59 protein-coding genes and 1 pseudogene (1 of these 60 cut by a window edge) are annotated in these 55,231 nt (G+C 49.0%); 25 read left to right on the forward strand and 35 right to left on the reverse strand.

Annotated elements, in window-relative coordinates:
- Positions 1-650 (forward strand): SPW repeat domain-containing protein (locus DXT99_RS27060; RefSeq protein WP_449577987.1); only part of this gene is annotated, 650 nt, incomplete at its 5' end.
- A gap of 383 nt (positions 651-1,033) precedes the next feature.
- Here DXT99_RS27060 and DXT99_RS14385 read toward each other — a convergent pair.
- The 4 genes and pseudogenes from DXT99_RS14385 to DXT99_RS14400 all read right to left on the reverse strand — a co-directional run bounded on the left by DXT99_RS14385 (position 1,034) and on the right by DXT99_RS14400 (position 3,696).
- Entirely contained in the window at positions 1,034-2,398 is a 1,365-nt protein-coding gene (locus tag DXT99_RS14385) for a hypothetical protein (RefSeq protein WP_115566274.1), read from the reverse strand.
- A gap of 8 nt (positions 2,399-2,406) precedes the next feature.
- The gene (locus DXT99_RS14390; protein WP_181885135.1) at positions 2,407-2,856 is read right to left on the reverse strand and encodes a hypothetical protein; all 450 of its coding nucleotides are present in this window, start codon (positions 2,854-2,856) and stop codon (positions 2,407-2,409) included.
- Positions 2,819-3,070: pseudogene (locus DXT99_RS14395) on the reverse strand (heavy metal translocating P-type ATPase); the annotation flags it as partial. The gene DXT99_RS14390 and the pseudogene DXT99_RS14395, both read right to left, overlap by 38 nt.
- 209 nt (positions 3,071-3,279) lie before the next feature.
- Complete coding sequence (locus DXT99_RS14400; protein WP_220273395.1) at positions 3,280-3,696, reverse strand: YybH family protein; 417 nt, start codon at positions 3,694-3,696, stop codon at positions 3,280-3,282.
- Between the two features lie 314 nt (positions 3,697-4,010).
- Here DXT99_RS14400 and DXT99_RS14405 point away from each other — a divergent pair, with 314 nt between their 5' ends.
- Positions 4,011-4,232: a hypothetical protein gene (locus DXT99_RS14405; protein ID WP_115566276.1), complete on the forward strand. Its 222-nt coding sequence runs from the start codon at positions 4,011-4,013 to the stop codon at positions 4,230-4,232.
- 11 nt (positions 4,233-4,243) lie between these two features.
- Here DXT99_RS14405 and DXT99_RS14410 read toward each other — a convergent pair whose 3' ends face one another.
- Positions 4,244-5,341, reverse strand: coding sequence for a J domain-containing protein (locus DXT99_RS14410; protein WP_115566277.1), 1,098 nt, complete (start codon positions 5,339-5,341; stop codon positions 4,244-4,246).
- A 180-nt stretch (positions 5,342-5,521) separates the two neighbouring features.
- Between DXT99_RS14410 and DXT99_RS14415 the strand changes: the two genes are divergently transcribed.
- The 3 genes from DXT99_RS14415 to DXT99_RS14425 are packed head-to-tail and all read left to right on the forward strand — an operon-like array spanning position 5,522 to position 7,348.
- Positions 5,522-5,902, forward strand: coding sequence for a phage holin family protein (locus DXT99_RS14415; RefSeq protein ID WP_115566278.1), 381 nt, complete (start codon positions 5,522-5,524; stop codon positions 5,900-5,902).
- A complete protein-coding gene (locus tag DXT99_RS14420) occupies positions 5,899-6,594 on the forward strand; it encodes a hypothetical protein (RefSeq protein ID WP_115566279.1) in 696 nt (231 codons plus the stop codon). The genes DXT99_RS14415 and DXT99_RS14420 overlap by 4 nt, the downstream gene beginning before the upstream one ends.
- Positions 6,584-7,348 carry a geranylgeranylglyceryl/heptaprenylglyceryl phosphate synthase gene (locus tag DXT99_RS14425; RefSeq protein WP_115566280.1) on the forward strand — a complete coding sequence of 255 codons (765 nt, stop codon included), beginning with the start codon at positions 6,584-6,586 and terminating at the stop codon, positions 7,346-7,348. The genes DXT99_RS14420 and DXT99_RS14425 overlap by 11 nt, the downstream gene beginning before the upstream one ends.
- Here the strand turns inward: DXT99_RS14425 and DXT99_RS14430 are convergent.
- The 7 genes from DXT99_RS14430 to panC all read right to left on the reverse strand — a co-directional run bounded on the left by DXT99_RS14430 (position 7,331) and on the right by panC (position 13,321).
- A complete protein-coding gene (locus DXT99_RS14430; RefSeq protein ID WP_115566281.1) occupies positions 7,331-8,257 on the reverse strand; it encodes an AraC family transcriptional regulator in 927 nt (308 codons plus the stop codon). The genes DXT99_RS14425 and DXT99_RS14430 overlap by 18 nt on opposite strands.
- A 156-nt stretch (positions 8,258-8,413) precedes the next feature.
- The gene (locus DXT99_RS14435; RefSeq protein ID WP_115566282.1) at positions 8,414-9,556 is read right to left on the reverse strand and encodes an acyl-CoA dehydrogenase; all 1,143 of its coding nucleotides are present in this window, start codon (positions 9,554-9,556) and stop codon (positions 8,414-8,416) included.
- Positions 9,557-9,774: 218 nt separating this feature from the next.
- Positions 9,775-10,455, reverse strand: coding sequence for a zinc metallopeptidase (locus DXT99_RS14440; RefSeq protein ID WP_115566283.1), 681 nt, complete (start codon positions 10,453-10,455; stop codon positions 9,775-9,777).
- A gap of 15 nt (positions 10,456-10,470) precedes the next feature.
- The gene (gene rfaE2 / locus DXT99_RS14445; RefSeq protein ID WP_115566284.1) at positions 10,471-10,962 is read right to left on the reverse strand and encodes a D-glycero-beta-D-manno-heptose 1-phosphate adenylyltransferase; all 492 of its coding nucleotides are present in this window, start codon (positions 10,960-10,962) and stop codon (positions 10,471-10,473) included.
- Entirely contained in the window at positions 10,946-11,992 is a 1,047-nt protein-coding gene (locus tag DXT99_RS14450) for a lysylphosphatidylglycerol synthase transmembrane domain-containing protein (protein ID WP_115566285.1), read from the reverse strand. The genes rfaE2 and DXT99_RS14450 overlap by 17 nt, the downstream gene beginning before the upstream one ends.
- Positions 11,993-12,005: 13 nt before the next feature.
- Positions 12,006-12,353 carry an aspartate 1-decarboxylase gene (gene panD / locus DXT99_RS14455; protein ID WP_115566286.1) on the reverse strand — a complete coding sequence of 116 codons (348 nt, stop codon included), beginning with the start codon at positions 12,351-12,353 and terminating at the stop codon, positions 12,006-12,008.
- Between the two features lie 86 nt (positions 12,354-12,439).
- A complete protein-coding gene (panC, locus tag DXT99_RS14460) occupies positions 12,440-13,321 on the reverse strand; it encodes a pantoate--beta-alanine ligase (RefSeq protein WP_246000738.1) in 882 nt (293 codons plus the stop codon).
- Between the two features lie 121 nt (positions 13,322-13,442).
- Between panC and DXT99_RS14465 the strand changes: the two genes are divergently transcribed.
- Entirely contained in the window at positions 13,443-14,255 is an 813-nt protein-coding gene (locus tag DXT99_RS14465; protein ID WP_115566287.1) for a glycogen/starch synthase, read from the forward strand.
- Positions 14,256-14,370: 115 nt separating this feature from the next.
- Positions 14,371-16,206, forward strand: coding sequence for a glutamine--fructose-6-phosphate transaminase (isomerizing) (gene glmS, locus DXT99_RS14470; protein WP_115566288.1), 1,836 nt, complete (start codon positions 14,371-14,373; stop codon positions 16,204-16,206).
- 65 nt (positions 16,207-16,271) lie between these two features.
- Here glmS and DXT99_RS14475 read toward each other — a convergent pair whose 3' ends face one another.
- Entirely contained in the window at positions 16,272-16,949 is a 678-nt protein-coding gene (locus DXT99_RS14475) for a 3-hydroxyacyl-CoA dehydrogenase family protein (protein ID WP_115566289.1), read from the reverse strand.
- 51 nt (positions 16,950-17,000) lie between these two features.
- Between DXT99_RS14475 and DXT99_RS14480 the strand changes: the two genes are divergently transcribed.
- Positions 17,001-17,381, forward strand: coding sequence for a RidA family protein (locus DXT99_RS14480; RefSeq protein WP_115566290.1), 381 nt, complete (start codon positions 17,001-17,003; stop codon positions 17,379-17,381).
- Between the two features lie 150 nt (positions 17,382-17,531).
- Here DXT99_RS14480 and DXT99_RS14485 read toward each other — a convergent pair whose 3' ends face one another.
- Complete coding sequence (locus DXT99_RS14485) at positions 17,532-18,554, reverse strand: YihY/virulence factor BrkB family protein (protein WP_115566291.1); 1,023 nt, start codon at positions 18,552-18,554, stop codon at positions 17,532-17,534.
- Between the two features lie 183 nt (positions 18,555-18,737).
- On the opposite strand from DXT99_RS14485, the gene gltX reads away from it, so the two are divergent.
- The 3 genes from gltX to DXT99_RS14500 all read left to right on the forward strand — a co-directional run bounded on the left by gltX (position 18,738) and on the right by DXT99_RS14500 (position 21,695).
- Positions 18,738-20,279, forward strand: a complete 1,542-nt coding sequence (gene gltX / locus DXT99_RS14490; RefSeq protein ID WP_115566292.1) for a glutamate--tRNA ligase — start codon at positions 18,738-18,740, stop codon at positions 20,277-20,279.
- 129 nt (positions 20,280-20,408) lie between these two features.
- Positions 20,409-20,774, forward strand: coding sequence for a hypothetical protein (locus DXT99_RS14495; protein ID WP_115566293.1), 366 nt, complete (start codon positions 20,409-20,411; stop codon positions 20,772-20,774).
- Positions 20,775-20,930: 156 nt separating this feature from the next.
- Positions 20,931-21,695: a TIGR00266 family protein gene (locus DXT99_RS14500; protein ID WP_181885143.1), complete on the forward strand. Its 765-nt coding sequence runs from the start codon at positions 20,931-20,933 to the stop codon at positions 21,693-21,695.
- A gap of 131 nt (positions 21,696-21,826) precedes the next feature.
- On the opposite strand, the gene DXT99_RS14505 is transcribed toward DXT99_RS14500, so the two are convergent.
- The 3 genes from DXT99_RS14505 to lptB form a co-directional block, all read right to left on the reverse strand.
- Complete coding sequence (locus DXT99_RS14505) at positions 21,827-22,054, reverse strand: hypothetical protein (protein ID WP_115566295.1); 228 nt, start codon at positions 22,052-22,054, stop codon at positions 21,827-21,829.
- Positions 22,055-22,139: 85 nt separating this feature from the next.
- Entirely contained in the window at positions 22,140-23,624 is a 1,485-nt protein-coding gene (locus DXT99_RS14510) for a GH3 auxin-responsive promoter family protein (protein ID WP_115566296.1), read from the reverse strand.
- A gap of 100 nt (positions 23,625-23,724) precedes the next feature.
- A complete protein-coding gene (gene lptB / locus DXT99_RS14515) occupies positions 23,725-24,456 on the reverse strand; it encodes an LPS export ABC transporter ATP-binding protein (protein ID WP_115566297.1) in 732 nt (243 codons plus the stop codon).
- Between the two features lie 191 nt (positions 24,457-24,647).
- On the opposite strand from lptB, the gene DXT99_RS14520 reads away from it, so the two are divergent.
- Positions 24,648-25,469, forward strand: coding sequence for a glycoside hydrolase family 25 protein (locus DXT99_RS14520; RefSeq protein ID WP_115566298.1), 822 nt, complete (start codon positions 24,648-24,650; stop codon positions 25,467-25,469).
- Between the two features lie 103 nt (positions 25,470-25,572).
- Entirely contained in the window at positions 25,573-26,142 is a 570-nt protein-coding gene (locus DXT99_RS14525; protein ID WP_147294231.1) for a hypothetical protein, read from the forward strand.
- 43 nt (positions 26,143-26,185) lie between these two features.
- Here the strand turns inward: DXT99_RS14525 and recJ are convergent, their stop codons facing one another.
- From recJ to DXT99_RS14575, 11 genes are all read right to left on the reverse strand, one after another.
- Positions 26,186-27,892 (reverse strand): single-stranded-DNA-specific exonuclease RecJ, encoded by a 1,707-nt coding sequence (recJ, locus tag DXT99_RS14530; RefSeq protein WP_115566300.1) that lies wholly within the window; start codon positions 27,890-27,892, stop codon positions 26,186-26,188.
- 360 nt (positions 27,893-28,252) lie between these two features.
- A complete protein-coding gene (locus tag DXT99_RS14535; RefSeq protein WP_115566301.1) occupies positions 28,253-30,070 on the reverse strand; it encodes a tetratricopeptide repeat protein in 1,818 nt (605 codons plus the stop codon).
- Positions 30,071-30,351: 281 nt separating this feature from the next.
- Positions 30,352-32,463, reverse strand: a complete 2,112-nt coding sequence (locus tag DXT99_RS14540; RefSeq protein WP_115566302.1) for a peptidylprolyl isomerase — start codon at positions 32,461-32,463, stop codon at positions 30,352-30,354.
- Positions 32,464-32,526: 63 nt separating this feature from the next.
- Positions 32,527-33,840, reverse strand: a complete 1,314-nt coding sequence (locus DXT99_RS14545; RefSeq protein ID WP_115566303.1) for a hemolysin family protein — start codon at positions 33,838-33,840, stop codon at positions 32,527-32,529.
- A gap of 23 nt (positions 33,841-33,863) precedes the next feature.
- A complete protein-coding gene (locus DXT99_RS27725; protein ID WP_262511364.1) occupies positions 33,864-33,986 on the reverse strand; it encodes a hypothetical protein in 123 nt (40 codons plus the stop codon).
- Between the two features lie 50 nt (positions 33,987-34,036).
- Positions 34,037-34,573: an LPS export ABC transporter periplasmic protein LptC gene (gene lptC / locus DXT99_RS14550; RefSeq protein WP_246000740.1), complete on the reverse strand. Its 537-nt coding sequence runs from the start codon at positions 34,571-34,573 to the stop codon at positions 34,037-34,039.
- Positions 34,574-34,711: 138 nt separating this feature from the next.
- Positions 34,712-35,989 carry a hypothetical protein gene (locus tag DXT99_RS14555; protein WP_115566304.1) on the reverse strand — a complete coding sequence of 426 codons (1,278 nt, stop codon included), beginning with the start codon at positions 35,987-35,989 and terminating at the stop codon, positions 34,712-34,714.
- Positions 35,982-36,701, reverse strand: a complete 720-nt coding sequence (locus DXT99_RS14560; protein WP_115566305.1) for a type III pantothenate kinase — start codon at positions 36,699-36,701, stop codon at positions 35,982-35,984. The genes DXT99_RS14555 and DXT99_RS14560 overlap by 8 nt, the downstream gene beginning before the upstream one ends.
- Before the next feature lie 4 nt (positions 36,702-36,705).
- Entirely contained in the window at positions 36,706-38,463 is a 1,758-nt protein-coding gene (locus DXT99_RS14565) for a pseudouridine synthase (protein WP_115566306.1), read from the reverse strand.
- Between the two features lie 99 nt (positions 38,464-38,562).
- A complete protein-coding gene (gene scpB / locus DXT99_RS14570; protein WP_115566307.1) occupies positions 38,563-39,126 on the reverse strand; it encodes an SMC-Scp complex subunit ScpB in 564 nt (187 codons plus the stop codon).
- Positions 39,127-39,150: 24 nt separating this feature from the next.
- Positions 39,151-39,540, reverse strand: a complete 390-nt coding sequence (locus DXT99_RS14575) for a TraR/DksA family transcriptional regulator (protein ID WP_115566308.1) — start codon at positions 39,538-39,540, stop codon at positions 39,151-39,153.
- 372 nt (positions 39,541-39,912) lie between these two features.
- On the opposite strand from DXT99_RS14575, the gene DXT99_RS14580 reads away from it, so the two are divergent.
- Positions 39,913-40,518 (forward strand): DUF3575 domain-containing protein, encoded by a 606-nt coding sequence (locus DXT99_RS14580; protein WP_115566412.1) that lies wholly within the window; start codon positions 39,913-39,915, stop codon positions 40,516-40,518.
- Positions 40,519-40,594: 76 nt separating this feature from the next.
- On the opposite strand, the gene ribH is transcribed toward DXT99_RS14580, so the two are convergent.
- From ribH to pdhA, 3 genes are all read right to left on the reverse strand, one after another.
- A complete protein-coding gene (ribH, locus tag DXT99_RS14585) occupies positions 40,595-41,071 on the reverse strand; it encodes a 6,7-dimethyl-8-ribityllumazine synthase (protein ID WP_115566309.1) in 477 nt (158 codons plus the stop codon).
- Positions 41,072-41,263: 192 nt separating this feature from the next.
- Complete coding sequence (locus tag DXT99_RS14590) at positions 41,264-41,989, reverse strand: tetratricopeptide repeat protein (RefSeq protein ID WP_115566310.1); 726 nt, start codon at positions 41,987-41,989, stop codon at positions 41,264-41,266.
- A gap of 118 nt (positions 41,990-42,107) precedes the next feature.
- Complete coding sequence (gene pdhA, locus DXT99_RS14595; RefSeq protein ID WP_115566311.1) at positions 42,108-43,154, reverse strand: pyruvate dehydrogenase (acetyl-transferring) E1 component subunit alpha; 1,047 nt, start codon at positions 43,152-43,154, stop codon at positions 42,108-42,110.
- A 138-nt stretch (positions 43,155-43,292) separates the two neighbouring features.
- On the opposite strand from pdhA, the gene recF reads away from it, so the two are divergent.
- The 7 genes from recF (at position 43,293) to bla (ending at position 48,472) form a co-directional block, all read left to right on the forward strand.
- Positions 43,293-44,399, forward strand: coding sequence for a DNA replication/repair protein RecF (gene recF / locus DXT99_RS14600; RefSeq protein ID WP_115566312.1), 1,107 nt, complete (start codon positions 43,293-43,295; stop codon positions 44,397-44,399).
- A 137-nt stretch (positions 44,400-44,536) separates the two neighbouring features.
- Positions 44,537-44,836 (forward strand): nucleotidyltransferase family protein, encoded by a 300-nt coding sequence (locus DXT99_RS14605; protein WP_115566313.1) that lies wholly within the window; start codon positions 44,537-44,539, stop codon positions 44,834-44,836.
- Positions 44,829-45,164 carry a HepT-like ribonuclease domain-containing protein gene (locus DXT99_RS14610; protein WP_115566314.1) on the forward strand — a complete coding sequence of 112 codons (336 nt, stop codon included), beginning with the start codon at positions 44,829-44,831 and terminating at the stop codon, positions 45,162-45,164. Before DXT99_RS14605 ends, DXT99_RS14610 begins: the two co-directional genes overlap by 8 nt.
- Before the next feature lie 62 nt (positions 45,165-45,226).
- The gene (locus tag DXT99_RS14615) at positions 45,227-45,550 is read left to right on the forward strand and encodes a DUF721 domain-containing protein (RefSeq protein WP_115566315.1); all 324 of its coding nucleotides are present in this window, start codon (positions 45,227-45,229) and stop codon (positions 45,548-45,550) included.
- Positions 45,551-45,623: 73 nt separating this feature from the next.
- Positions 45,624-46,178 (forward strand): acyl-CoA thioesterase, encoded by a 555-nt coding sequence (locus tag DXT99_RS14620; protein WP_115566316.1) that lies wholly within the window; start codon positions 45,624-45,626, stop codon positions 46,176-46,178.
- Positions 46,179-46,342: 164 nt separating this feature from the next.
- Positions 46,343-47,725 (forward strand): M28 family peptidase, encoded by a 1,383-nt coding sequence (locus DXT99_RS14625; protein WP_115566317.1) that lies wholly within the window; start codon positions 46,343-46,345, stop codon positions 47,723-47,725.
- Positions 47,726-47,746: 21 nt separating this feature from the next.
- Positions 47,747-48,472, forward strand: a complete 726-nt coding sequence (gene bla / locus DXT99_RS14630) for a subclass B1 metallo-beta-lactamase (protein ID WP_115566318.1) — start codon at positions 47,747-47,749, stop codon at positions 48,470-48,472.
- A 103-nt stretch (positions 48,473-48,575) separates the two neighbouring features.
- Here bla and DXT99_RS14635 read toward each other — a convergent pair whose 3' ends face one another.
- The 4 genes from DXT99_RS14635 to DXT99_RS14650 form a co-directional block, all read right to left on the reverse strand.
- Complete coding sequence (locus DXT99_RS14635) at positions 48,576-48,842, reverse strand: hypothetical protein (protein WP_115566319.1); 267 nt, start codon at positions 48,840-48,842, stop codon at positions 48,576-48,578.
- Between the two features lie 132 nt (positions 48,843-48,974).
- Positions 48,975-49,697, reverse strand: a complete 723-nt coding sequence (locus tag DXT99_RS14640) for a head GIN domain-containing protein (RefSeq protein WP_115566413.1) — start codon at positions 49,695-49,697, stop codon at positions 48,975-48,977.
- Positions 49,698-49,860: 163 nt separating this feature from the next.
- Complete coding sequence (locus DXT99_RS14645; RefSeq protein ID WP_115566320.1) at positions 49,861-50,232, reverse strand: hypothetical protein; 372 nt, start codon at positions 50,230-50,232, stop codon at positions 49,861-49,863.
- A gap of 5 nt (positions 50,233-50,237) precedes the next feature.
- Complete coding sequence (locus tag DXT99_RS14650) at positions 50,238-50,423, reverse strand: zinc-ribbon domain-containing protein (RefSeq protein ID WP_181885136.1); 186 nt, start codon at positions 50,421-50,423, stop codon at positions 50,238-50,240.
- A gap of 170 nt (positions 50,424-50,593) precedes the next feature.
- Between DXT99_RS14650 and DXT99_RS14655 the strand changes: the two genes are divergently transcribed.
- The 4 genes from DXT99_RS14655 to DXT99_RS27345 form a co-directional block, all read left to right on the forward strand.
- On the forward strand, positions 50,594-51,400 hold the full coding sequence (locus tag DXT99_RS14655) for an N-formylglutamate amidohydrolase (RefSeq protein WP_115566322.1): 807 nt from the start codon (positions 50,594-50,596) through the stop codon (positions 51,398-51,400).
- An 82-nt stretch (positions 51,401-51,482) separates the two neighbouring features.
- Complete coding sequence (locus tag DXT99_RS14660) at positions 51,483-53,330, forward strand: flavohemoglobin expression-modulating QEGLA motif protein (RefSeq protein ID WP_181885137.1); 1,848 nt, start codon at positions 51,483-51,485, stop codon at positions 53,328-53,330.
- A 49-nt stretch (positions 53,331-53,379) separates the two neighbouring features.
- On the forward strand, positions 53,380-54,429 hold the full coding sequence (locus DXT99_RS14665) for a glutathione synthetase (RefSeq protein WP_115566324.1): 1,050 nt from the start codon (positions 53,380-53,382) through the stop codon (positions 54,427-54,429).
- A gap of 710 nt (positions 54,430-55,139) precedes the next feature.
- On the forward strand, positions 55,140-55,231 hold the 5' portion of the coding sequence (locus DXT99_RS27345; RefSeq protein ID WP_220273396.1) for a DUF4249 domain-containing protein. Its footprint extends 43 nt past the window's final position; only the first 92 of its 135 coding nucleotides appear in the window; it begins with the start codon at positions 55,140-55,142; its stop codon lies off the right edge, out of view.

The raw sequence follows: 55,231 nt of genomic DNA on the forward strand, positions 1-55,231 counted from the left end.
TGGTTATCCCGCTGGGGCTGGTGCACATCTTCCTGGTCATCAGCCAGCCTGTCATAGTGGGCGCCTGGTGCACCCTCTGCATTTTGGCTGCGGCCATCATGATACCCATGATTCCGCTGGAGGTGGACGAGGTGATTGCCATGGGGCAGTTCATGAAAAGGAAGGTGAACCAGGGCAAGAGCTTCTGGAAGGTGTTCTGGAAAGGCGGCAATATCGAGAGCGATGCGAAAGACGAAGCCCCTGACATGATGGAATTTCCGCAGAAGCCGGGGCCGGTGTACAGCGCCTCTATCTGGGGAGTGAGCTTTCCGTGGACACTGAGTGTGGCGACGCTGTTGGGTGTGGCGCTGGTGTTTGCTCCAGGATTTTTTGGCGTGGGCATACAGGAAACGGTGGCCGATGTTTTCCACCTGAGCGGCTCGCTCATCGTGGTGGTGTCCGTTATCAGCATGGGAGAGCCGCTGCGCATCTGCCGTTATGGCAATATCTTACTTGGCCTGGCCGTGGCGGTGGCCCCTTGGTTTCTGGATAACAGCTCTACCGGCTTGGGTATAACCGGTGTGGCGCTTGGCCTGGCAGTGGCGGCGCTGGCTTTACCACTGGGTCCCAAGACACAGCGCTATGCTGGATGGGATGAGTACATCAAGTAAAGAGGCGCAGTCAGATGAGAAGAAAGTGCTCTCCGACGGGGAGATCAGGACCAGCTGTCTTCAACACCATTTATGCGCAGAACCTGGAGACAAAGGCAGAGCTGTGTTGCTTGGCAGGAGATGAGGACGAGAGGCATTTTCTGAAGCAGACAAAGAAGACAGGAGGGAGTATGGTTGCATTTTAGAACAGGAGTTGGTTATGCCTTTACTCCCTGATAGTTTCTGCAAGCCTCCTCGCACTCACAACAAATTTCGGCACATCGTCTTCTGCTCTTACTCCTCATGGCTTCCGCAGGTATCGGCGCACCGCCTGCTTACCACTGCACACAGCTCGGTCATGCATTTAGCGAAGGTTGAGCCAGAGGCAACAAAGAAATGGACCGCTACTGACGAGGCACCATGATGGTAGGAAACACACGCAGGTAGACCTGCGCACTTACAGGCAGCTCACCATAATAAGGATGTAGTTCACTGCTGCCCCTGAACACGCTTGCCTGCGCCCCCAGGTGCAGGTTTACTGTGCCCAGCTGCGCCAACTGCCTGTTTGCCCCAACCGTCAATGCCTGTATGCCAAAGAGGGCGTCGTGCCCGAACACACCTTCCTCAAACCCCAGCTCCGCTGCGGATTTCTGCAGCCACTCGTAACGCCCGTAAACGGCGAACCTGTCGTGCTGTAGGTTTGACTCCAGCAACACCGAATGCTCTTTATGGTGTGCATCAACATAATTGTAGCCCCAGTTCAGGGTTGTGGTCAGAAAGCGGTTGCTGCCCCCTAACTGCTTCCCATAAAGTACGGAGGCAGTAGAGCGATACACATCCTCTTCCGGCTCTGCCACCTCCGGGCTTTTCACATAGGCAGTTGACGCTTGCAGACTCCAGCTCGGGCCCGGGTTAAACGTCAAGCGTACTGCACGGGAATCAAAGCGGGGCTTATCAAAGTCATAGCGCTCCTCATCCGGCTCACGGCCTGTAAAGGAGGAGCCTTCTAATTTAAAATTGCGATAACGAACCCCCAATGTAGCCACTCCAAACGTGATGTGGGTGGCATCCTGCCAGTGGTGGCCCAGCGGTGAATCAGGATTGTTCAGCGCCGATGGGCGATGCATAAAGGCAACGTTACTTAAGGCTGGCTCACCAGGGTACCCCAGATAGACAAACACATCAGCCTCCTCTGAAATCATGTGTGTGTAGCCGACAGAGAGTTCACTAAAAAGGTCGTGTGGGTGCTGGCGGTCTATCAGCGGAGAGCCTTCGAAGGTTTCGCCGGTCTGAAAGAGCAGTGGATAACCGTTGCCGCCTACCGTTAGCGGGTCCAGGGAAATCATGCCGCTGATGCGGAAAAGCCCCCTGTCGCCAACAAACCGCTGCCCCATCAGCATGAGCCAATTGGGTGCATCGAACTGGCTGTCGCCCCGGTTGCCGACTTCAAACACATCCTGGTTGTTGTAGCGCAGAAACAGGTTGTAATGTAGCATAAACATCCAATCGCCGCGATGGTACATGTTGCCGTACATCGGCGACTCGTCCGGCAGCCAACCCGTGCCGGAGGCGTTGCGGTTCATGGGCAAATTACGGGAAAAGGCATGCGACATCGGCATCTGCATGTCTCCGTGCTGCATGCCGATCTGGTGCCCCATCTGATGAGTGGTATCCTGCGCCTGCTGCTGGTGCCCCTGGTGCTGCGCTGTAGCCGGAAGAGCCAAAGCGGCTGTAGCCAGGCAGCATAGTAGATTTTTTAGTGTTTTCATAGCTTAGGTTAATACGATGACCGCACGTCTTCGTCTGTGGAGTTCCCGAGAGTGGCAAAAAAAATTATCTCCTGTTCGTATTCAATCTCCTGTTTCGTATTCATATGTTGCATCATCTGCTGCATACATGCCTGGTCCACCATTCCGTTCTCCTGCATGTGCTGCGCCATATTTTGCATCATACTGCTGTGGCGCACCATCATCCGCGACATCAAGTTACAGGCAGCCGTGTCTGTTTCGCATCGGGCCATCATCTGCTGCATCACATCTTCCATTGCCTCCGGACTCTGGTTCATCATCACGCCGTCAGAGCCAATCATTCCATCCATATGCCCCCTGTTCCCCATCATGCCACCCGCAGGGGCATCACGCATCATGGCCATCATTTCTGTACGGTAAGCATCATTGTTCAGGATGGTGGAGTACAGCTTCCAGCTGGTAGAGCACCCCGGCAGCAAGTGGCAGGGCAATAATGTTATAGCCTGTGGCCCAGATAAGGTTCTGAATCATTTTACGGTAAATAGCCTTTCCGAAGAGAATGAGAGAAGCAATTTCCTGCGGATTGCTGTTCATCAGGATAATGTCAGCCGTTTCGGCAGCCACATCCGTGCCTGAGCCTACGGCTATCCCTACATCAGCTTGGGCCAGGGCAGCATCGTTCACTCCGTCTCCCTTATGAATCAGTGTCCGGCAACGGTAACACAGGTGCTGTTATTCTAACCTGGGGTAAGCTGAAGCTAACGCTCCCGGTGATCGGTTAAATTTATTTGTTCCAGAACTACGGGAAAAGCAGCCAGCCTGCGAATCAGCAGAGATTTTGCTGATTCGCAGGCTGGCTAAATTGTTTCAGGCAAAGGGTTCACAGCAATACCTTGCCATTGCTACCCCTGCGCCTGCAGATTGCTGTTAAAGATGTCACGGTGCAGTTTCCACTCTCCGTTTTCACGCTTCCAGATTACGATGTATTTTGACTGGTCAACTTCCTGATCACCCTCTATGTAGAGTGTAGCCCGGCTCATCTCAATAGCGGTGTCTCCATGCTGCTCCACCTCCCCTATCTGAAGCTTTACCGATTTAATTCCCATATTCATCACGGCCTGCCAGAAATCCTTTATCTGCTCCCGGCCCTCTACAGAATCGTGGTTGGGCGGCAACACCATTCCGTTTTCTGTATAGAGCGCTGCCAAACCCGCAGCATTCCCCTGGCGAAAGGCTTCCATAAACTTTTGATTTGCCCGCTCAATTTCGTTGCGGATTTCGGCTGCATTGGCTGTACCCATTGTTGTGTTAGCTTCCATGTTCTATAAAGTTAAATGTTAGAAGATTGGAGTGAAATTGCCGCAGCAGCTGTACTGCATCATGCCACGACCTGGAAATTGCAACGGATATGCAGGGTGTGTACTACCGCAAATGGAATTATACTGGCTTTTATATAACTGTAAAAGAGTAATACTTAATAATATACCTACGCTACTTCATTATAAAAGTATAAAATATACTCCAAATAATAATAATAATAATATAGAACTTAACTTTGCTTCTTCTACTTTCTGCTATAGATTGGATCTTCTAATTTAGATTCAATGCTAAACAAAAACCTAAGCTAGCTATCATGAATAAGCTCAGATGGAGCGCCATCTACGCTGCCATGGCTGCAGGTATCGGCACCGTACTTCTCCTCACCCTGCTTTATTTCTTCTTTTATAAAGATTCAGCTCTGACATTAACCAACTACAGCATGAACAGAAGAAGAAATATTTTAGATGGCCTACGTAACGAGGCTGTTTTTTTAAGAGCATTAGACTGGACAAGCCTCAAATTACAGGAAAAGTGACAGCTGTTGGCTTAGTCCTGGCAGTTGGCCTCCAACTCCAGCAGCGCCGCAGAGTAGCCTAACTGGTAAGCCTTGGATAAGTGCGCACAGGCCGAGTCCGGTTGCTGCTCCAGTTCCGTGCGCCCCAGTAGATAATAGATACGTCCGTTATCTTTGTCCATGGCCAGTGCCCTGCGGTAATCCTGCTCCGACAAATCATAATTTCCCAGCTTATAGTGTCCAAAGCCGCGGTAGGTCAGCGCTGACACAACATCCGAACTGTTGCTGGTATTCTCCAGGTAAACGGATAAGTCAGCAATGGCTGGCTCGTACTTTTTCAGGTAAAAGAGCCTTACCTCCCCCCGCACCAGATATACTCTCCAGAAAGTGCTATCCAACTCAAGCGCCAGTGTAAAATCATATTCTGCCTGCTCGTGCTGTTTCAGTTGCTGATAGCTACGCCCGCGCATATAGTATACCTGCGCGGAAGGCTGCTCCCGCAGTGCAATAACCCTGTTCAAGTCCCGCAATGCTGAGGAGTAATTGTCGAACACATTCAGTTCTATCCTGGCCCTTGCCTCGTAAGCCGCTGCGTTTTCAGGCATAAACTGAATGGCATCTGTCAGCAGGCGGTGCGCACTGCTGTACTTCCCGTCTTCTATATATGTCAGAGCTGTTTTGTACTTATCCTCGCCGGTAATATGGTCCATGGCCACTTTCAGCAGCAGGCTGAAAAACAGCAGGCCTGCCACAAAGGCAAAAGTTATGTACCAGTCTTTGCGTGAGAAGCGGTTATCGTCGCGCTTGATATTGCGGTAGTGGCGTTCAGACACTCCTGCCGGTGGCCGTGAATGGGCGTAGCGTGGGTCCTCATACCGCTGCTGGTACTGCACTACCGAGCGCTGCTGCTGGCGCTGAAACTGCAGGCGCATATCGTACCGGGCGCGTTTGCTGGGGTTAGACAGTGTCTGATAAGCACTGTTCACCAGCTTAAACAGTTCTTCGGCACGCGCGTTTCCTGGGTTCCTGTCCGGGTGGTACTTGAGCGCGAGCCGCTTATAAGCCCCTTTCACTTCTTGCAGAGAAGCTTCCGGTCTTATACCTAAAACGTTATATAGATTGTATTCCAAGCAGGTGTTGAGCTAAGAAAGTCGCTGTTAAATTTACTTAAATCCGGACAAGATATCGCAAAATCCGTACTACACTTTTAACTTCTTATATATTACGTATTTTAACTTAATTATACTTTACGTAAATTTTTGTTTATACCCTCGTATACAGGTAAAGCGTAAAAAAAGCTAAAAGAAACTATGGAAATACAAGACAATGGAACACGGGACCGAAATCCCAACCTCATGGAGAACCTGATGGGGTATATTGACACTCGGATTGACATCATAAAGCTAGAGATACAGGAAAAGTTAAAAGCAGTCTTTGTGAGCACACTGCATTTTGCTCTACTTGGGTTTGTCGCTTTTATGTGCTTTATCTTTGTGAATATTTTTCTGGGCTTATTACTTAACTCCCTGCTAAATAGCACCTTCTGGGGTTTTGGAATTGTAGCACTATTTTACATCATTATTCTGGTGATACTTATAATAGGTCTAGACAAGAAGGCTTTCCAGAGCGTAGCAGATAAATCCTTTGACAACACATTATATAAACCAGACAAAAGAGAACCACACGTATGAGCGAGTTATCCAATCCTTTATTTAACAATGAGCGGGAGTTTTTAGAGCGACAGAAAGAAGAGTATAAAAACGCCCTGATAGGTGACGTTGATCAGATAAAATCCCAGGGGCAGGAATATGGCAAGAAAGCAGCCATGGCTGGCGGGGTTTTACTGGCAGGCTACCTGCTGAAACGCATGATTGGTGGCGGCGCAAGTAAAGTAAAGTCAATGAAGGCGGAGCGAAAGAGGAAGAAGAAAGAGAAGAAGAATGCCATTAAGAGCATGGTTCCCTCGCAAAGTCATGTTGCTGACAGACCATCCTCTACGCCTATCATAGACGCTGATGTTATGCAAAGGCATGTCAAGCATGTACCATCCTCTACGCCTGTTATAGACTACGATTCTTTGATGCATGAGCAGGAGGATGAATACACTATCTCTTCAGAGCGCATGCCCCATGCCGACCACGGCCATACCCTTACTGAAGCAAAAAAAAAGGATAAAACAAAGGTAAAGGGCCAGAAGCGATCCAAGTTAGGCAAGGTGCTCACGCAACAGGCTGTGGCCTTTCTGCTCATATATGCGGGCAAAAAGCTGGAGGAATACATTCACAGTGTCTCTGAAAATAACGATATTGCAGCTAAGCCTGTAGTAGAGGTTACCGAAATAGAGACAACTGAGTATATCGTTCCAGAAGAGAATGCCATTTAACGACCTTCAACAAATACAACCTTCAAAAACAGGCAGGAAGCACTTTGCAGTTTTGCTCGACCCCGACAACCTGACAGAGGCTTCCTGCCTGAACCTTATTGACGTAAGTGCGTCTCACCCTATCGATTTCTTTTTTGTTGGCGGCAGCCTGATTACAACAGATAACCAGGCAGGCATTATCCGGCTCCTGAAAAAGAATACGGCTACGCCCGTTATTCTTTTCCCGAGCAACAGCCAGCATATAGACCAACAGGCAGACGGCATTTTGCTGCTCTCGCTTATCTCTGGCCGTAACCCTGACTTCCTTATAGGGCAGCATGTACTTGCCGCCCCTACTCTTAAGGCCAGCGGGCTGCAGGTTTACCCTACAGGTTATATATTAGTGGATTCCGGCCGCCAGACCACTGCCTCTTATATGAGCGGCACTACACCTATCCCTCATGATAAGCCCGCTATTGCCGCCTGCACTGCCATGGCCGGCGAACTGCTGGGCCTGCGTTACATTTATTTAGATGGCGGCAGCGGCGCCCTTACCCCTGTTGCCCCTGATATGATTATGGCCGTGCGTGAGGCGGTTGATATTCCTATTATTGTGGGTGGCGGCATCAACACGACAACCAGGGCAACAACTGCGCTGGAGGCAGGTGCCGATGTGATTGTGATAGGAAACCACATAGAAAAAAACCCCGGCTTTCTGGCCGAGGTTTCTAATCTTGTCTCTTCGTACAACGTTACCTTAGATGTTCACCGCTGATTCGCGGCGGCGCATCTTACCGGCAGGTATACCGAACATCATCTTAAAGCGACGGCAGAAGTAAGCGGTATCTTTGTAGCCCACTTCCTTACCAATCTCACGGATGCTTTTCTTGGTTGTGCGTAGTAAGAATACGGCACGCTCCATACGCTGGTACTCAATGTAATCTTGTGGGTTAATGCCCGTCAGCATCTTGAAATACTGGCCTACATAGTCCTCCGATACATTTGCTACGTTAGAAAGCACCTTGTTTGACAAGTCGCCACCAATGTTCTCCTTAATGTAGTTGAACAGGTCGATGAGGCGTGGATCTTTAAAGTAGGTGCTGTTTGTAGCCAGTTGCTCCACGAACATTCTGTTACGCAGGATGTGGCGCACAATCTCCACCACTATCTGCTCTGTATACAGATTGATCAGGCGCTCTTTACCCGGCAATTCCTGCATGCTCTCCTCCACCACTTTGATGACCAAGTTGGCCAGCTTGCTGTTGTTAGAGATTAGGAACGCTGGCAGATCCAGAGAAGCAAAGAAGTTAACAGAGTCGAATACTTTCGCTTCAAAACTCACATAACTGTGGCTCTCTTCTGCATCACCTATCAAATCAAGATCGTTGTTGCTTTTAAAGAACTTTTCCCTGTTTGTGATCAGGTCATCGTTTGTGATGGACTTTCCTTCACCCGATGGGCCATAAGTAACTTTTGTGCTTCGGCCGCCCGGAATAAATAGAAGTTCCCCTTCTTCTACTAACTGCTCCTCGTTGCCAAAAAAGATGCTGCCCTTATGGAGCAGAATCAAATTGTTACCTACATCATAGTAATTGCGCACCGTGAACGGCTGCTGCAACACCAGATTCTTAGCTTTAATGAATCGCACCCCAAGCGACTCAATAATCTTATTGTAATCTTCCATGTATGTTTACCAACTAGCTTTTATACTGTTATCCCTTTATTTTGGCCTAAAGCTAAGATTATTCTTTATAAAATTCAAAAAAAATTAAAAATTAAATTTTAATTAGAAAAACTATATCTAAAGCACAAACAGCAGATAAACAGCTATTTAAGACATTTATTGCTTCAGTAATTCTCTCGAAATTACTATTTTTTGTATCTCCGAGGTACCCTCGTAAATTTGTGTGATTTTAGCATCGCGCATTAAACGCTCCACATGGTACTCTTTTACGAAGCCGTAACCGCCATGCACCTGCACTGCCTCCACTGTAGTTTCCATGGCCACTTTTGAGGCAAACAGCTTCGCCATAGCACCGGATTTAGTATAATCCTGATGGGTGTCTTTGTCGTAAGCTGCCTGCAGGCATAGCAGACGGGCAGCTTCAATATTCGTCGCCATCTCCGCCAGCTTAAACTGAATTGCCTGGTGCTTTGCGATCTCCACTCCAAAGGCTTTGCGCTCCTGCGCATATTTAACAGCCAGTTCGTAGGCTCCTGACGCAATGCCCAGCGCCTGCGCGGCAATACCAATGCGGCCACCAGCCAATGTTGCCATTGCAAACTTAAACCCGAAGCCGTCTTCACCAATGCGGTTTTCCTTTGGCACCTTCACATCTGTAAACATTAACGAATGCGTATCAGAGCCTCGTATACCTAGCTTGTTTTCTTTCGGGCCAACCACAAAACCTTCCATGTCACGCTCCACTATCAAAGCGTTGATGCCACGGTGTTTCTTCTCTGGATTAGTCTGCGCCATCACAACATACACAGAAGCAGTGCTGCCGTTAGTGATCCAGTTTTTGGTGCCATTCAGCAGGTAATAATCTCCTTTGTCTTCGGCAGTGGTGCGCTGTGAAGTGGCATCGGAACCGGCTTCTGGCTCTGACAGGCAAAAAGCACCTATTACTTCACCAGTGGCGAGCTTTGTCAGGTACTTCTGCTTTTGTTCTTCAGTGCCATACGTTTCGAGGCCCCAGCAAACAAGCGAATTATTTACTGACATGACAACAGAGGCAGAAGCATCTATTTTCGAAATCTCCTCCATGGCCAGTATATAAGACACAGCATCCATACCGCCACCGCCGTATTTCGGGTCCACCATCATTCCCAAGAAACCAAGCTCACCCATTTTCTTAACCTGCTCAGTAGGAAACTTCTGATGCTCATCGCGCTCGATTACGCCAGGCAGAAGTTCCGTTTGGGCGAAATCCCGGGCGGCAGCCTGTACTGCCAATTGTTCTTCCGTAAATTGAAAATTCATTCTTGATTTATCTATAAAATTTTTCTATGAAACCTTATCTGGTACAAAACTAAGAATTCGGTGGCATTTATTAAACTCTAAATTCTACTTATTATTATGCAATACCCTGTGTCTGTTACTTATTTTAGCCATTCAGGTTCTGTTTTTTCCTAAAAACAAAGCGCCACCTATACATAAAGTACAAGTAGCGCTTCACAATCAGGCAGATTGAAAAATATTTAGTCGCGGCGGCCCATCAACAGCGACACGTAGTATAGCAAGGTAGCCAAAGAACCCAGCGCCGCTACCACGTAAGTAAGGGCAGCCCATTTCAGCGCATCTTTTGCCATGCCATGCTCCTGCGCAGTTACTACACCTCTCCTGTCAATCCAGGCAAGGGCGCGCTTACTGGCGTCAAATTCAACCGGCAGCGTTACAAAACTGAATATGGTTGTTAAACCGAACAGCGCTACACCAATGGCCAAAGGCACGGGCGTTGTCTGCAACATCAGGATACCGATCAGGATAATCCACTGCATATAGCGGGAAGCGATGCTAAGTGCCGGCACCATAGCCGAGCGGAACTTCAGGAAGGTATATGCCTTGGCATGCTGCACAGCGTGGCCGCACTCGTGCGCCGCTACCGCCGCTGCCGCTGCACTGCGTGCCTCAAACACATACTCGCTCAGGTTTACCGTCTTGTCCTGAGGGTTATAATGGTCCGTCAGGCGGCCCGCTACAGATATCACGCGTACATCCGTAATACCATTGTCCGCCAGCATCATTTCTGCTATCTCGCGGCCACTCAGGCCAGAGCTAAGAGGCGTCTGGGAATATTCCTTAAACTTGCTTTTTAATCTATAGCTCACCCCCATGCTCACGAGCATGAAAACGATACCAATAAAATATATACCTATCATGTTTTTATTTTAACCTTATGATTGATTTAACTGCTTCTCTATTTTCTTAACGATATTTGTGGTAGAGTAGCCTTTTACAAGTGGCACTGTTTTCACTTCGCCACCCCGGGCCAGCACTACCTCATGGCCTACAATATTTTCTATGGTATAGTCATCTCCTTTTACTAATATATCCGGCTGTACCGCCTCTATTAGCTCCTGAGGCGTGTTTTCATCGAACAGCACTACAGCATCTATAAACAAAAGGGATGCCATAATTCTGGCCCGTGACATTTCGTCCTGCAAGGGCCGGTTTGGACCTTTTATACGGCTGATAGAGGCATCGGTATTTAAGCCCAGCACCAGTTTGTCGCCAAGTTGGCTGGCTTTCTCGAGGTAGTCGACGTGGCCGAGGTGGAGCAGGTCAAAGCAGCCGTTCGTGAAAACAATTTTTTGGCCCTGCCTGCGCCAGGCATTTACCTGCTCCTGCAGTTGCGGAAGTGTGAAGATCTTATCTGTTGAGTTCATGGGGTTCTGCTTTTGTTCTGACAGGATGCATACGCGCGCTTCTTCGCTTACGTAACATGCTCCCCATAAAACTAAGCACTCCCATTAAAACAACCAAAAGTGTTTGCGATGTGTGCGCCAGCAAGGCATAGGCCATACCCGCTTCTTTAGGCACTCCGTACAGCAGCAGCGTAGCCTGCACCAGCAAATGATACACCCCTATGCCGCCCTGCACCGGCGCTGCCATACCCAGGCTACCTACCACCAGCACTGAAAGGCCAGCCCCCCATGATAACCCGGAGGTAGCAGGCAGAGCATAGAAGACTACTAAGCTCATACCATAATACAGCACCCACACAAAAACAGTATGCATCCAGAAGGCGGCTTGGTTTTCCAGCTTCGTTATACTGAAAACGCCCTTCAACATGCCTTTTACAAAGTCAACTGCCTTCCGGAAGTAGGTATTTTTACGCAGGCGGTTCAGGTAGCGCAGCCCGATAACCAGCAGCATCACCGCTAAGCCCAGCAGCACCCAGAACAGCCAGTACAGGGAGCTCATGCTTTGCTCCATGTTACTGTACTTATCCGAAACAAGACTCAGGAAAAAAGCCTGGATGCGGCCAAACTCTATCAGAAAGGTCAACCCTATGGCCATCAGCAGCATGACCATATCAATAATACGCTCCGCTATAACGGTACCGAAACCTGTGTTCACGGGCACTCCGTCTGTGCGCCTGAGCACGCTGCAGCGCACTACCTCCCCCATGCGGGGCAGCACGAGGTTCGCAATATAGCCAATCATCATGGCGCTGTAGGTATTGCGCACCGATGGGTGATAACCGGTAGGTTTAATTTGCATCTGCCAGCGGATGGCGCGGCTCAGATAGGCCAGCACGCCCATTACCAGCGACAGCAGCACCCAGCCATAGTCAGCGTTGAGGAACTCCTCCCACATTTTCTCAAAGTCCAGTTCTTTGAGCGCATACCACATTAAAAAGGCGGATACGCTCAGCAGTAACACTGGCTTCAGAACAGAGAGCAGTTTCTTCATAAAAGAATGTTTTTTATACCAGGCGGTTGTGCTGGTCCGGGAACACGAGGGTCGGGGTATGGCTTTTCGCGTCTTCAAACTTAATGCTGCAGTAAGAGATAATGATAACAATATCGCCTACCTGCACTTTACGCGCCGCAGGGCCATTCAGGCAAACGGTGCCGGTACTACGCTCTCCCTTTATCACGTAAGTTTCAAAACGCTCGCCGTTGTTAATGTTAACTATCTGCACTTTCTCATTCTCCACCACATTGGCCGCATCCATCAGGTCTTCATCAATGGTGATGCTTCCTACATAATGCAGCTCGGCCTGAGTTACCTTGCAACGGTGAATTTTAGATTTTAAAACCTCAATATACATGGTGTTTTTCTGTAATGAGCCGCAAAGTTAGATAATTGGCCTCAGATTAACTATCAAAGCCCTAAGTGCCCGTTGCGCCTCCATGGTTAAACAACCTGTACTTCGTTTAAATTCACCAGAATGTTATCTATAAGGCGCACAGGTCCTACAACAGCCGCAATACAGAGCGCCACTTCCTGCACATTAGTCACATCCTCCACAGGTTGCAGCGTGGAGGGATCAGCGATTTCGAAATATTCCAGCTCTACTCCCTCCACGCTTTCGAGGTACGCAGCCACCGTTGCTTTTATAACTGCCACGGGCTGCTTTCGAAGCTGCGCTTCGGCTAGTTTAAGGCCTTTATATAAGCTCGGAGCAATCTGCCGCTGCTCCTCGTTCAGGCGGGTGTTTCTGGATGACATGGCCAAACCGTCCTCTTCACGCACGGTGGGGTAGCAGACCAGTTCAAGGTCAAAACTAAGCGTGTGTACCAACTGCCGCACAATCGCCACCTGCTGCAGGTCTTTCTGCCCGAAGTAGGCGCGGTGCGGCTGCACCAGGTGAAACAGCTTGCTTACAATAGTGGCCACCCCATTGAAATGCCCCGGCCGGCGCTCTCCTTCCATCACATCCTCAAGCGCTCCGAAACTAAACTGCAGCAGCGGCTGTTGTTGTGGATATACCTCCTCCGGGCTCGGGGCGAAAAGAACATCGCAGCCAACTGTTTTCAGCAGTTCGGTGTCCTGGTCCAGGGTACGGGGGTATAGTTTATAATCGTCCGGGTTATTGAATTGTGTAGGATTAACAAAAATACTGCAGATCGTGACATCGTTTTCCTGAGCGGAGGCTTGAAGCAGCTGCAGGTGCCCCTCGTGCAGGGCACCCATGGTAGGTACAAAGCCAATGCTTTTGCCGCCACAGCGAAATGCCTGCACCCGCTGCCGGATGGTACTAACCTGCTTTATAACTTCCATGTCGGTCCTATTCATATTTGGGATTGGTAAAAGCCGGCAAAAGTAAGTTATAACGTTTAAAATTGAAAATTAGAATAAAATTTACTAATTTTGCACGTCCCATTACTGTTGCTTTTTAAATTTTAACCCCATATCCATGTCTAAATTGCGAATCTTATACGCCGCCACCGAAATGAATCCCTTCTTACAAACCACTAAAGTAGCTGAATTTCTTCAGACGCTACCACAGGGAATGCAGGAACGAGGAATGGAGATACGCATTTTTGTGCCACGGTTTGGCCTGATCAATGAGCGCAAGAATCGGTTACATGAAGTGGTACGTCTTTCCGGCATCAACATCGCTGTCGGCGATGATGAGAAACCGCTGGTTATTAAGGTAGCTTCTATCCCCAATGCAAAGCTACAGGTTTATTTTATCGACAACGAAGATTATTTCCACAGAAAGTCTGTGTTTGTTGACAAAAACAACAAATTCCACGCTGACAACGATGAGCGTGCTATCTTCTTCTGCAAAGGTGTATTAGAAACTGTAAAGAAACTGGGTTGGGCACCAGACATCGTACATTGCAACGACTGGATGACAGGTTTGATCCCGATGTACCTGAAAACGACTTACAAGAAGGATCCTATTTTCAAAGATGCCAAGTCGATGTTCACCGTGTATAACCATAACTATACACAGAAGTTTGACGAGGGCTTTCTGGATAAGGTGAAGATGATGGATATTGACGACAGTATGCTTACAGAACTACAATCAGCTGATTGTGATGGCTTTGTGAAGTGTGGCATGAAGTACGCTGATGCTGTTATTAAAACCAACGAAGACTTTGGTGACAGCATTAATGCCATATTTACTGAGTTCAAGAAAACAAAAAGTATCAGCACGGTTAAGCCCGATGACACACTCCTGGACTCATACTATGAACTTTACAACCAGCTAGGCCAGTAACTTTATAAATTAATGGTTCGTACTTTTTATTAAAGTTGACCTAAATACATATATAAAAATTCTAATAAATAGGTACCTTTGTGGTACCTATTATATTTTATACCAAACTTAAATTATGTGTGGAATTGTAGCATACGTTGGGCATAGAGAAGCTTGCCCGATTATTATAAAAGGGCTGAAGCGGCTGGAGTACAGGGGCTATGACAGCGCAGGTGTTGCGTTGATGAACGGCGCCCTGAATATATATAAGAAAAAAGGAAAGGTAGCTGACCTTGAGGCTGCTATCTCAGAAGAAGATACACACGGACACATTGGCATGGGCCATACCCGTTGGGCTACCCACGGAGAGCCAAACGATGAAAATGCCCACCCGCACTATTCCACATCCAAGGGCATTGCCATTATCCATAATGGTATTATAGAAAACTATGCTTCGCTGAAGCAACTCCTGATCCAGAAAGGCCATACGTTCCACTCTGAAACAGACTCAGAGGTATTCATTAACCTGATTGAGGATATCTTCCAGAACAACGATTGCTCTCTACCGGAAGCAGTCCGACTGGCCATGCACGAAGTAGTAGGCGCTTATGCCATTGTTGTGCTTTCCAAAGAAAGCCCTAACCAGCTGATTGCCGCCCGTAAGGGTAGCCCACTGGTTGTAGGTGTTGGCAAGGGAGAATATTTCCTTGCTTCTGATGCCACCCCTATCATTGAGTATACTAACGAGGTGGTATACCTGAACGACTACGAATTGGCTGTTATAAAAGACGGTGAGCTGGATATTCGGACAAAAGAGGACGTGAAGCAAACCCCTTATGTACAGACCCTGGAGATGGCTTTGGAGTCTATCGAGAAGGGCGGCTATGAGCACTTCATGCTGAAGGAGATTTTTGAGCAGCCGCGCTCTATCCTGGACAGCATGCGTGGCCGTATGATTGCAGAGAGCGACCACCTCATGATGAGCGGTATCCGTGAGTATGAGAATAAGTTCGTGAATGCAAAGCGTATCATCATTGTAGCCTGTGGTACATCATGGCACGCCGGACTGGTAGCAGAATACCTGATTGAAGACTTTGCCCGCATTCCTGTGGAGGTAGAGTATGCTTCAGAATTCCGTTACAGAAATCCAATCATCACAGAAGATGATATTGTTGTTGCCATTTCTCAGTCTGGTGAGACTGCGGATACACTGGCTGCCATTGAGTTGGCAAAATCCAAGGGAGCTACCATATTCGGTATCTGTAATGTGGTGGGCTCGTCTATTGCCCGTGCCACAGATGCCGGTGCTTATACACACGCAGGCCCTGAAATTGGTGTTGCCAGTACAAAGGCCTTTACCGCTCAGGTAACGGTACTGGCACTCATCGCGATGATTATCGGCAGCAAGCGCGGAACACTGGAGGAAACCAAACTTCGCCAGCTAATGGTAGAGCTGGAGACCATTCCGGCAAAAGTAGAGAAATGCCTGCTGTTGGATGATCAAATCAAGGAAATCTCCGCCAAATATAAAGATGCAACGAACTTCATCTATCTTGGCCGTGGCTATAACTATCCTGTAGCACTGGAAGGTGCGCTGAAGCTGAAAGAGATTTCTTATATCCATGCAGAGGGTTATCCGGCAGCAGAGATGAAGCACGGCCCAATCGCCCTCATAGATGAGCAGATGCCAGTGGTAGTTATCGCCACAAAGGACAGTTCGTATGAGAAAGTAGTGTCGAACGTGCAGGAGGTGCGCGCACGTAAAGGCAAAGTAATAGCTGTGGTAACAGAGGGAGACACTACTATACCGTCTATGGCGGATTATGTGATTGAAATACCAGAGACCAGCGAGCACCTGATGCCATTGCTGTCTGTTATTCCATTACAGTTACTCTCCTACCACATTGCGGTAATGCGCGGCTGCAATGTAGATCAGCCCCGTAACTTAGCTAAGTCTGTAACAGTAGAATAATACCTGCCTTTCCAATAAACAAAAGAGGGAGCCAGCACTGGCTTCCTCTTTTGTTTTATATCAACCTAAAACTGCTCTCCTTTCAGGTACTTCGTCCTCAGCAGCGGACAGATTTTGTAGCGGTCGTCTTTCGTGTCTTCGTATACTGCCTGCAGCACCTCATATACGTTTGCTATACCCATCTCATTTGCCCATTCAAAAGGACCCTTCGGATAATTTGTGCCCAATTTCATACCCTGATTTATATCTGCTATGCTGGCTGTCTCCTCCTGCAGGGTAAAGCAGGCCTCGTTGATGATCATGCAGATCATGCGCGGCGTCACCATGCCTACCCTGTCATCCACCAGCAGGTACTCGGTACCTAATGCAGCACAAATGTATTTTAACTTTTCTTCATGCTCCGGTTTCAACAGGCTTACTTCCAGCACAGGCCGGTTGAGTAAAGTTGGCAGGCCGTTCATACCTATCAAAGTACAGGGTTCTTCTAATTCAGCCTCCTTTACCAGCGCCGCCAGTTGCACTGTGGCGGCATTACAGAAAACCACCTGCTCCGGCGCATAGTGGCTCAGGCGCTTTGGCTGCCTGTGCAGCAGAAAGTCAAATATTATATCTGTTGGCCGCAGTTGCTCACCCTGCTGGTTATGGTGGTGCAAAAAGGAAAAGCTTATTTCTTTATTCCCCTCCGGGAACTTCTGCTTAAACTCTTCGGCCACTTCCGGACCCGATAAAACAACTATGTGCATAAAATTTCAGTACTTTTGATAGTAAAGATACAATATAAAACGAATCCGTCTATGGCACACAGCATCATCACCTCTCCTCAGGCACCTGCTCCTATTGGCCCTTACAGCCAGGCAACCATGGCAAATGGCACACTATACGTATCAGGCCAGATAGCGCTTGACCAGGCTAGCGGGAACCTGATCAACGACAGTATTGAAAATGAAACACACCAGGTTATGAAAAACCTGAGCGCTATCCTACAGCAAGCGGGCATGGGCTTTGAGAATGTATTAAAGTGCTCCATTTTTGTAAAGGACCTGAACAACTTTGGCCGCATCAACGAAACCTACGGCAGCTATTTCACCAGCAACCCGCCCGCCCGCGAGACCGTGGAAGTAAGCCGCCTCCCAAAAGATGTTAACGTAGAGATTTCCTGCATCGCAGCCAAATAGCGTGTTTGCAGGCACCAAAATTTAATCTTCGACAAACGCTACACAAATGCTTTGACGAAGGACAAAGGATACAGGACAAAGGAAAACATCAGAACCTTTATTTGTCTTTCTTCCTTTGTCCTCCGTCTTTTGTAAGGTTCTGCCTTTCCCTCAGATATTCGCTCCCTGAGAGGCTGCTCCTTCGTCTCTTTCTTCAGCAGCTTTCCTCTCCTGCTCCCCATATATATCTTCTTCAGCCACACTTGGATCGGCATTAACGGCTGAGTTCCCTACCTCTACCTGCCGCCGGATGACACGCACCGCATAATCTGCAGGATAAATATTAAAGCCATACTTTCGGGAGTACACAAACGTAAACACTGCACCAAAAAAGATAATCTGGGAATTAAAGAATACCCAGGTAAGTATAACAACCACAGAACCTGCAGCTCCATATACTGAGCCTACGTCGTTTGTGCCCAGGTAAAACCCGATCAACCCCCGGAAAGCAACAAACAGTAACGCTGTCACCAGCGCCCCTACCCATACATCGCGCCATTTTATTTTAGCATCGGGCAAGAACTTATAGATACAGGCAAACAGGAAAGACATGAGCAGCAGTACAGAGGCGAAGTTTGCAAAATGCAGCACATATATAACCCAACTGGAGAAGCGCGCCGTCAGGAAGTCGCCTATGGCTACCAATACCGCGTTTACCAACAGCGAGAGCAGCAGAATTACGGCAATGATCAGAATCATACCGAAGGAAAGAAACCTATCGAGGATCAGCTTCACATAGCCCCGCTTGGGCTTAGGCTTCACGTACCATATCTCATTCAATGAGTCCTGGAGCGAGATAAAAACACCCGTGGCCGCAATAAAGAGTGCAACAACACCTGCTATTGCAGCCAGGGTTATGTTCGAAAACTCATTTACGTTTTCCACCATCTTCTGCACCGAGTAAGCCCCCTCTGCACCGATAACTTCCTTGATTTGATAGTATATCTCTCCGGATACTGCCTGTTCCCCAAAGAAGTACCCTCCTGCGCTGATGATGATGATGAGCATGGGCGGCAATGCGAAAATAGTATAGTAGGCCAACGCAGCACCCTTCTGCCAGGAGTTGTTATCAATAAACTCTGACGAAGTCTCCTTTAACAGCCCCCATACTATATTAAGCCGGTTTTTTACCATGGCACAATTTAGGATTCTTTACTAAGCAAATACGGAAATATCTGATTATGTTTATAATCGATTAATTATCAGCACCCTTGCTTGCTTTTGGCTCCGCTGCCTTTGCTGCCGCAGCACTTACCTAAACGAACTTTATTTTGTACCTTTGTGCCGAATTAGAACGATCTGAACCAGATAAAATACATGGAAAGAGAAGTTAGAGTACGCTTTGCCCCAAGCCCGACCGGGCCTCTCCATATCGGTGGTGTTCGCACTGCCTTATATAATTACCTGCTGGCCCGCAAAACGGGCGGCAAAATGATTCTGCGCATCGAAGATACAGATCAGACCCGCTTTGTGCCGGGCGCTGAAGACTACATCCGGGAGTCGCTGGAGTGGAGCGGCATCGAGCTGGACGAGAGCCCATGGAACGGAGGCCCTTATGCGCCGTACCGCCAGTCGGAGCGCAAGCCGATGTACATGCAGTATGCGCTGCAGCTCATCGAAAGCGGCCATGCCTACTATGCCTTCGATACAGCTGAGGAACTGGACGAAATGCGTGAGCGCCTGAAGGCGGCGAAAGTGGCCACGCCACAGTACAACGCCATCACCCGCGCCACCATGAAGAACTCGCTCACCCTGCCGGAGGACGAGGTGAAGCAGCGCCTGGAGTCTGGTGAGCCTTATGTTATCCGTCTGAAGGTGCCCCGTAAAGAGGAAGTGCGCCTGAAAGACATGATTCGTGGTTGGGTGATGGTACACTCTTCTGCCATTGATGATAAAGTACTGATGAAGTCGGACGGTATGCCAACGTACCACCTGGCCAACATCGTAGACGACCACCTCATGAAGATTACGCACGTAATCCGCGGTGAGGAGTGGTTGCCGTCTGCACCACTGCACGTGTTGCTGTACCGTTACCTGGGCTGGGAAGACACCATGCCGGAGTTTGCTCACCTGCCCCTTCTCCTGAAGCCGGACGGCAATGGTAAGCTAAGCAAGCGCGACGGCGATAAGCTGGGCTTCCCGGTGTTCCCGCTGCGCTGGCAAGACCCGAATACAGGAGAAGTTTCATCAGGTTACCGCGAGAGTGGTTATCTGCCGGAGGCGTTTACAAACTTCCTGGCTTTCCTGGGCTGGAACCCGGGCACGCAGCAGGAACTCTTCTCTATGGACGAGCTGATAGAAGAATTCTCAGTAGAGCGTATCGGCAAGTCAGGCACCCGTTTCGATATTCAGAAGGCCCGCTGGTTTAACGAGCAGTACCTGCGCGCCAAGCCAGACAGCGAGTTGGCGAACTACCTGCTGAAAGCGCTGAAAGAGCATAATATCACCACCTCGCATGAGAAGGCAGAAAAAATAGCCGGCCTGATGAAGGAGCGTGTAAGCTTTCCGCAGGATTTCTGGCAGGAGGCGAAGTATTTCTTTATCGCCCCGACAGAATACAGTGAGAGGGTAGCTTCTAAAAAGTGGAACAGCCAGTCTGTTGCCGTGTTCGAAGACTTTAAAAATGAGCTTGCTACACTGGAGGACTTTAATGCCGATACCGTGAAAGATCTGCTGAATAGCATTCTGGAACGCCACAACATGAAGCTGGGGCAGGTGATGCAGGCACTGCGCTTAGCGGTAACAGGCGCAGAAGCGGGCCCGGACCTAATGCATATTATAGAGGTAATCGGACGCGAAGAGACAGCCTCCCGCATCGAAACCGCTATTGATAAACTGAGCCCTTACGCGGCAGCGTAAGCGGCATACTTTAGATAAAGAGAAAGGCTAACCATTGCGGTTAGCCTTTTTTATTTCCTGCTTTAGACCTTCTTTGCAACAAATTGCGGCTGCTTAGCTTATACAACAAAAGTATAAACTTGTATAACCATGGCTAAAAATAAAAAAGACGATAAGAGCAGCAAGAAAAAGTCGAAAGTGCATAAAGACCTGGAGGGTTTCGAGATAAAGGTGAATGAACACGGCGAAATTATATCCAACTATAGCATCGACAAGATAAATGATTTCCTGAACCAGAACGTGGAAGACAAAAAGCTGGTGAAGCGCGATGCCGCCGAAAAGGCCAAGCGCGAGGAAGAGGAGTATCATATTGAAGAAGGCGATGAAGTGGAAGAAACAGACGAGGACTTCGTGCGCACCACCACTTCGACATCTGATGCAGAGGATGACCCTGACCTGCCCAAAGCCCGCCGCAGGAAAGGGGGTGAAGATGAGGGTGAGGACGATGAGGATTGATACTGCATCACGTGCAGCCAGTGTTGATGCATTGTATATAGGAAAATAAAATATTCATCTGAATCTCATGCATCAGGTTATATAGAAACAACGGCAAATGCGTTTTATAACTGCTATGCGCATTGTATCTTTTAACCAACCTTACACATAACTATGATGAACTCACACGAAGTAGATTACAAAATTTTCGGTCATGACATTCAGGTGCTGGAAGTTGAACTTGACTCAAACGAAACTGTAATCGCCGAGGCCGGTGCCATGGTATACATGGAAGAAGGCATTGATTTCCAGACAAAGATGGGCGACGGTTCTAACCCAAGTCAGGGCTTCTTAGGAAAACTGGTTTCAGCAGGCAGCCGCATGATAACCGGTGAATCGTTGTTTATGACGCACTTTACGCACCGTGGCTCTGGCAAAAGCCGTGTTGCTTTCTCCGCGCCTTACCCGGGCACCATCTTACCCATTGACCTCCGCCAGATGCGCAACAGCAGCCTGATTGCTCAGAAAGATGCTTTTTTGGCTGCTGCCCTGGGCACAAAGCTCAGCATCCATTTTAACCAGCGCTTAGGCTCTGGTTTCTTTGGCGGCGAAGGCTTTATACTGCAGCGGATGCAGGGCGATGGCCTGACCTTTGTCCATGCCGGCGGCACGGTGGTAGAAAAGCAACTGAACAACCAGACACTGCGCGTAGACACCGGCTGCGTGGTAGCCTTTGAAGAAGGCATCGATTTTAGTGTGCAGCGTGCCGGCGGGTTAAAGTCAATGATATTTGGTGGTGAGGGCATTTTCCTGGCTACCTTGCGTGGCACTGGCCGGGTATGGCTACAGTCTATGCCAGTGAAGAAACTGATTGAGGCACTCATGCCACGTGGTGAAAATGCCAAAAAGGAAGGTGGCATGTTCAGTAGCTTCATGGAATAGGCGCGGTCGCTGCGCTCCCAATTATGAATTTTGAATTACGAATTATTAATGGGGTTTAGACGTAGGAGTCCTTCTAAAAGCAAAGTAGCCCCGGTAAGTTTAAACTTACCGGGGCTACTTTGCTTTTACTTCTAATTCGTTTTAATAATAGCGGGAGCAATGTCCTGCTGCTTTTGTTGCCTTAGTTGTTTTCGCTCATCTCTCCAGGTTAAGATAACAAGCAGGAACCATGAAATGAACGGAAGGACCATGGCTAATACAAACCAAAGCCAAAAAGAGCGTTTATATTTGTAGGCCAGGTATCCGGTAAGCAGAGGTAGCGCAAAAACAATGGCCAGTAGCCCTATAATTATGTCCATGTCTTAAAGCTGTTTAGGTCAGTATTCTATGTAGCAAATATATACATAAACAGTTAACCCTCACCTCTTTGAAACAATTTCAAGTCTACATCCCGTTCACCTGCATAATCTCTTCCAGGTACTCACGGGAGTTGCTGAGGCGGGGCACTTTGTTCTGACCTCCTAGCTTGCCCTTGTGGCGCAGCCAGTTCATGAAAACACCTTGCGGGGCAGCGTGTACAAGAGGCTCCTGCAGCGCAATATCGTTTTGACGTTTGGCATCGTAATCGGAGTTTACGTCCCGTAGTGTTTCGTCCAGCACCTGCGTAAAACGATCCAAATTATCTGGCTGCTTTTCAAACTCAATCAGCCACTCATGCCTGCCGCGCTTGCCGCTCTCCATATATATAGGTGCCGCTGTAAAGTTAGTGATGATGGCACCAGTAGCCTGGCAGGCTTTGGTAATAGCCACCTCCGCATTCTCCACAATCACCTCTTCCCCAAACGCGTTGATAAAATGTTTGGTACGACCGGAAATCTTGATCCGGTAAGGGCTGAGACTGGTAAATCGGATGGTGTCGCCAATCTTGTACCGCCACAAACCGGCATTTGTCGAAATCACAATCGCATAGTTCTTCCCCAGTTCCACCTGGTCCAGCGTCAGGGTTTTAGGCTGCTCTTCCTCATACTGGTCCATCGGAATAAATTCGTAGTATACGCCATAGTCCAGCATCAGCAGCATCTCATCTTCTGTGCCGGCCTGGTCCTGTATACCAAAGAAGCCTTCGGAGGCATTATATACCTCCAGGTAATTCATTTTATTTGATGGGATGATATCGCGGAAAAGCTTGCGATAAGGGCCAAAAGCCACTGCGCCGTGCGTGAACAACTCCAGGTTAGGCCACACCTCCAGGATGTTGCTTTTACCAGTCACTTCGAGAATACGCTTCAGCAACACATAGGTCCAGGTAGGCACGCCACTCATGCTGGTGACGTTCTCCTCTACCGTCACCTCTACCATTTTCTCTATCTTCTCCTCCCACTTATCCATCAAGGCCACCTTGAGTGGCGGTGTGCGCATGGCCTCGGCCCACATCGGCAGGTTCTGCATGATTACCGCCGACACATCGCCGCAGGATACTTTTGAATTGATCTCGCTGGGTCTGTGGCTGCCGCCGATGGAGAGGGCCTTACCCGAAAAAAGCTTTGTTTCCGGGTACAGGTTCACGTAGATAGAGAGCATGTCCTTGCCCCCTTTGTAGTGGCAGTCTTCCAGCGACTCAGGGCTTACCGGAATAAATTTACTGCGGGCATTGGTGGTGCCGGATGACTTGGCAAACCACTCAATCTTGCTTGGCCACAGCAGGTTCTGCTCCCCCTTCATCACCCGCTCAATGTATGGGTATAGGCCTTCGTAATTAGTGACCGGCACCCGCTCCTGAAACTCCCGGATCGACAAATTGTCCTTGTAGCCATGCTTCTTGCCCCACTCTGTATTTTTAGCCACGCTAATCAGGTTCTGGAACAATTCTGCCTGCACCTCATGCGGGTACTTCCGAAACAGATCAATATCATGAATCCGCTTCTTCATTACCCACGTCACTATTGAGTTTATTAATTCCAACTGCTGGAGGTTAAATTGTTAAATGGTTGTTCGTCTACTTAATGAAGCTGCTAATTGCTTCAGGCAATTAAACTTTCCGCTTCAGTTCAAAGTGCTTTCCTAAGTATACGCGGCGTACCTGCTCGTCGGCGGCCAGTTCTTCTGCGGTTCCTGATTTCAGGATCTTTCCTTCAAAGAGCAGATAGGCGCGATCGGTGATAGAAAGGGTTTCGTTTACGTTGTGGTCGGTGATGAGGATACCAATATTCTTGCTTTTCAGCTTCGCTACAATGCTTTGAATCTCTTCTACGGCAATAGGGTCTACGCCGGCAAAGGGCTCATCCAGCAGCACAAACTTCGGGTCTACGGCAAGGGCGCGGGCAATCTCGGTGCGGCGGCGCTCCCCCCCTGATAACACGATGCCTTTGTTGTTACGCACGTGTGTTAAAGAAAATTCCTCCAGCAGATCCTCCACCTTTTCGTGCTGCGCCTTCTTGGGCAGGTTCGTCATTTCCAGCACAGCCAGAATATTCTCCTCTACCGTTAGCTGCCGGAAAACAGATGCCTCCTGCGCCAAGTACCCCACGCCGCGTTTGGCGCGCTTGTACATTGGCAGGTTGGTAATATCTTCCTTGTCCAGGAATATTTTACCGCTGTTAGGCTTCACCAGGCCCACAATCATATAGAATGAGGTGGTTTTACCGGCACCGTTGGGGCCCAGCAACCCTACTATTTCTCCTTGGTTTACCTCCACGCTTACGTCATTCACAACGGTGCGGGATTTGTACTTTTTTATCAGGTTATCTGCTCTCAGTATCATCGTGGCTAAATTACGCATAAAGGCTGCATCCTGCAACGGGTAGGTGTGGGGTTACCTGCCACTCCTATAACGCCTTATATTTTAAATCTGCTATTAATATGGAACTAATATTCTCTATAATCCTTGTCATTATATATTGTATAAGCGCGGATTAATATATAACTTATAACTCGCTTATCTTAACATTAATTATGCCGCTGTTTTCAATTTTATCGGTGTGCCAGAAACTGGCTTTTTCAAGCCTGCTACTTTTTGCAGGATATACCGGTATGGCGTCTGCTCCTACAGAAGTCACAAATAACGACCCTACCAAACCCGGCACCGCCAGCAGCAGCCCGGCTAATGCCACAGTGAAGGGTATCGATGTGTCGAGGTGGCAAAAAGATATTAACTGGGAACTGGTAAAAGAGGAGGAAATTGCCTTTTCCTTCATCAAGGCAACGGAAGGCGATTTCAGACAAGATCCATATTTTACGCGCAACTGGAGCGAATCAAAGCGCAACGGCATCAGGCGGGGGGCCTATCATTTCTTTAAGCCACTGGCTCCCGTTCAGTGCCAAATCGAGCTTTTCACCAACTCTGTAGTGCTGGAGCCCGGCGACCTGCCACCTGTGCTGGACGTAGAAGTATCAGACCCTGAAGTAAGTCCCACACAATTGCGCGAAAGCATCAATACCTGGTTAGAGGCGGTAACAGCGCACTATGGCGTAAAGCCTATCATCTATACCAGCCAGAACTACTACCGCCGCTATTTGCAGGGGCATTTTAAAGGCTATCATTTCTGGATTGCCCGCTACAGCCCTATACAACCGGAGGTGCACCATACCGACAGCTGGATGTTCTGGCAACATACCGATAAAGGCCGGATAACCGGTATCAAAACAGCCGTAGACATGAACTTCTTCCTCGGAGACGTGGAAACCCTGTCGCAACTGTGTATTCCTGATTTAGTGGCCTCAGAAGATCATACAAGCCCTCTGAAGCAGCTGAAGCATATGTACCCGCTGCCGTAGGTATAGCTGCTTCTCTGCTAATTATATCCTGATGCCGCTGCTGCTGTTAGCAACCATTGGCTTATGCATATGCTTACCAGTCTATGACTATAAAAAACTGCGAATGGACACACCTTTACACAGCGTAGCAACAGCGGAATCAGAAACAGGAGCTCTAAATGCCCTCACGCTCGACCAGCACAAGCTGGAGCTTTATATGCAGAGGCTAAGCATGGAGCAGAACCTGCTGAAGGGTATCCTTTCCGGATTGCTGGCGGCCGTGGCAGGAGCTCTGGTATGGGCTGCTATTACGGTTGTAACAGGTTACCAGATCGGGTATATGGCTGTTGCCATTAGTTTTGCGGTGGGGTACGTGATGCGGACCATGGGGCGGGGAATAGACAAAGTCTTTGGTGTGGTGGGTGCGCTGCTGGCGCTGTTAGGCTGTGTGCTGGGTAATTTCCTGGGCATCTGCGGCTTTCTAGCCGAAGAGAACACATTAGGTTACCTGGAAGTGCTGCAGACGCTCGAATACAGTTATATGCCGGAGCTAATGGTGGAGGCTTTCTCTCCTATGGATGTGGTTTTCTACGGCATCGCCCTATACCAGGGGTACAAAATTTCTTTCCGGCATGTAACCCAGGAAGAGCTGCTTGCCAATGCCAGTACAGCTCCTGTCACTTTTCAATTGTAAACAGAAAGGTTCCCGACCTGTGAGCTCTTTGGTTTAACCTATGTTATTTCACCCGTATGTCTTTGATGCGGAGTTGCAGCGAGATAACGCCACGGTATATGTTTTCCTCCACCGTATAGCATACATTGAACGGAATGCCTTTGGAAATGGCCTTGTAGTAATCGCTGAGGCCGAAGCCAATGGCATCAATGGTATGGAAGCCATCCTGCGTCAGGCGCAGCTTCAGGTGTGTATCGCCTACAATGCGCACGCTGCCTGTATCATACACGCACTCCGACTCAAACACCGGCCCCATGTTACCGGGCCCGAAAGGCTCCATCTGCCTGATAATGTTATAGAAGTTCCGGGTTATCTGCTTCAGTTCTATTTTACCGTCTATTTGTATCTGTGGAATTTTCTGCTCTGCCGTAATGGTACTGGCCACTATTTCCTCAAAACGCTCCCGGAAGGCCTGCACATTCTCTACAGGCAGTGTGAGACCTGCCGCATACATGTGCCCCCCAAACTGGTCCAGCAAGTCAGCGCAGCTCTCAATAGCATCATGCACATTAAACCCGTGTACCGACCGCGCTGAGCCTGACGCCACGCCATTCGATTGGGTCAGGATGATAGTAGGGCGGTAATACTTCTCGATGCAACGGGAGGCGACAATACCAATCACGCCTTTGTGCCACGTTTCCTTGAACAGCACTGTAGAATTGGCTGACCGCAGGAAATCATCCTCTTCAATCATCTGCAGCGCTTCTTTGGTGATGTTCGAGTCTTTGGTGCGGCGCTCCTTGTTAGATTCATTGATGATGGCGGCCATCTTGAAAGCCTCATCCTTTGTCTGAGCCAGCAACATGCGCACAGAGTTCTTGGCGTCTCCCATACGTCCTGCGGCATTAATGCGTGGCGCAAAGCCAAATACGATGCTGGTGATGTCCATCTCATAGTTGATGGCAGCCAGCTCCTTCAGCGCCTCCAGCCCCGGGCGCATCGGCTGCGGCCCGTTCAGGTGACGAAGGCCGAAATGCGCCAGAATGCGATTCTCACCTGTTATGGGCACTATATCCGCCGCTATGCTCACCACCAGCAGGTCGAGCATCTTAAACGCCTCTTCCTGGTCAATATCGTTTTGGATGCAGAACGCTTGCGCCAGCTTAAAGCCCACGCCACAACCCGACAGCTCTTTGTAAGGGTAAGGGCAATCTACCTGTTTTGGATCGAGCACCGCGACAGCCTGCGGAACGTCATCGTCTGGTAAGTGATGGTCGCAGATGATGAAGTCAATACCTTTTTCTTTGGCACTGGCTACTTTATCAGCAGACTTAATGCCGCAGTCGAGGCTGATGATGAGCTTAAAGTTATTTTCTGCCGCCCAATCTATGCCTTGCTGCGATACGCCGTAGCCTTCTTTGTATCTGTCCGGAATGTAAAAGTCTATCTGGTGGGTGTAGTTGCGCAGGAAGCCATACATCAGCGCCACAGAGGTGGTGCCATCCACGTCATAGTCGCCGTATACCAGTATCTTCTCGCTTTTGTGCAGGGCTTTGTTCAGGCGATCCACGGCCTTGTCCATACCCTTCATCAGGAAGGGATCATGCAGGTCTGAGAGGGAGGGGCGGAAGAAATGCTTTGCTTCTTCGAAGGTGCAGATGCCGCGCTGGCAAAGAATGCTGGCTAAGGTGGGGCTGATTTTGAGGCTTTCTGATAAACGCTCTACTACCTCTGCTGATGCCTCCTGGCTATATACCCACCTTTTCTCCATATGCTTCTGCTACACTACAATCGTTTGGTTGCAAAGGTAGCTTTTTTCAGGGATTTTTGAGTGAAGGTGCCGGCTTGCTGCCCTCACCTTCGTCTTAAATTTCGTATTTTTGTGCGGTATAACAGGAAAAAACGTGAAACGACTCAAGGAGCTTTTTGAAAAGTATAAGAATTATTCACTCGACCTGATTATGTATGGGTTCTTTCTTCTTTTCATTCTGGTTCTCATTATCTTCTTCGGCTGATTTAGCGTATCACGATGCACGTATCATGTAGCACGATTGACATATCACTTTACAAGATTCTTCGGCATGATACATGAAGCATAAAAGACTACGCACTGAGCAGGTTTACCTTTCTATTAATTTACCGCATCCCCACGCAGCTTGCGGAAACGCTTACGGGCTTCTGCGGCATAAATGCTTCCCTGGTGTTTTACTAACAGGTCGTTATACAGCTGCTGTGCCTTCTCCTTGTCCTGCAGGCTCTCCTCGTATATAAAAGCCAGTCGATACAAAGCATCATCGCTCAGAATATCAACTTTGGGGTCGTCCACAATTTTCTGCAGGTTTTCAACAGCCTTCTCAAAGTCCCCGGTGCGCTCATAGATGTTGGCTTTCTGGAAGTATATTTCATCAGTGAGGCTATGCCCCGGGAACTGCTGCAGCATAACATCCAGCGCCTCCTGCGCCTCCTGCAGCTTGTTCTGGAACACCAGCAGCTCGATGGCGGCATAGGTTTCCATGGCAACCGTAGACGTGTCGAGGCCGGTGTTGTCTGTGATCAGCAGGCTCAGGTCCATGGCATCGTTGGCTATCTCGCGGCTGGTGGCCAGCTTCAGGATATCGAGGTGGGCCTGTGCCAGTTCAAAGTCTCCTTTGTAGTAGTTGAGGCGGGCGTTGCGCAGCTTTGCCTCGTGCCCTACCGGCGTCTCCTTATGCGATTTCTCCACCTGCGAGTACAGCAGGGTGCTTTCCCATGGCTCCCCCTTCAGCAGGTAAATATCCCCCAGAGTGAGCTTACTGTCTGCCACCAGGCTGGAGTTTGCCCGGGGCATACTGATGGCCTCCTGCAACAGGGCGATTGCTTTTTCCTTATCATCCAGATGGAAGGCGTATAATGACGCCATATGCTGCAGCACCTCCACAGTTTCGGAAGTGCGCCCCACCTCACTCAGAAGCGCATCATAGTCTGCTAACAGCGCCTGTATTTTCTCCTCACTAACCGGAAACGTATTCTGTACCTGCTCTTCGCGGGCATTTATCAGGCGCTGCCGTGCCACCAGGTAGTAGGGGCCCTCCGGGTACTCCTGCACAATATAGTCATAGGCCTCAATGGCGCCCTGGTAGTCGTTGTTCTTGAGGCTGATGGCCCCCAGTTCCATCACACGGGTACCGCCACTGCGGGTACGCTTGTCTACGGCACGTGCCTGCAGCAATGCACTGTAAAAGTCGCGGCGCTGCACATACAGCCAGATAAGCAGCTCGTTAAAGGCCAGCTTATCGGGGTTCTGCTGCACCTTCAGAATAAGCTCTTTCTCCAGCGCATCGAAGTGCTCTTCTTCCCGCATGCTGTTCTGCAGCATGTTCTGCGTATAGCCTAGCTCTTTTTCATCTGCCTGCACCAGATTCAATGCTTCGGAAATCAACGGCTCCGTCTTCTGACGGTACATGTACAGCGAAATCAGCGAGCGGTTGTACGCCATAGGGTCGTCGTTTAGCTCACGGCCGCGCAGGTAAGCCTTTTCGGCATAATCGTAAAGTTCGTTTTGTATAAAAGCACTGGCCATCGTAACCACCGCCTCTGGTTTGAGCCCGGCTACCAGGTTGTTAAATTGCTTTTCGGCTGCGGCTTTGTTTCCGGCAGCCTGGTACACCACTCCTAAGTCCACTTCATAGCCAGGGTTGTCCGGGAAACGCTTGCTGGTCTTCTTCACCAGCTTTTCAGCTTCTTTATAGTTCTGCTGCGCCAGCAGGACCTTCAGATAGTCCGGGTACACGACATTAAACAGCCGCTGCTCATTTATCAACTTACTGTATAGCGATTCGGCTTTTTCGTAATCGCCCTGGCTTAAGTACTGGCGGGCCAGTTCCAGGTCCTGGTGCTGTGCCTGTGCCGCTGGAACCGCTGCCAGCATCAGCAGCGAGAGCAGGAGGATATGGTATAGTTTTGTTAGCATAGTTTCCTTAAAACGATGAGGTAGCGCCTGTTGATATGCACTTGATCTATAACATTTTAATAAAATTCCTGAAAAGGAAATACAGGAGGTTATTCAGTTTCTTCCTGGTACTTTCTTCTTAACTATGAATATACTGAATCAGTTTAGTTTTTGGGGACATAATTGTTTGATCCAGATTGACAACCTGCCCCGTTTGCTTTACTTAATACAAAGCGAAATAGCTAAAAAAGCAGAAAGCCACTCTTGAGGGAGTGGCTTTCTGCTTTTTTAGCTATTTCCGATTAGAAGAATCTAACACGGTTATCTTTTACATCAGCTTTCTCTCTGATAGCCTCGAAAGCGTTGCTCTGCACACTGTTGGTGCGCGTGCCACTCAATTGCTCTTTCACGTTAGAGAAATCGTTTATTTCCGGAGCAGGGTTCATTTGCGTCAGTTCTACCATCAGAACACCGCTCTGGCCCTCAAACGGAGCTGTGCGGGCACCTGGCTTTAAACCAAAAGCCTTACCAACAGCCACAGGCTCTACACCTAAACCAGGTATAGCGGTAGAAGCAAACGTTACGTTGTCAGCGGTTCTAACGCTTGCATCCGGCCCATAGCTAGCGGCAATCTCATCCAAAGAGCCTTGCTGGCCCTCCAGCTTCGCGATGATTTGCTGCGCCTTTAACTCGTTACGTACTGCAGCAGTTAATTCCTCACGCACATCCTCTAGTTTTGCATAGCCTTTTTCACGCTTGTTTGTAAGCGTTGCCACCACAAACTGATCATCTATTTCGAACACAGGCGACACATCACCTACGTCAGTGTCTTTGGCATAAGCCCAACGCACAAGCTCACGCGCGTTGTTAAGATTATTTACAACGATGTTGTTTTTACCAATGGCTGTTGCTTCTTCTTTCACCAGGGATGGATTCCGGGCAACATTCTCTCTGAGTTCTTCAGCGCTCTCGCTTGTACCGGATAACTCATCCGCTACAGCATAAGCAGCATCACGCGTAGATTCGCTTGGCTCGATGGCGCGTTGCACACCAGCAATCTGATACTCCTGGTTTGACTTAGGAGCAGTTACTTTCACAATATGGTAGCCGTACTCAGTCTCCACAAGATTAGGTAACAAGCCAGTGCCTGAATAGTTGAACACCGCCTCGTCAAACTCCGATACCATCTGCCCTTGCGGGAACCAGCCTAAATCACCACCTGTAGAGGCAGTACCGTCTGTGCCATGCTGCGCAGCCATCTGTGCAAAGTCAGCACCGTTCCTGATTTGTGTCAGCACATCCTGTGCTTTTGCCTGTGCAGCAGCTTTAGCCTCTGGCGTATCGTTTTCTGGTCTGATCAGGATATGGCTTGCTCTTACAGCACTTGCATCTGCTTCTCTGACATCCGTTATTTTGAAAAGCGCTAAAGTGCCGTTCTCAGTGTACGGTCCGTAAACTTTACCTTCTTCTAAAGGCAATTGGTTGCGCAGCGGCTCTGGCAGCTGGCCCGGGTTACGGTAAGTGCCATCAAAAGGAACGTCAGAGTTCGCGTTTACAAAAGCTGAGTCGTTGGTGGCCGCGGCAAACTGCTGCGATAGCGTACCGATCTCCTGGTTGATGTAGCTGCTATCTTCAGGGGATGCATTCACCGGAATGGTTACAAACTCAACTGAGCGACCTTCATCAACTTTATAGAGTTCTTTGTTGCGGTCATAGTAATCCTGCAGCTGTGCGTCTGTTACCTGCACTGCTGAGTCAGACACGCTAACGAAAGGCACAAATAACGCTCTGATATTAGCAGAAGCATTTTGCGCCTGGTAATAATTCTTCGCCTCTGTGTCTGTAATGTATACTGTTTTGGTCAGCAGGTTCATGTACTTCGACTGCAGACGATCAGCATAAATGCTCTGCTCAAAGTTCACCCACATCGGGCGTGCTTCCGGGCCCATCTGGTCCAGGTTCTGCAGGTACTGCACTACCTGGTTGCGATCGAATTCACCTGTTTGCGGATTAGTGAAAGCTTGCTGCACAGCCGGGTGAATGTTGTTACCCTGCACCATGTCTGCCAGTTCTTCTTCCGTTACCTCTATACCAAGGCGGTCATATTCTTTTTGTAGCGCAATTTTAAAGATTAGCTGGTTCCAGGCCTGCTCACGCAGCATTGCTAACTCTCCTTCGTTCGCAGCACGGCCGGTTCGGTTCTCGTAATCAGCTTTTACCTGCTGCAGCACCTGGTCAAATTCCTGGAATTCGATTTCTTCACCGGCTATTTCGCCAACGGTATTTGCATTGTTTCCCAGAAGCCTTGAGTTAGGCCCAAGCAGGTCGCCGCCCACAACAAAAACGCCAAGCCCTATCGCAATGGCGCCTACAGCCCAACCAGACTTTTCTCTAATCTTGTTAATTAATGCCATTCTTTATTTAAATATAAAAAGGATTGTGCAAAATAAGGTTAATCGTGCTAAAATTCAAAATTTTTATCTTCCTGTTTGGTCCGCAGCATCTGCCTGAGAATCTGTGTTTTTAATAAGCTTCACAGCATCGATGCGGTTCTCATCCATTGTGAGGACCCTGATAGTGAAAGGTGGCACTGTCACCTCGTCACCCGGAAGAGGTATCTCTCCGAATACAGACAAAATTAATCCGCCTAACGTTTCATAATCACCCTCTGGCAAAGCCAGATTATACTTCTCGTTCAGGTAATCAATTTCGTGGCGGCCACTCAGGAAGTAGATTCCTTTCTCAGGCAAAACCTGCTCCAGCAACCGCTGGTTCACATCGTACTCGTCCTCTATCTCTCCGAATATTTCCTCTATCACATCTTCTACAGTAACTATGCCAGAGGTGCCGCCAAACTCGTCTACCACCACCGCCACGCTGCGGTGCTCGGAAACAAACTTCACGAACAGCTCACTGGCCATCATACTCTCCGGCACCATGCTTACCGGCCCCAGAATCTCAGAAATGCGTCGGGGTTGCTTAAACATAGCAAGCTGATGGCAGTAGCCGATGATGTTGTCGATAGAGTCTTCGTAGATAAGAATCTTGGAATGGCCTGTTTTCACAAATGCCTGCCCCAACTCCTCTACTGTACTTTCCACATCTACCGCCTTTATTTCGGTGCGGGGCACCATACACTCCCGCACCTTCACGGTTTTAAAATTCAGGGCATTGTGGAAGATGAGCGGGTCTACTTCGGGCGCACCTTCCTGCTCCGGGTGGTACAGGTGGTTTTTAATAAAGGCATTCAAATCTGTGAACCCGAACACCGGCTTTTCCTCTGAAAACTCAATCCTGAAAAACTTCTCTGCCACCCATTTGCTCAAGCCCACAATCAGGAACACCACCGGGTACAGCAGATAGTACACCACCAGAATGGGCACGGCCAGTACCTGCAGCATACGGTTCGGGTTGATAGCGAAAAGGCTGCGGGGCAGAAACTCAGCAGTGAGCAACACCACCACCGAAGCCACAATTATCTGCAGGAAGAGCACAAGTAAGCTGAACTGCAGCGAATCAGGCAGGTACATGGAGAACAACTGATGCAGCACACTGGCAATGGCCAGGCCGTATAGCACCAGTGCCAGCGTATTACCGATGAGCGTAGTGCCCATCAGGCGGGCAGGCCGCTTTAGCAGAAAGCCCAGGATGCGCCCCGAGAGCACTCCGTTTTTCTCGTTCAGCTCAATCTGGATTTTGTTGGCAGCCATAAAAGCCATCTCAATACCCGAGAAAAAGGCAGAGAACAGAAGCGCGATAAACAATACAATGATCTGACTGGGGTCTATCATAAATGCGTTTGATCCAAAATCAATCAGGCGCCGTTTTTCCTTTTACGGTAGTAATATAGCATATACAGCACCAGGCCAATCATAAAGAGCCAATAATTACCGAGCACATCATCTTCCACCATGCTGCGGTGTACCCCGATAACCATAACTACAAATGACAATGATAGTAAAATAATATTTACAAGCCTTTGGTTCATTATTCCTTCAGATTGAATTGTCCGGTTACTTTCCGGATTCTATAGTTTGAGAAATCCTGGTCTGCTTCAAGCCCCTGTCCTATCACCACTTCTTCCGGTGATGTTATTTTCACTAATTTGTCGGTATAGATCCGGGCCTTGCGCCTGTCCCAAAACAGTTCTTCTGTCTCCAGCGTCTCCTGCTTTTTCAGGTTGTTTACAACTACATTGCCCCGCGCTTCGAAAAGATTCTGGTTGCGGTCCTGCTTGCCGTAGTTTGCCTTCAGGGTAGAGGTTATCTTCTCTCCCTGCTCATAAAACTCCACGAATAGGCCTTCCGGGAAAATACCGTCGCCGCTCTCAAACTCCTGCTGCACGGGTGCCTGTAGCTTCACCAGCAGCCGGGCAGAGTCGCTATAGAGCGTAACCACGTCGTGGTTCTCTATTGTTGGCCCTGTGTACTTTTGCTCCTTATCAGGGTCTTTTAAATCCTCTTTACAGCCGAAGCTTAAGATAGCCATTACAGCCATCAGCCCGACCATGTATGCTTTCCGCATTGTTTTGGTTAATCTGATTTATGGTAAGGTAGCAAAATCTGTGCTGAAATAGTTACACCTTTAAACCTGCAAATTTATCATGCAAAAAAGGCCGCTTCATGAACGGCCTTTTTTGTATCAGGAAATAAAAAGCTGGTATTATTCGATTCTGCGCTTGATAAACCACCGGCTGTTTACCGTAAACTCCAGGCCAAACTGCAGGTAGTCTTCCTTCACCAGGCCGTAGTCGGTGGTGCCGCGCTGTCCGTAGCCTACGGAAATGTTCAACTGGTAAAGGTCATAAAGGGTGGAGCGCCCGATAGGCAAAGTAGCTCCTGCCGTTACTCCCTTGTCGGTGATGCGCTGGCCATTCAGGACGTAAGGTGTTTCGCTGTAGTAAAGGCCCCCACGGTATGTGATCCGCTTAAAGTAGCTGTCTATGGAATTGGCCTCGGGCGTATATTCCGCACCTAACGCCGCACGGTAGCTGTCTTCCAGGCCACCGTTATTTCCTTCAAAGTCTCTGTACTTAGACCACTGGTAGCTGGCAAAATCAGCTGCCACCGTCAGGTTGGAGCCATTGTCGATGCTGATACCCGCTCTCATACTGGCTGGTATCGTAATGCTGCTTTCTGCACTGTCCGCCGGAGAGGCTGCCTGTGTGGTACGCTCATACGTCACCATGCGCTCGGCATCTAACTCTGCCTCAAAGCTGTACACGCCACCGGCACTTATGAAAAGCTTATCTGCCAGCTTCTGCCTGTAATTGGCACCGGCTCTGAAAATAAAGTCGCTGTAGCTGGTGCGATCCACTATGGTAACGCGCTCCTGGCCTAAACCTTCCTGCTCCGGATCGCTGATGGTACTGGAGGACTCGTTTGCTATATTGCCGAAGATGTAGGAGGCACTACCACCCACTGTAAGGCCTCCGGTAATTCGTACACCATGGGCAAAAAAAGCTTCTGACAAGCCGCCACTGCCCACATACTCCCGAAAGATGGTAGCTTCCGGATTGCCTTCTACCACATCCGATACATTTACCTGGTAATTTACGGTAGAGAACGGGCGTAAACCTACAGCCGAGCTCCAGCGCTTCGTAACCGGCACTGAAAGCGACACGTTATTCAGGTTGCCGTTACCATTTGTCTGTGAATTGCCCTCATTGCTCACTTGCTTTGCCTGCCCCGCAATGCCCATCGTAAAGTTGGTAATGCTGTTGTAATAAAGCAGGGCCGGGTTGGCCAGATTCGGCTGATAGCTATTGGCCGCACTAATACCGGTGCCCGCCATACCGGCGTTCCGTATGCTGCCAAGATTTTCGTTTATCTCCCCCAGCCCGTAGCGGGAGTAGGGAGTGCTGCTGATAAGCTGTGCCTGGGCAGTGTGCGCTAAGCATAGCGCCGCAAAACCTATCAGTACTCGGAATGTCTTATACATTATGTGTCAATATTCTGTGAAGTCCGATTAAGACCAATTCAGGAATTACAAAGATGCGTCCTTTTAACTTACTTTCAAAAAATCCCGCATCGCCTCCGCAAAGTATAACCACCAGATCGGCAGCTTTTTCGGTGTAAGCCTGGATAAAGCCATTTAATTCCGCCACGGTACCTGTCAGCACCCCGCTCAGGATAGACTCCTCAGTGCTTTGCCCCGTTAGCGGAAAGTCTTTTTCAACCCGCTGTACTAACGGCAACCTCCCTGTAAAAGTATGCAGGGCTCTGAATTTCATGGTTAGCCCCGGCGAAATGCCTCCGCCTTGGTAGTTGCCCCCGCTGTCGATAAAGTCGTGCGTAATGCAGGTGCCGGCATCAAACACCAGGCAATTGCGGCCCGGAAAAAAATAATGGGCACCGGCCGCTCCTGCTATTCTATCAGCACCCAGCGTCTGGGGCGTTTTGTAAAGGTTAGAAACAGGCAAGGCTGTCTGTGCGGTAAGCTCTAAAAACTTACCGGTTACAGACAGCCTTTGCTGTATATCTTGTGCGTTGGCGACCACCGAGGCAACTATGGCATGGTCAAATTGCTGGCTTTGCAATATTTCCGGCAGCTGTTCCTGCCCCTGAAAATAACCTTGCTCCACCAGGGCATCTCCTTCAAAGATGCCGTACTTTGTGCCCGTGTTTCCTATGTCGATGGCGACGCTGCGCATACAATTACATAAAGTACTTCAGCCGGACTACTTCTTTTTCTGAAAGGTAGCGCCAGTTGCTGCGTGGCAGGTCTTTTTTTGTGAGGCTTGCGTACTGCACACGGTCCAGCGTTACTACATCATACCCCAGGTGCTCGAAAATACGGCGCACAATGCGGTTACGGCCAATATGAATCTCTATGCCTACAAATTTGTTAGACTCACCCAAAATGGCTACATCATCCACTTCTGCTTTGCCGTCTTCCAGTTCTACCCCTTCGGCGATTGTCTTGAAGTCTTCTTTTGTAAGCGGCTTGTCGAGTTCTACCTGGTAAATTTTCTTGATGCCGTTGGAAGGATGCGTCAGCTTTTGTGCCAGCTCTCCATCATTCGTAAATAGTAATAGACCAGTGGTGTTACGGTCCAGCCTACCTACCGGAAAGATACGCTCTGTAGAAGCATTGGCTACTAAGTCCATCACTGTCTTTCTTCCCTCCGGATCATCGGTGGTAGTCAGAAAGTCTTTAGGCTTGTTCAGCAGCACATATACCAGTTTCTCGCGGTTCAGGATCTTTTTGCCGTACTGCACATTGTCAGTTGGCTGTACTTTATAGCCCATCTCCGTAATCACTTCGCCGTTCACTTTAATCTCACCAGCTTCAATCAGCAGGTCAGCTTCGCGGCGGGAGCAAATACCAGCATTCGCAATAAAACGATTCAGACGGATTGTTCCATCTTCTTCGCCTTCTTCCTTGCGGTTTGTTTTCTTGATGCGTGGATTATCCTTATAGCGGCTCAGGTTATAGTTTGGTGTCTGCGGCGCTTCGCCCTTGCTTTCACCAAAGCTGCTGCTGCGGTCACGGTCGCCAAAGCTCTTGCCTTTAGCGCCTCTGTCACCGCCAAAGCTGCGCTTCTCACTATAAAATGATTTGCCTTCGCGGTTAAACGGGCGGTCACCGCCTTCTCTGCGATCAACACCGTATGGCTTTCTATCGCCGCCTTCGCGCTTCGGCTCAAACTTGCGTCTTTCGCCACCTTCATTTCTTCCAGCACCAAAGCTTCTTCTTTCCCCTTCGTCGCGACGCGGTCTGTCGTTGCCGAAAGCGCCCCTTTCACCGCCTTCGCGTCTGTCAGGGCGATCGCCTCCCAAAGAACGTCTTTCGCCGCCTTCTCTTCTATCGCCGAAGGAACGTCTTTCGCCGCCTTCGCGTCTGTCTGGTCTATCAGTGCCAAAAGAGCGTCGCTCAGTTCTCTCGCCGCCACGGGATTCATCTCTCCTGTCGGAGTTATAGCCGCCTCTGTCGTTGCTGCGTCTCTCCGGACGGTCAGAATTGAATGAGCGGCGTTCGCCACCTTCTCTTCTGTCGTTGCCGTAAGAGCGTTTTTCACCACCTTCTCTTCTTTCTGGTCTGTCGCCGTTGAATGATCTGCGCTCCCCGCCTTCCTTTCTATCACCAAAGAAGCGTCTTTCGCCTCCTTCGCGTCTGTCAGGACGGTCTGAGTTAAATGAGCGGCGTTCGCCACCTTCCCGGTTAGGGCGATCTGAATTAAAAGAGCGGCGTTCTCCGGAGTCTCTTCTTTCGTTGTCTCTCCTGCCAGAACCGAAGGAACGGCTGTTGCCGCGATCTCCCCTGTCATCTGGCCGGTCGGATTTGTCTCTTCTGTTAAATATTTTCTTGCCTTCCCGGTCGTTGTTTGCCGGCCTGCCAGAAGAATTTCTGTCAGCGCCTCTTCTGCCTGCCCCTGCGTTGTCGCGGTCAGGTCTTTCGTTATCTCTTGCCATGGTAATATAGTTATGGATGCAGTATCGCTACTGTACCTCTTTTGTGTGCAGTATTAAGGAATAATGATGTGTTATAGTTCAAAAGGGATCTTGAACCATTTAATCGGCTGTTTCGCCTATCGCGTTCTCTTCGGTGGCGAAATCTCTTAGCTGCGGAAGGTCTTTGATGTGGTTGATGCCGAAGTAGTCCATAAACTTCTGAGATGTACCGTACAAAACGGGTCTGCCAATTGTATCGGCTTTGCCTCTGATCTCTATCAGTTCTTTCTCCAGGAGTTTATGAACGGCATAATCGCAACCCACACCCCGTATTTGCTCTATGGCCGACCTGGTGACAGGCTGCTTATAGGCGATAATTGCCAGCGTCTCCAGAGAAGACGCTGACAGTTTTTTCTTTGACTTGTGCTTCAGGTATGTGCTTACCGTCTCCTGGTACTCCGGCTTGGTGAGGAACTGGTAGCCCCCTCCGATGGCGTAGATCTGAAAGGCGAAGCCCGCTTCCATAAGCTGCTCGTTTATACCTTCCACGGCCTCCAACACATCGCTCACCAATATCTCCTCCATCCCCAGCGACTCCTGTAAGCAGCGCTGGATTTCTTCAATGCTTATGGGCGATTGGGCACAGAAAACAAGTGCCTGAATATGGTTTTGCAGAATATTCAAGTGGTAAAAGTAAAGGTACTGGTACTAATCGTTACGCTGAAGCTTAGCCTCAATAGAATGCTGTGTGTGCGGTACAGCACGCAGTCTTTCTTTCGGGATAAGCTTGCCTGTGACAATGCAAACACCGTAAGTGCCGTTCTTAATGCGGATCAGGGCATTCTCCAACTGCTGGATGAACTTCATCTGGCGGGAAGCCAACTGGTTCAAACTTTCTTTTTCAGCTGTGTCAGCACCATCTTCCAGCACCTTGGTAGGCGAGGCGGTGTTATCGGTACCAGAGTCGTTGCGGCGGCTAAGGGTTTCTTTTATAAAGGCCACCTCTTTACGGGCGTTTACCAGCTTCTCTTGAATAATAGCCTCAAACTCTGCTAGCTCCTCTCTGGAATAACGCTGTTTTTCTTCGTTTGTATTCATTCTACTTTATTAGAACTTGTTATAGTTTTAGCCTAATTTTACTTATTGGTAAACTAAAAATCGATTCTTTAACTAGTGTAGTGGCATAACAGCCACAAGAGAATTTAAGTTTAATCTGCTATATATATTGCTTCAAATCCTTTACCAAAGCTGCTCCGATGAGTCGCACTAAACCTAAATTTCGTGCAAAAATAAGAGTAATATCCGTACTTTACTATGGGTAAGCATAAATAAAGGATTTTTATCTTCTTTATAATCGCCTCACCTTCTGCAGTATAATAACCGTGCCGGTTTTGCTGTTATTGGAACGAATGTTGCTTTCAGGAGCATTAGCCATTGCAGGCCGTTTCCCATTTTATGAAATTTACCTATATGAAAAAATTTACCTTTTTATCAGCCTTGTCGCTTCTGCTCGCTTTTGTGGCAATAGCTCCTGTAAATGCCCAACGCAGGGCAGCAGCACCTGCCAATAACCGCAGCACCGTAGTGAAAATAAATGTGCTCAGCCCCTTTGTGCTCACAGCCTCGGGTTTTGTGGAGCATGCGTTCAGCCCTAAGATAAGTGCCCAATTGGGTGCTTTTGTAACAGGTGCCAGTGTGAAGGATGTTGACTTTAAAGGCTATGGTTTTACGCCGGAGGTGCGTTACTATTTTGCGGAGCAGGCGCCGGACGGCTTCTACGTAGCAGGCTATGGCCGCGTGCTGAATTATAAGCTAACAGTAGAGGACACGGAAAGAGGAGAGACCTATGAGGCGACCTATAAACCGATAGGAGCTGGTGTGGCTGCCGGTAATCAGTTTATTTTTAACAACGGCATTTCCCTGGATCTGTTTTTTGGTATAGGCGTTAACGGCGGTAGTTTGAATGTTGCTTCGGGCACAAATGAAGACTTTGACCGGGGTGTGCTGGATTACCTGAACATCTTAGGCAGCGGCGTGAGATTCAGGCCAGGCTTAACCGTTGGTTATGCCTTCTAAGCTTATCTGATACGTACAAATAACAAGAGCCCCACCTCAGCACTGAGATGGGGCTCTTCCTTTTCTGGCAGCTCTTCTAAAAGCTCAGCATTCTGATAGCTGCCGCTGCTGCCTCCACGCCTTTGTTGCCGTGCTTGCCTCCTGCTCTGTCCAGCGCCTGCTCCAACGTGTTTGTGGTAACAAGCCCAAAGGAAACTGGCTTGTTGTACTTCATGGATACATGCGTAATGCCCTGCGCCACAGCATAATTAATGTAGTCATCATGCTTTGTATCGCCTTTGATGACCACTCCAATACAGATCACGGCATCCATCTCTTCCTGCTGCGCCAGAAACTGCGCCCCCAGGGTTAGCTCAAAACTACCGGGAACTGTGTTAATAAAGATATTCTCTTTTTTGGCGCCATGCTCCAGCAGAGTATCGACAGCACCCTGGCACAGGGTACCAGTAATGTCATCGTGCCACTCTGATACAACTATCCCAAACATTTTGTCAGAGATATCCTTTAAGTTTTCTTTGTTATACTCGCTCAGGTTTTTTAGTGATGTTGCCATGCTCGTTTCGTTTTTCGTTGATCGTTTATCGTTATTCGCGAAGTAGGGCATCCACTCGCTGCTTCTCCCGGACTGCTAGAGGATTCCGGAATGTAAACGGAAAGCAGTGAGTATGCCATACAACAAAAAAGCGCTTTTGCCTGGCTCACCAGCACAAAAGCGCTTTTAAAATAGGCCTAAGCCTGTATATACTTATTGGTTGCCTCCTGCCAGCATTTCGGCACGGGCTTTATACTTCTTTGCGTCTGTTACCTCAGCAGATGCAGCAAATTCAGAGATAACTCTGTCGTACACCTCTGTTGCTGAAGTAAAGTTATTGGCTGCCTCATAAGCGATACCAGCCTTCATCAGGTACTGTGGCGAAAAGAAAGGGTTTTCGTTGTAGTTAGCTGCCTGTGCATACATGTCAGCCGCTTCAGCGTTCTGCCCCTGCTCTAATAGCGCATCACCAGTTAAGCTGTAGGCACGTGCCTGCATCAGGTAATCATCTGACTCAAACTCACGCAAACGCTCTGCCGCCTCGGCATATTGACCTTGCTTTAACAAGGCAACACCAGCGTAAAAATTAGCCAGGTTGCCTGCATCTGTGCCACTGTACTCGTCTGCTATCTGCAGCAAGCCCTCATACTGTCCGTCGCCGTTCAGGGCTTTGTTCAGTGAGTCAGCCTCAAAATAGTAGACAGCCTGGAACATTGCCTGCTGCGCCTCCTGGTTTTGTGTGCTACGGTAGTTATAGTACAGAAAGCCACCGACAACAATAGCAGCAATCAGGGCGAACACTCCGAGTAACTTCGACTTGTTTCTCTTTACGTAGTCCTCTGACTGCGTCAGGCGACCTGCCAATGCATCCGGACTCTCAACCAGCTCCTCAAAATCGCTGTGCTTCTCGTTGTGCTTCTTAACTGTTTCTTTTGCCATTAGTAGTAATGAAATAATAAATTCAAAATTAGGAATTAAAATTTGCTTTAGACAACATTCCTAATGCCTGAACATCAAAATAATAAATTTTAATTCCTAACTCTGAAATATTTATCCCTTAGTCCATTATATAAGGATAATCCTTCTCTACATAGATGTCGGTGTAGAGTTCAGAAGGATCCGGATAAGGAGAGTCTTCGGCAAACTGCACGGCATCTGCCACACGCTCTTTGATTTTATCGTCAATCGCATCCAGTTCTTCTTCTGTTGCCCATTCCTGTAGCAGGATAGTCGCTCTTACAGCCTCAACCGGGTCTTTGCCTTTGTAGTCTTCCAGTTCCTCTTTTGTTCTGTACTTGGCAGGGTCAGACATAGAGTGGCCTTTGTAGCGGTAAGTTCTGAACTCCAGCAGAGTTGGGCCTTCACCGGCACGCGCACGCTCAGCAGCTCTTGCTACAGCCTCGTGCACATCTTCTACGTTCATGGCATTTACAGGCTCAGAAGGCATGTCATAAGCCTCGCCAAGGGTATAAAGCTCTGTTACGTTGGAGGTACGCTGTACCGAAGTACCCATGGCATACCCGTTGTTCTCTATCACGAAAATCACCGGCAGCTTCCAGGTCATGGCCATGTTCAGGGCCTCGTGGAAAGCACCCTGGCGCACAGCACCGTCACCCATATAGGTGATGCACAGGTTACCGGTCTTGTTGTACTTCTCAGCAAAGGCGATACCAGCTCCCATTGGGATCTGCGCACCCACAATACCATGACCACCTATAAAGTTTACTTCTTTGTCGAAGATGTGCATAGAGCCGCCTTTCCCTTTAGAGCAGCCTGTTGCCTTTGCAAACAGCTCCGCCATCACAGCACCCGGGTCAGTGCCTAACCCTAGCGGGTGAGCGTGGTCGCGGTAAGCTGTAATCCACTTGTCGTCTTTTGTAAGCGCACTTATCGCGCCGGCAGCACATGCTTCCTGGCCGATGTATAAGTGGCAGAAGCCTTTAATTTTCTGTTGGCCGTATAACTGACCCGCTTTTTCCTCAAAACGGCGCATGAGCTTCATCTGCTCATACCATGTCATGTATGTTTCCTTTGAAAACTTTGGCTCAGCCTGTACCTTTGCTTTCGGTGCTTTTCCTTTTGCCTTTTCTTTCGTATCAGCCATAAGTGTTAGTCTATGCGTTATCTTGAATATCCATTAGCTGCCCTTGAGCAGGTTTATCTTTATTAAACTACGACAAATATAAGCCGCTAACGGAATTTAGCTTGCGAAATTAAGGAAAAAGATATCAATTAGAAACGAATGCTCCTCGAAAATCTAAGTTTGCTGTATTTCAAGAACTACGAGGAAGCCGCTCTCAGCTTTTCGGAGCATATCAACTGCTTTATAGGCGACAACGGCAGTGGCAAAACCAATCTCTTGGATGCCATTTACTATCTCTCTATTACCAAGAGCGCCTTCCCGGGCACTGAGCTACAGAGCATTAAGCAGGGCGAGGACTTTTTTATGGTGAAAGGCCGCTTTGAGGTAGAAGGCAACAAGCACACCGTGCAGGTGAGCCTGAAGCAGGGGCAGAAGAAGACGGTGACGCACAACAAGGCGCTGTATGAGAAAATGAGCGACCACATCGGGCGTTTTCCGGTGGTGCTCATCTCCCCTTACGACACCGACCTGATACGCGAAGGCAGCGAAGAGCGGCGAAAGTACTTCGATAGCCTCATCTCGCAGTTGCACCACCCTTACCTCGAGCAGCTCATACAGTATAATTATGTGCTGAAACAGCGCAACTCGCTGCTAAAGCAGTTTGCCGAGCGCCATTACTTCGACCGCGACTACCTGAACATCCTCAACGAGCAGCTGGTAGCTCCTGGAGAGCTGCTGGCACAGGAACGGCAGAAGTTCTTAGAAGAATTCGTCCCTATTTTCCAGAAGCACTACCGCCATATCTCCGAAAGCAGCGAAGAAGTGAGCCTGACCTACAAAAGCCAGCTACCGGATGCTGATTTTGCACAACTGCTGCAGCAGGCCGAGCGCAAGGACCTGGCGCTACAGCGCACCACCGTGGGGCCACACAAAGATGACTTCGTTTTCCTGATGGATGGTAACCCGGTGAAGAGCTTTGGTTCGCAGGGGCAACAGAAAAGCTTCGTCATCGCCCTGAAGCTGGCGCACTTCGAAGTCATTGCCGAGCGACAGCACCACAAGCCCCTCCTGCTGTTGGATGATATCTTTGACCGCCTCGACGAAAAACGCATCACGCAGCTCATGCAAATGGTAGCCGCCCACACCTTCGGCCAGATTTTTCTCACAGACACACACCTCGAGCGCACCGACAAAATACTCTCCGGCCTCTCAGAAAGTATCCGTAGATTTGAGGTGAAGGAGGGAACGGTGAAGTTGATTGCCTGATTGTTGGTTGTTAAATTGCTGTTTTTTGTCAGGCTATATCCTTACTTTGATCTTATTGCGCTCATACAAGCACAACTGTATTATGAACATAGTTTACGTATAAGCTATCGTTCCTAATTAATACTTACCTTCGAATCATGAACCTGATCGATTCTAATTTCGACAAGCTTGTAGACCTATGTAAAAAGCATAAGGTGGCAAAACTGTTTGCTTTTGGCTCTATCGTATCAGACAAGTTCAACAAAGACAGCGATATTGATTTAGTCGTTGATTTTGAAGATGTTGATCTTTATGACTATGCCGACAACTATTTTAATTTGAAATTTTCCTTAGAGGACTTATTCAAACGGGAGGTAGACTTGCTGGAAGAAAAAGCAATTTCAAACCCTTACTTCAGGAAATCTATTGACGAAAAAAAGAAGTTGATTTATGGATGAGGAGCTACAAGTCTGGCTATATGATATTCTTCGCTCCATCAATGAAATTGAAAGTTATTTTGATGACAGGCCGAAAGAACTGGAGGCCTATCGGCAAGACATAAGGACAAAGCGGGCAGTAGAAAGAGATCTGGAAATTATTGGTGAAGCCGCCAATAGGATTTTGAAAAAACACCCAAACTTCCCCTTGTCAAATGCAAAGCAGATTATAGGTACAAGAAACAGAATCATCCATGGTTATGATACAATATCTGATGACTTAATCTTGTCTATTGTTATTAACCACCTGCCCAAGCTCAAAGCACAAGTAGAACAAATGCTAAAATAGGACAGTCACAGTGTTGGTCTTATTCAATTATTCAAAACTCAGTTATCCAAAATTAAACCGCCGTGCGCTACTACAAGAAGAAAGAGGAGATTGATAAACGAAGGGCTGATATACAGCCTATCGGCGACAGCATTAAGGCGCTGATGCAGGCGTACCGGCTGCAGGGCAAGCTCAACGAAGTACAGATCGTTGAGAGCTGGGAGAAGATCATGGGCAAGCCCATTGCCATGAAAACGCAGCAGCTGTTTTTTAAAGATCAGAAGCTGTTCGTACGCCTTACCTCTGCCCCGCTCAAGCACGAGCTGAACATGTCGAAGAGCAAGGTAATAGAACTCCTGAACCGCGAGGTGGGCGGCGATGCCGTAAAAGACGTGGTGTTTCTTTAAGCGCAACAGCTGCGGCCATAACAGAGTATAGCTTTTGTATATCCGATTACAACTATACTATACTTATTTCTTCATGACTGCACCTGCTTATCGCGCCGTATCCTATTCCCAAACCGTTCTGACGGAACTGATGATTCCGAGCTATGCCAACTTTGGCGGCAAAATTCACGGAGGCATCCTGCTCTCGCTCATGGACAAAGTAGCCTATGCCTGTGCTGCCAAGCACGCCGGCAACTACTGCGTCACGGTATCAGTGGATGGTGTGAACTTCCTCCAGCCTGTGGAGGTAGGAGAACTGGTGTCGCTATTAGCCTCTGTCAACTATGTCGGTAACACCTCGCTGATGGTGGGCATAAAGGTGATTTCGGAGAATGTGAAATCAGGATTCGTGAAGCACACCAATACCTCCTACTTTACCATGGTGGCCAAAGGCGATGACGACAAACCTGCCCAGGTGCCCGGGCTCAAGCTGGAGTCACGCGAAGACGCCCGCCGTTTTCTGGAAGCCATCAAACGCCGCGAACTCTCCCGCCGCTACCAGACAGAACTCGCCAATACCAAAACCATCCTGCAGGTAGAGGATGACCTGCACCTGCTACAGGACGAGCGCTGCAAGATTATGTTCTGATACTATTTGATCTGTCTTGGTGGTACAGGTTAATTTAAGCTGCTGTTGTAGCTTAGAAACTCTTCCATTCATCACCATGTTGAAGTATCAGAAAAAACCACGTTAATGATTTTAGAGATTCCCTTTGTATCTTTAAGGTCTATCATTTTTACATTCAAACAAACATGACCTTTAAACATAACCTAACACGAGCGCTGGCGCCTATACTGGTGGCTGGCTTTTGCCTTACCTCCCCCACCCTTAGCATAGCCCAGGAGCCCGTACGCCAGGACGATGAGATAAAGCAGATGGTGAACCAGCTATCGGCCCAGAACCTGGAGCAGTTGGTACAGAGAATGGTTGACTTCGGCACCCGCCACACGCTTAGCACCACCACCAGCAAAAAAGAAGGCATTGGTGCTGCCCGCGAGTGGGTAAAATCTGAATTCGAGCAATATGCCAAGGCCTCTAACGGCCGCATGACGGTGGAGATGGACCGCTTTATTGTGAAAGCCGACGGCCGCCGTATTCCGCAGGATGTGGAGATGGCCAACGTAATGGCAATTCTGAAAGGTACTGACCCGAACGACGACCGCGTGATTATTGTAGGCGGGCACCTCGACTCGCGTGCCACGGATGTGATGGACGCTAAAAGTAAGGCGCCAGGTGCAAACGACGATGCCTCCGGCGTAGCCATTGTAATGGAAATGGCCCGTGTGATGGCATCAAAGCAATTTCCGGCAACATTGATCTTTGTAGCCTTCCAGGGCGAGGAGCAGGGACTTTACGGTTCCACGCACCTGGCAGAACGTGCTAAAAAAGAGAACTGGAACCTGGTGGCGATGCTGAACAACGACATTGTAGGTAACTCTTTCTCAGCCGAGACAGGCCTGCACGACAATACCAGCGTGCGCGTGTTCAGCGAAGGTGTACCTGCCAACGAAACAGAAGAGCAGGCGCGTATGCGCAGAACACTGGGAGCTGAAAACGACAGCCCAAGCCGCAACCTGGCCCGCTACATGGAGAACACTGGAGAGAAGTATGTAGACCAGATAGATGTCGTGCTGGTGAACCGCACCGACCGCTTTCTGCGTGGCGGCGACCACACTCCGTTTAACCGCAGTGGCTTTGCAGCTGTGCGCATGAGCGAAACTAACGAAGACTTTGACCACCAGCACCAGAACGTACGCAAAGAAGACGGCAAGCAGTATGGTGACCTGATAGAGTATATGGACTTTGAATACCTGCGCAAGAACACCGGAGTGAACCTGGCGACCATGGCCAGCCTTGGTTGGGCTCCTGCCGCCCCTGAAAAAGTTGGTGTGATTACGTCTAACCTCACAAATAAAACAGATCTGCAGTGGGAAGCCCCGAGCAAAGGCAAAAAGCCGGCAGGTTACTACGTGCTGATGCGTGAGACCAACAGCCCAACCTGGGAGAAGAAGTTTTACGTGAAAGACACAAAGACTACGCTAAACTACTCCAAAGACAACTACTTCTTTGCAGTACAGTCAGTGGATGACGAAGGCCACGCCAGCCTTCCGGTGCTGCCAGTGCCGGTGCGCTAAGGATTCGTAATCCTACATCCAATGAAAACATTGAGGCCGCTTCTGCTGATACTGTTCTTCATAACAGCTCATACTCTTGCCTATGCGCAACAACTGGAAGTAAAGAAGCTAGCGAAGAACGTGTGGGTGCATACTTCCTACAACACGTTCAAGGGCACCACATACCCATCCAACGGCCTTATTATTTCAACTTCGGATGGGGTGTTTTTGATAGACAAGGCCTGGGGCGACGAGCAAACGGAGCAACTGCTGGCATGGGTAAAAGATAACCTGAAACAACCTGTGAGAATGTGCATCGTCACCCACGCCCATGATGACCGTATGGGCGGCATTACGGTGCTGCAAAAGCAGAATATAGCGGTGCTCAGTTCTGCTCAAACAGCCCAATTAGCGGCAGCGCAGAACTTAGGCAAGCCGGATAGTATACTGCAGCTTAACCAGCCATTCAGTGTAGGGGAACAAAAGTTAGTGGCATTTTATCCTGGAGCAGGCCATACAGTTGATAACCTGGTAGTATACCTGCCACAGCAGAAGGTGCTGTTCGGTGGGTGCCTGGTGAAAGATGCGAAGGCAATTGACCTTGGTAATACTGCTGATGCGGATTTAAGCAACTGGCCAAATGCTATACAACAGGTGCAAAAGGAGTTTCCGAAGGCAAAGCTGGTGGTGCCGGGGCACGGCCAGTGGAGCGACCAGGTTGCCCTTACCCATACCTTATACTTGCTGCAACAGCACGCAAAGAAGTAAAAGCAGGAAAGAATACCTGATCAAACAACAAAGGCTGGCGCTACTTGCGCCGGCCTTTGTTATTTAGAGCTCTCTGTTAAAGTATATGCTGATAGCAGGTTTTTTAATCTCTACTCACCAGCTTATTGAAGTTCCCATTCGGATCGTGCAGCAGGGCCAGTTTGCTGTTCTCAAACTCTTTGAAAAACTCCTCCCAGCTTACTTCCTCAAAACTGTCGTTGCTGTCGCTTTTACCGGGGAAGTGAATACGGAGCAGGCCCTCTCCTCCGCCATCATTCTCTGTGCCTTTTATAATGGACGGCTTGCCGCCATGCTGCTCCGCCCATTTCTGTATCTCGTTATGGTTCGTTGTTTTCTTAGCTTCGCTCATAGTTCTTTAGGTTTTGTTGTTCTGTTGAGTTTAGCTATACGAACAGCCACCACCAAAGGATAAGCACTCACCAAGCCACAAAAAAAGCAGCCTTAAGTTAAAGCTGCTTTTCTGGTTATATAGTATGAAATTTTAAATTTTAGATATCCTGGCTGCAGAAGATGTTTCAGAGGTAATGCTCGGGCTGCCTCTATAAGAAATTGAAGTGGCACCTGAGGCGTTAATATCCAGGGCCTCTGTGGCATACACCCTCACCTTGCTTGCGCCACTGGCTTCCACTTTCACACGCTTGGCCTGCAAGTCAGCAGCCTCTACTTTGGAGGCACCCGACATGTCCATATCTACTTCATCGGCTCTTCCGGTCAACTCTATTTTGCTGGCACCACTCATATCGGCTTCCAGTCTGTTTGTGTTGATGTCCAGATTAACTTTAGAAGCCCCGCTCATATCTAACTCCAGCGCATCTGTTCTAAATGTAGAATTGCCTGTTACTTTTACACCTCCGCTGATGTCCACACTGTTCAACTCTCTTATGGTGATGTAGGCCTTCATCCCTTTATTGGTTGTTACGTTACCTTCATTGTAGATGTGGAGTACACCATTGCGTACTTCCGTCCTGATGTTGCTCAGCAGGTTTTCCTCTGCCTCCAGCCTCAGGCTCTCCTGGTTGCCTTGTGTAATCTCTACAGCAAAACCACCGCTCACATTAATACCCCTGAAGTCAGACACGTTCCTGTCCTGGGTTTGGATGTTGCCGTTGCCTCGCAACTGCTGCGCCATCAGGGGAGTAGTTGTGAACATGAGTGCTATGAGAAACACAAAGAGAGAGGTGGTGTAAGAATTAATACCTTTCATAGTTTTATTAGTATAGTGAATGATCTTTTCCGGTGCAAAGGCTGCCTGCACAGCCTCTGAAGTAATACTCTGACTAAAAGATGCAAAATTCTGCAGAAGGTTGCTTGCGGGTGAGAAAAAATTTATCAGAAATCAAAACTTCAGCAAAAGAGGAAATAAGCTATTATTCCACAGCAGCAGGTATCCGAAGCGGTTTGTTCATAAGCTGATGGAAAATAAAAGCGCCCAACGTGTAAGCCATTACATCCAGCACATCTGCCGTGTACAGTGGCTTATAAAGCGGTAGGAGCAGTTCAAAGCAAACACTAAAAGCTGCCACCGCAAACACAATGTGTCTGACAGGAATTACAATGGTCTGGTTCTGAAAGTACACCCGCTGCACGGTTAGTATCAGGCCGAGAGTCAGCGGCAGACACAGCAGGTCGTCGAGGTAGGCGTACAGCGGCCATACATAAAGCTGCGCCTGCTCCAGTGCCCGGTTCAGGCAAAACAGCAGTATGCAGATAATAAACAGGGGATGCTGCAGGCTTTTCATAGTACTTACAGGGCCACTAAGAATACCCCTAACATGATACTTCCCAGGATGATAAGAAAGATTTCTGTGGGCGTGAGTTCCTTAAACCAGTTCTGCTTATACTTGTTTCTGCCACCCAGTATTTGGCCGCAGTTAGGGCAAACTTTTGTTTTGACAGGCACTATTTCGCCACAGTTTGGGCAGGTTTTCATCTTCTTTTCTTCTGGAGCAACCATGGCAGCAAAGTATGGTGTTAAAGTTTATACAAATCCTATGCTTACTATACTGTCTTGCGTATCTCAGGTTTGGCAGCAACAGCAATAAGCGGCTTGGTATAACCTTCAGCCACTTTAGGGGGTACATTCTTAGCAAACGCAACACCATGAATAAACCAACAGAAAGCAACGCATGCTATACAATAAAACGTGGCAATAGCCCTCTGGTGGCCACTGCCATCCACAGCGGACACGATGTGCGCCAGAACATCAGCAACCTTTTTGCACTGGCGGCAGAAGAACGCCTCCGCGAAGAAGACCCCTATACAGACGCATGGGTCGTGATAACCGATAATCAAATTATAGGGCATAACTCCCGCTTTGAGCTGGACCTGAACCGCCCGCCCGAGCAAGCTATCTACCGTAAACCCGAAGATGCCTGGGGCCTGCACGTCTGGAAAGAAGATTTTCCTGAAGATCTGGCCAGGGAGTCGATGGGCCGCTATGACCAGTTTTATGCTGATGTGAAACAGATGCTGACTCAAATTCAGGAGCAGCACGGCTGCTTTGTAGTATACGACCTGCATACCTATAACCATAAGCGCGAGGGAGCTAATGGCCCCGCCGCTAACCCCGAAGAAAACCCGGAAGTGAACATCGGCACCGGAAACATGAACCGCGAAAAATGGGCACCGGTCATAGATGCCTTCACGCACAGCCTGAGTGCCTACGACTACCAGGGCCGCCACCTGGACGTGCGCGAGAACGTGAAGTTTAAAGGAGGCTATTTTATGCGCTGGATTCACGACACCTTCGGCGACAAGGCCTGTGTGATGAGCATCGAGTTCAAAAAGTTCTTTATGGATGAGTGGACAGGAGAGCCCGATGAGGCACAGGTGCAGGAGATTCGCAAGGCGCTGGAGCAAACCACTGAGCCCGTGCTGGAGGCGCTCGCCAAAGTGTGCCAGCCATAAAGGAAGTGGACAAGTGCCGGGAGTACCCTGTAACAGGCAAGCCCATACCGCCTTCTGCTTCTATTTACTACAAACTAACAGAATGATTGAAGAAATAACCGACAAGTTTATAAAGAAAATAAGCCGTAGCCTGGAGCGCGGCAAGCAAGTGCACCGGCGGCTGCCAAAAGGCGGGCTGGTCTACATCGACAGGCCCCTGCCCTTCCTGGTGCTGTTCCGCCACCCTGCCGGTAAACCCGACCATGCCACCGCCGATTTTGTGAAGGCAACCGCCTCTTACATCATCTCGCATGAAGAGCAGACACCACGGCTGCAGGAGCTGGTCCGGGCAATCGCCAGTGCCATGGCAGACGAGTTTGGTGCTTTTATGATACTGGAACTGATGGCGGCTCCTTCAGATGATCCGGCAACCCCTATGTTTAAAGTGCTGGGGCCGGAGAAACTGCTACCCGCCACCACCCGCACCCTTACCAATGAACTCGAAAACATTAAAGTCAGTGGTCTCCGCACAGACGTAGAGACAGCCTCTAACAAGCCACTGCTGGAGGGGCCCCAGCGCCTGATGCCGGAAGAAGAACTGAAAAAGCACGGCTACCTGATGCTCGGGCTACAGCTGAAATCCGTTTACTGCGACAGCGAGACAGGAAAGGCTTACCCCTTGCTGTTGCGGACTATCCGCGAGAAGCTCTCCGAGGCCATCAAGAAAACAGTATATGACTTTGTGTCGGTGCAGACATCACACAAGCCTATCCATTTTCAGGCGCTGGGGCGACAGGCCGTAAACCGGGTGGTGTGGCGCATCGACAAGCAGCTCACCGGCATCAGCGACCAGTTCCAGTTTCTGATGCTCGTATCGCCGGTAAACCATAACGAGGCCTGGGCAGAATTCAGGAAAGCGAAGTTCAAAAAAGCCCCGCACCTCCACTACCGCCTGATGCCCGTAGACGCTGACCAGCTGAAGCGCAAGCTTTACAACATCTCCATCGAGAAAGTAGACGACCCTACCCTGGCTTACCTGTTCCGCGACAAGCGCCATGAACTGGACAAGATGCTGACCATGCTGGCAGACCGCAACACGCCTGACTTTATGTACAGCAGCATGCAGGTGTTTGGCGGCGTAGACGACCAGCTGCTGAAAATTGCTGAAGGCATCCTGGCGGCCATCCCCGAGCCAACCCGCGACACGAACGCTGACATCATACCTGTTGCAGAGTTTGCCGCGCTGGCCGAACAGGAAATTGCCTTCCTCAAAGAACAGTATCCCGGCGTGGATTCAGGTGTACATGTGCGGGATGACATCGTAGGCCTGCTGGTGTCTAAAGGAAAGCTGAATATAGGCTCAGACTACATCATACCCCGCCACCGCGCACAGGCGCTGATACAGCATGAGGTAGGCACCCACATCCTGACCTACTTTAACGGAAAGGCGCAGCCGTTGAAGCAGCTGTACGTGGGCAGCCCGGGCTATGAGGAGCTGCAGGAGGGGCTGGCAGTGCTGAGCGAGTACCTCGTAGGTGGCCTCGACCAGGACCGGATGCGCATGCTGGCGGCACGTGTGGTGGCCGTTTACCACATGACCAAAGGCTGCACCTTCCCCGATACCTTTATGCGCCTGAGAGACGACTATCACTTTGACGAAGATACGGCCTTTGATATTACCATGCGCGTGCACCGCGGGGGCGGCCTCACCAAAGATGCCGTGTACCTGCGCGGCCTCGTGCACCTGCTCGACTACCTGAAACAGGGCCACGAACTGGAGCCACTGCTCATCGGTAAAATCCGGCAGGATTACATTCCGATTGTGCAGGAGCTGATTTACCGCAATGTGCTGCAACCGGTACCTATCAAGCCCCGCTACCTGCTCGACCCGGCTATCAAACCGAAACTGGAACAACTAAAAGCGGGCATATCAGTATTTAACCTACTGTGAACGATTTTCACGGTACCTGTTAAATAAGTACAAAACGCATCTGAATAAAATGAATATAGGATTTGTAGTAAACGAAGTAAACACTGAAAAGGCGAACTACTCCACCATCTTCCTGGCACAGCGCATGCACAACCAGGGGCACACCGTTTACCTGATGGGCGTCGGGGATTTAGCTTATTATCCGGATGGCTATATGGGTGCCACGGCCACGCAGGCTGACCCCAAGCACAAGTACAAATCCGGCGCTACTTATTTAGAGGCCATTCAAGGTGACAAGGCAAATAAAGTGCGCGTTACAGCCCGGGACCTGGACGTGCTCATGCTCCGCAATGATCCTTCCGCCGAAGCGGAAGGACGTACCTGGGCACAGAACGCAGGTATTATTTTCGGGCAGCTGGCCATGCGCCACGGCGTTATCGTGCTCAACGACCCGACTTCGCTTTCCGATGCTGTGAACAAAATGTACTTCCAGCATTTTCCGGAAGCCGTAAGGCCACGCACGCTGATTACGCGCGATAAAGACGAGATAAAGGAGTTTTTTAATGAGCAAAAAAATAATATCATCCTAAAGCCACTGCAGGGCTCCGGTGGTTCCGGCGTATTCATGGTAAAGAAAGAGGACGCCACCAACCTGAATCAGATTGTGGAGGCCATCAGCCGCGACGGCTATGTGATTGCGCAGGAATACCTGCCGGAGGCCACAGAGGGCGACGTGCGCCTGCTGGTCATGAATGGAGAAGCACTGCAGCATAAAGGAAAATACTGCGCCATTCATCGGGTAGGAAGCAAAGACGATATCCGAAGCAACCTACACGCCGGCGGCTCCACGAAAGCGGCAAAAGTAACGCAGACTATGCTTGACCTGGTGGAGCTCGTAAGGCCTAAACTCATACAGGACGGTATGTTCCTGGTAGGGCTGGACATTGTGGGCAATAAGCTGATGGAGATAAATGTGTTCAGCCCCGGAGGCCTCTACGACGCGTCCGAAATGGAGGGCGTGGATTTCTCAGAACCTCTGATGGCTGCGCTGGAGCGAAAGGTGCATTACAAGAAGACGTATGGTGTACAGATCGACAATAAAACCGTCGCGATGATTTAGTACAGAGTGCAGCAGCACAATAAGTTTTTAGATGGCTAAGTTTACCAGGAGTGCATACTGGTGTGACTTAGCCATCTTTATGAGCCATTCACTCTCTATTTCTAAACCAACTTTTAAACAAAAGTAGCCTTTAAGGCAAAAGTCTTTTTTTTAAGCTGATTAAAAGCCGCTAGAAATATTTTACAGGCTAATCCATTAATAGTAAATTAGTTAGAATAAAAAGTGGCGTGCAGCAAAAAATATTTGAGCTTTTCACTTTCTAAATCAAAAACAAAAAGCTAATTTTGCACCCGATTTAAGGGGGAGATAATTCCGGAAGGCTAATATAGATAGTGATTGCGGAACAAGCAAGTTCTTCCCGTGTTATTTTCGATTTTTCTCAATTATGCTTCCAAATATTACATAGTTGGAAAATGAAGAAATCCCTCCCCTGCCCCAGAAAAGACGTTTAAAGACAAAAGATAAGGTTAGTTAAAGTTTAGATTAGTTTGTTTTAAGGTGAGAGAAAGCCCCGGCTATATAGCCGGGGCTTTTCTCATTTATACCTCTCCTATCTTACATCATACCTTTACATAGCCCCAAGCTATAGCAATATCAAGCTATAGCAATATCTCATTCAGTACAAGCCACGTTACTTCGCTTTTCAGAAGCCGCAGAATCGAATCATCTGAATATAATTTATCCTGTGTTTAGCCGGTTTCATTTAGCATTTGGTAAGACAGCGGAATGAAGGTGGTGAGCCTTTTGACGTCACACCAAACAACGCGCCCGGCAACATCAGCAACGGAGCTATCGGCTTCTT

Source organism: Pontibacter diazotrophicus (assembly GCF_003367245.1).
Taxonomy (GTDB): Bacteria; Bacteroidota; Bacteroidia; order Cytophagales; family Hymenobacteraceae; genus Pontibacter; species Pontibacter diazotrophicus.

What these genes read in the sequence shown, in the direction of transcription:
- DXT99_RS14560 (WP_115566305.1), bottom strand. Translation starts at nt 36,701, where the DNA reads ATGCGCAGCGTCGCCATCGACATAGGAAACACGGGCACAAAGTACGGC.
- DXT99_RS14665 (WP_115566324.1), top strand. Translation starts at nt 53,380, where the DNA reads ATGAATATAGGATTTGTAGTAAACGAAGTAAACACTGAAAAGGCGAAC.
- gltX (WP_115566292.1), top strand. Translation starts at nt 18,738, where the DNA reads ATGGAAAGAGAAGTTAGAGTACGCTTTGCCCCAAGCCCGACCGGGCCT.
- DXT99_RS14385 (WP_115566274.1), bottom strand. Translation starts at nt 2,398, where the DNA reads ATGAAAACACTAAAAAATCTACTATGCTGCCTGGCTACAGCCGCTTTG.
- DXT99_RS14480 (WP_115566290.1), top strand. Translation starts at nt 17,001, where the DNA reads ATGGCACACAGCATCATCACCTCTCCTCAGGCACCTGCTCCTATTGGC.
- panC (WP_246000738.1), bottom strand. Translation starts at nt 13,321, where the DNA reads ATGAATAGGACCGACATGGAAGTTATAAAGCAGGTTAGTACCATCCGG.
- DXT99_RS14405 (WP_115566276.1), top strand. Translation starts at nt 4,011, where the DNA reads ATGAATAAGCTCAGATGGAGCGCCATCTACGCTGCCATGGCTGCAGGT.
- DXT99_RS14555 (WP_115566304.1), bottom strand. Translation starts at nt 35,989, where the DNA reads ATGTATAAGACATTCCGAGTACTGATAGGTTTTGCGGCGCTATGCTTA.
- DXT99_RS14620 (WP_115566316.1), top strand. Translation starts at nt 45,624, where the DNA reads ATGACTGCACCTGCTTATCGCGCCGTATCCTATTCCCAAACCGTTCTG.
- DXT99_RS14450 (WP_115566285.1), bottom strand. Translation starts at nt 11,992, where the DNA reads ATGAAGAAACTGCTCTCTGTTCTGAAGCCAGTGTTACTGCTGAGCGTA.
- lptB (WP_115566297.1), bottom strand. Translation starts at nt 24,456, where the DNA reads ATGATACTGAGAGCAGATAACCTGATAAAAAAGTACAAATCCCGCACC.
- DXT99_RS14495 (WP_115566293.1), top strand. Translation starts at nt 20,409, where the DNA reads ATGGCTAAAAATAAAAAAGACGATAAGAGCAGCAAGAAAAAGTCGAAA.
- recJ (WP_115566300.1), bottom strand. Translation starts at nt 27,892, where the DNA reads ATGGAGAAAAGGTGGGTATATAGCCAGGAGGCATCAGCAGAGGTAGTA.
- DXT99_RS14545 (WP_115566303.1), bottom strand. Translation starts at nt 33,840, where the DNA reads ATGATAGACCCCAGTCAGATCATTGTATTGTTTATCGCGCTTCTGTTC.
- pdhA (WP_115566311.1), bottom strand. Translation starts at nt 43,154, where the DNA reads ATGGCTGATACGAAAGAAAAGGCAAAAGGAAAAGCACCGAAAGCAAAG.
- DXT99_RS14640 (WP_115566413.1), bottom strand. Translation starts at nt 49,697, where the DNA reads ATGAAAGGTATTAATTCTTACACCACCTCTCTCTTTGTGTTTCTCATA.
- DXT99_RS14465 (WP_115566287.1), top strand. Translation starts at nt 13,443, where the DNA reads ATGTCTAAATTGCGAATCTTATACGCCGCCACCGAAATGAATCCCTTC.
- DXT99_RS14575 (WP_115566308.1), bottom strand. Translation starts at nt 39,540, where the DNA reads ATGAATACAAACGAAGAAAAACAGCGTTATTCCAGAGAGGAGCTAGCA.
- DXT99_RS14510 (WP_115566296.1), bottom strand. Translation starts at nt 23,624, where the DNA reads ATGAAGAAGCGGATTCATGATATTGATCTGTTTCGGAAGTACCCGCAT.
- DXT99_RS14540 (WP_115566302.1), bottom strand. Translation starts at nt 32,463, where the DNA reads ATGGCATTAATTAACAAGATTAGAGAAAAGTCTGGTTGGGCTGTAGGC.
- ribH (WP_115566309.1), bottom strand. Translation starts at nt 41,071, where the DNA reads ATGGCAACATCACTAAAAAACCTGAGCGAGTATAACAAAGAAAACTTA.
- DXT99_RS14475 (WP_115566289.1), bottom strand. Translation starts at nt 16,949, where the DNA reads ATGCACATAGTTGTTTTATCGGGTCCGGAAGTGGCCGAAGAGTTTAAG.
- DXT99_RS14415 (WP_115566278.1), top strand. Translation starts at nt 5,522, where the DNA reads ATGGAAATACAAGACAATGGAACACGGGACCGAAATCCCAACCTCATG.
- DXT99_RS14580 (WP_115566412.1), top strand. Translation starts at nt 39,913, where the DNA reads ATGAAAAAATTTACCTTTTTATCAGCCTTGTCGCTTCTGCTCGCTTTT.
- recF (WP_115566312.1), top strand. Translation starts at nt 43,293, where the DNA reads ATGCTCCTCGAAAATCTAAGTTTGCTGTATTTCAAGAACTACGAGGAA.
- DXT99_RS14440 (WP_115566283.1), bottom strand. Translation starts at nt 10,455, where the DNA reads ATGATAGGTATATATTTTATTGGTATCGTTTTCATGCTCGTGAGCATG.
- DXT99_RS14430 (WP_115566281.1), bottom strand. Translation starts at nt 8,257, where the DNA reads ATGGAAGATTACAATAAGATTATTGAGTCGCTTGGGGTGCGATTCATT.
- DXT99_RS14425 (WP_115566280.1), top strand. Translation starts at nt 6,584, where the DNA reads ATGCCATTTAACGACCTTCAACAAATACAACCTTCAAAAACAGGCAGG.
- DXT99_RS14520 (WP_115566298.1), top strand. Translation starts at nt 24,648, where the DNA reads ATGCCGCTGTTTTCAATTTTATCGGTGTGCCAGAAACTGGCTTTTTCA.
- bla (WP_115566318.1), top strand. Translation starts at nt 47,747, where the DNA reads ATGAAAACATTGAGGCCGCTTCTGCTGATACTGTTCTTCATAACAGCT.
- lptC (WP_246000740.1), bottom strand. Translation starts at nt 34,573, where the DNA reads ATGCGGAAAGCATACATGGTCGGGCTGATGGCTGTAATGGCTATCTTA.
- DXT99_RS14635 (WP_115566319.1), bottom strand. Translation starts at nt 48,842, where the DNA reads ATGAGCGAAGCTAAGAAAACAACGAACCATAACGAGATACAGAAATGG.
- glmS (WP_115566288.1), top strand. Translation starts at nt 14,371, where the DNA reads ATGTGTGGAATTGTAGCATACGTTGGGCATAGAGAAGCTTGCCCGATT.
- DXT99_RS14655 (WP_115566322.1), top strand. Translation starts at nt 50,594, where the DNA reads ATGAATAAACCAACAGAAAGCAACGCATGCTATACAATAAAACGTGGC.
- DXT99_RS14420 (WP_115566279.1), top strand. Translation starts at nt 5,899, where the DNA reads ATGAGCGAGTTATCCAATCCTTTATTTAACAATGAGCGGGAGTTTTTA.
- DXT99_RS14485 (WP_115566291.1), bottom strand. Translation starts at nt 18,554, where the DNA reads ATGGTAAAAAACCGGCTTAATATAGTATGGGGGCTGTTAAAGGAGACT.
- rfaE2 (WP_115566284.1), bottom strand. Translation starts at nt 10,962, where the DNA reads ATGAACTCAACAGATAAGATCTTCACACTTCCGCAACTGCAGGAGCAG.
- DXT99_RS14660 (WP_181885137.1), top strand. Translation starts at nt 51,483, where the DNA reads ATGATTGAAGAAATAACCGACAAGTTTATAAAGAAAATAAGCCGTAGC.
- DXT99_RS14625 (WP_115566317.1), top strand. Translation starts at nt 46,343, where the DNA reads ATGACCTTTAAACATAACCTAACACGAGCGCTGGCGCCTATACTGGTG.
- DXT99_RS14500 (WP_181885143.1), top strand. Translation starts at nt 20,931, where the DNA reads ATGAACTCACACGAAGTAGATTACAAAATTTTCGGTCATGACATTCAG.
- DXT99_RS14650 (WP_181885136.1), bottom strand. Translation starts at nt 50,423, where the DNA reads ATGAAAACCTGCCCAAACTGTGGCGAAATAGTGCCTGTCAAAACAAAA.
- DXT99_RS14525 (WP_147294231.1), top strand. Translation starts at nt 25,573, where the DNA reads ATGGACACACCTTTACACAGCGTAGCAACAGCGGAATCAGAAACAGGA.
- DXT99_RS14590 (WP_115566310.1), bottom strand. Translation starts at nt 41,989, where the DNA reads ATGGCAAAAGAAACAGTTAAGAAGCACAACGAGAAGCACAGCGATTTT.
- DXT99_RS27725 (WP_262511364.1), bottom strand. Translation starts at nt 33,986, where the DNA reads ATGGTTATCGGGGTACACCGCAGCATGGTGGAAGATGATGTGCTCGGT.
- DXT99_RS14505 (WP_115566295.1), bottom strand. Translation starts at nt 22,054, where the DNA reads ATGGACATAATTATAGGGCTACTGGCCATTGTTTTTGCGCTACCTCTG.
- DXT99_RS14435 (WP_115566282.1), bottom strand. Translation starts at nt 9,556, where the DNA reads ATGAATTTTCAATTTACGGAAGAACAATTGGCAGTACAGGCTGCCGCC.
- DXT99_RS14565 (WP_115566306.1), bottom strand. Translation starts at nt 38,463, where the DNA reads ATGGCAAGAGATAACGAAAGACCTGACCGCGACAACGCAGGGGCAGGC.
- DXT99_RS14645 (WP_115566320.1), bottom strand. Translation starts at nt 50,232, where the DNA reads ATGAAAAGCCTGCAGCATCCCCTGTTTATTATCTGCATACTGCTGTTT.
- DXT99_RS14605 (WP_115566313.1), top strand. Translation starts at nt 44,537, where the DNA reads ATGAACCTGATCGATTCTAATTTCGACAAGCTTGTAGACCTATGTAAA.
- DXT99_RS14535 (WP_115566301.1), bottom strand. Translation starts at nt 30,070, where the DNA reads ATGCTAACAAAACTATACCATATCCTCCTGCTCTCGCTGCTGATGCTG.
- panD (WP_115566286.1), bottom strand. Translation starts at nt 12,353, where the DNA reads ATGTATATTGAGGTTTTAAAATCTAAAATTCACCGTTGCAAGGTAACT.
- DXT99_RS14400 (WP_220273395.1), bottom strand. Translation starts at nt 3,696, where the DNA reads ATGGAAGCTAACACAACAATGGGTACAGCCAATGCAGCCGAAATCCGC.
- DXT99_RS14610 (WP_115566314.1), top strand. Translation starts at nt 44,829, where the DNA reads ATGGATGAGGAGCTACAAGTCTGGCTATATGATATTCTTCGCTCCATC.